The organism is Nocardia sp. NPDC050717 (genome assembly GCF_040654275.1).
GTDB lineage: Bacteria > Actinomycetota > Actinomycetes > Mycobacteriales > Mycobacteriaceae > Nocardia.
Map to the genome: position 1 here is coordinate 56298 of NZ_JBFAHR010000017.1, position 57671 is coordinate 113968.

At 71.2% G+C, this 57671-nt stretch carries 41 protein-coding genes (2 of these 41 cut by a window edge); 23 read left to right on the forward strand and 18 right to left on the reverse strand.

All coding sequences use genetic code 11. From position 1 onward, the window contains the following. From AB0H56_RS27290 to AB0H56_RS27310, 5 genes are all read left to right on the forward strand, one after another. Positions 1–586, forward strand: partial view of a TetR/AcrR family transcriptional regulator gene (locus tag AB0H56_RS27290; protein WP_357168411.1) — the 3' portion only. 35 nt of this gene lie to the left of the window's left edge; only the last 586 of its 621 coding nucleotides appear in the window; its start codon lies off the left edge, out of view; it ends in the stop codon at positions 584–586. A 112-nt stretch (positions 587–698) separates the two neighbouring features. Further along, complete coding sequence (locus AB0H56_RS27295; protein WP_357168413.1) at positions 699–1574, forward strand: siderophore-interacting protein; 876 nt, start codon at positions 699–701, stop codon at positions 1572–1574. Positions 1575–1664: 90 nt separating this feature from the next. Further along, positions 1665–2126 carry a MarR family transcriptional regulator gene (locus tag AB0H56_RS27300; protein WP_357168415.1) on the forward strand — a complete coding sequence of 154 codons (462 nt, stop codon included), beginning with the start codon at positions 1665–1667 and terminating at the stop codon, positions 2124–2126. Then, entirely contained in the window at positions 2123–2500 is a 378-nt protein-coding gene (locus AB0H56_RS27305) for a DUF5313 family protein (protein WP_357168417.1), read from the forward strand. The genes AB0H56_RS27300 and AB0H56_RS27305 overlap by 4 nt, the downstream gene beginning before the upstream one ends. A 44-nt stretch (positions 2501–2544) precedes the next feature. Then, the gene (locus AB0H56_RS27310) at positions 2545–3666 is read left to right on the forward strand and encodes a glutamate--cysteine ligase (protein ID WP_357168419.1); all 1122 of its coding nucleotides are present in this window, start codon (positions 2545–2547) and stop codon (positions 3664–3666) included. On the opposite strand, the gene AB0H56_RS27315 is transcribed toward AB0H56_RS27310, so the two are convergent. Both AB0H56_RS27315 and AB0H56_RS27320 read right to left on the reverse strand, forming a co-directional pair. After that, positions 3667–6549, reverse strand: a complete 2883-nt coding sequence (locus tag AB0H56_RS27315; protein ID WP_357168421.1) for a UPF0182 family protein — start codon at positions 6547–6549, stop codon at positions 3667–3669. Between the two features lie 78 nt (positions 6550–6627). Beyond that, a complete protein-coding gene (locus AB0H56_RS27320; protein ID WP_357168423.1) occupies positions 6628–7440 on the reverse strand; it encodes an SAM-dependent methyltransferase in 813 nt (270 codons plus the stop codon). Positions 7441–7474: 34 nt separating this feature from the next. On the opposite strand from AB0H56_RS27320, the gene AB0H56_RS27325 reads away from it, so the two are divergent. From AB0H56_RS27325 to AB0H56_RS27335, 3 genes are all read left to right on the forward strand, one after another. After that, positions 7475–8653, forward strand: a complete 1179-nt coding sequence (locus AB0H56_RS27325; protein WP_357168425.1) for a cytochrome P450 — start codon at positions 7475–7477, stop codon at positions 8651–8653. Between the two features lie 199 nt (positions 8654–8852). Next, positions 8853–10178, forward strand: coding sequence for a serine hydrolase (locus AB0H56_RS27330; RefSeq protein WP_357168427.1), 1326 nt, complete (start codon positions 8853–8855; stop codon positions 10176–10178). Between the two features lie 59 nt (positions 10179–10237). Beyond that, positions 10238–11329, forward strand: coding sequence for a PQQ-dependent sugar dehydrogenase (locus AB0H56_RS27335; protein ID WP_357168509.1), 1092 nt, complete (start codon positions 10238–10240; stop codon positions 11327–11329). A gap of 28 nt (positions 11330–11357) precedes the next feature. Here the strand turns inward: AB0H56_RS27335 and AB0H56_RS27340 are convergent, their stop codons facing one another. Further along, positions 11358–11966, reverse strand: coding sequence for a TetR/AcrR family transcriptional regulator (locus AB0H56_RS27340; RefSeq protein ID WP_357168429.1), 609 nt, complete (start codon positions 11964–11966; stop codon positions 11358–11360). 147 nt (positions 11967–12113) lie between these two features. Here AB0H56_RS27340 and AB0H56_RS27345 point away from each other — a divergent pair, with 147 nt between their 5' ends. From AB0H56_RS27345 to AB0H56_RS27355, 3 genes are all read left to right on the forward strand, one after another. Continuing rightward, positions 12114–12710 (forward strand): CatB-related O-acetyltransferase, encoded by a 597-nt coding sequence (locus tag AB0H56_RS27345; RefSeq protein WP_357168511.1) that lies wholly within the window; start codon positions 12114–12116, stop codon positions 12708–12710. Further along, entirely contained in the window at positions 12707–13879 is a 1173-nt protein-coding gene (locus AB0H56_RS27350; RefSeq protein WP_357168431.1) for a macrolide family glycosyltransferase, read from the forward strand. The genes AB0H56_RS27345 and AB0H56_RS27350 overlap by 4 nt, the downstream gene beginning before the upstream one ends. 269 nt (positions 13880–14148) lie before the next feature. Next, positions 14149–19614 carry a carboxyl transferase domain-containing protein gene (locus AB0H56_RS27355; RefSeq protein ID WP_357168433.1) on the forward strand — a complete coding sequence of 1822 codons (5466 nt, stop codon included), beginning with the start codon at positions 14149–14151 and terminating at the stop codon, positions 19612–19614. 49 nt (positions 19615–19663) lie between these two features. Here the strand turns inward: AB0H56_RS27355 and AB0H56_RS27360 are convergent, their stop codons facing one another. Both AB0H56_RS27360 and AB0H56_RS27365 read right to left on the reverse strand, forming a co-directional pair. Beyond that, entirely contained in the window at positions 19664–22966 is a 3303-nt protein-coding gene (locus AB0H56_RS27360) for a protein kinase (RefSeq protein ID WP_357168435.1), read from the reverse strand. An 88-nt stretch (positions 22967–23054) separates the two neighbouring features. Then, positions 23055–24029 carry a WYL domain-containing protein gene (locus tag AB0H56_RS27365; RefSeq protein WP_357168437.1) on the reverse strand — a complete coding sequence of 325 codons (975 nt, stop codon included), beginning with the start codon at positions 24027–24029 and terminating at the stop codon, positions 23055–23057. 126 nt (positions 24030–24155) lie between these two features. On the opposite strand from AB0H56_RS27365, the gene AB0H56_RS27370 reads away from it, so the two are divergent. Next, positions 24156–24551 (forward strand): RidA family protein, encoded by a 396-nt coding sequence (locus tag AB0H56_RS27370; protein WP_280219754.1) that lies wholly within the window; start codon positions 24156–24158, stop codon positions 24549–24551. Here the strand turns inward: AB0H56_RS27370 and pepN are convergent. The 5 genes from pepN to AB0H56_RS27395 all read right to left on the reverse strand — a co-directional run bounded on the left by pepN (position 24515) and on the right by AB0H56_RS27395 (position 30537). Continuing rightward, positions 24515–27043 carry an aminopeptidase N gene (gene pepN / locus AB0H56_RS27375; RefSeq protein WP_357168439.1) on the reverse strand — a complete coding sequence of 843 codons (2529 nt, stop codon included), beginning with the start codon at positions 27041–27043 and terminating at the stop codon, positions 24515–24517. The genes AB0H56_RS27370 and pepN overlap by 37 nt on opposite strands. Positions 27044–27126: 83 nt before the next feature. After that, positions 27127–27411, reverse strand: a complete 285-nt coding sequence (locus AB0H56_RS27380; RefSeq protein ID WP_280219744.1) for a GlsB/YeaQ/YmgE family stress response membrane protein — start codon at positions 27409–27411, stop codon at positions 27127–27129. A 124-nt stretch (positions 27412–27535) separates the two neighbouring features. Beyond that, positions 27536–29089: an acyl-CoA carboxylase subunit beta gene (locus tag AB0H56_RS27385; protein ID WP_357168441.1), complete on the reverse strand. Its 1554-nt coding sequence runs from the start codon at positions 29087–29089 to the stop codon at positions 27536–27538. A gap of 144 nt (positions 29090–29233) precedes the next feature. Then, the gene (locus AB0H56_RS27390) at positions 29234–29902 is read right to left on the reverse strand and encodes a sigma-70 family RNA polymerase sigma factor (protein WP_357168443.1); all 669 of its coding nucleotides are present in this window, start codon (positions 29900–29902) and stop codon (positions 29234–29236) included. Between the two features lie 68 nt (positions 29903–29970). Next, entirely contained in the window at positions 29971–30537 is a 567-nt protein-coding gene (locus tag AB0H56_RS27395; RefSeq protein ID WP_357168445.1) for an SgcJ/EcaC family oxidoreductase, read from the reverse strand. Positions 30538–30602: 65 nt separating this feature from the next. On the opposite strand from AB0H56_RS27395, the gene AB0H56_RS27400 reads away from it, so the two are divergent. The 3 genes from AB0H56_RS27400 to AB0H56_RS27410 all read left to right on the forward strand — a co-directional run bounded on the left by AB0H56_RS27400 (position 30603) and on the right by AB0H56_RS27410 (position 33628). Further along, positions 30603–31061: a MarR family transcriptional regulator gene (locus AB0H56_RS27400; RefSeq protein WP_357168447.1), complete on the forward strand. Its 459-nt coding sequence runs from the start codon at positions 30603–30605 to the stop codon at positions 31059–31061. 91 nt (positions 31062–31152) lie between these two features. After that, positions 31153–32748: an FAD-binding protein gene (locus AB0H56_RS27405; protein ID WP_357168449.1), complete on the forward strand. Its 1596-nt coding sequence runs from the start codon at positions 31153–31155 to the stop codon at positions 32746–32748. An 82-nt stretch (positions 32749–32830) separates the two neighbouring features. Then, positions 32831–33628 (forward strand): alpha/beta hydrolase, encoded by a 798-nt coding sequence (locus tag AB0H56_RS27410; protein WP_357168451.1) that lies wholly within the window; start codon positions 32831–32833, stop codon positions 33626–33628. Between the two features lie 44 nt (positions 33629–33672). On the opposite strand, the gene AB0H56_RS27415 is transcribed toward AB0H56_RS27410, so the two are convergent. Next, the gene (locus tag AB0H56_RS27415) at positions 33673–34326 is read right to left on the reverse strand and encodes an MBL fold metallo-hydrolase (protein WP_357168453.1); all 654 of its coding nucleotides are present in this window, start codon (positions 34324–34326) and stop codon (positions 33673–33675) included. A 216-nt stretch (positions 34327–34542) separates the two neighbouring features. On the opposite strand from AB0H56_RS27415, the gene AB0H56_RS27420 reads away from it, so the two are divergent. The 3 genes from AB0H56_RS27420 (at position 34543) to AB0H56_RS27430 (ending at position 37446) form a co-directional block, all read left to right on the forward strand. Continuing rightward, positions 34543–35136 (forward strand): TetR/AcrR family transcriptional regulator, encoded by a 594-nt coding sequence (locus AB0H56_RS27420; protein ID WP_357168455.1) that lies wholly within the window; start codon positions 34543–34545, stop codon positions 35134–35136. 162 nt (positions 35137–35298) lie between these two features. Continuing rightward, on the forward strand, positions 35299–35979 hold the full coding sequence (locus AB0H56_RS27425) for a TetR/AcrR family transcriptional regulator (protein ID WP_357168457.1): 681 nt from the start codon (positions 35299–35301) through the stop codon (positions 35977–35979). 90 nt (positions 35980–36069) lie between these two features. Continuing rightward, a complete protein-coding gene (locus AB0H56_RS27430; RefSeq protein WP_357168459.1) occupies positions 36070–37446 on the forward strand; it encodes an AarF/ABC1/UbiB kinase family protein in 1377 nt (458 codons plus the stop codon). Here the strand turns inward: AB0H56_RS27430 and AB0H56_RS27435 are convergent. Beyond that, the gene (locus AB0H56_RS27435; protein WP_357168461.1) at positions 37443–37763 is read right to left on the reverse strand and encodes a hypothetical protein; all 321 of its coding nucleotides are present in this window, start codon (positions 37761–37763) and stop codon (positions 37443–37445) included. The two genes, AB0H56_RS27430 and AB0H56_RS27435, sit on opposite strands and share 4 nt — an antisense overlap. 145 nt (positions 37764–37908) lie before the next feature. Continuing rightward, positions 37909–39150, reverse strand: a complete 1242-nt coding sequence (locus tag AB0H56_RS27440; RefSeq protein WP_357168463.1) for a helix-turn-helix domain-containing protein — start codon at positions 39148–39150, stop codon at positions 37909–37911. A 291-nt stretch (positions 39151–39441) separates the two neighbouring features. Between AB0H56_RS27440 and AB0H56_RS27445 the strand changes: the two genes are divergently transcribed. Further along, positions 39442–40509: an alpha/beta hydrolase family protein gene (locus AB0H56_RS27445; RefSeq protein ID WP_357168465.1), complete on the forward strand. Its 1068-nt coding sequence runs from the start codon at positions 39442–39444 to the stop codon at positions 40507–40509. Here AB0H56_RS27445 and AB0H56_RS27450 read toward each other — a convergent pair. Together AB0H56_RS27450 and AB0H56_RS27455 are read right to left on the reverse strand one after the other, a co-directional pair. After that, positions 40499–42067, reverse strand: coding sequence for a glycosyltransferase family 39 protein (locus AB0H56_RS27450; RefSeq protein WP_357168467.1), 1569 nt, complete (start codon positions 42065–42067; stop codon positions 40499–40501). The genes AB0H56_RS27445 and AB0H56_RS27450 overlap by 11 nt on opposite strands. Next, positions 42064–44259 carry an MMPL family transporter gene (locus AB0H56_RS27455; RefSeq protein ID WP_357168469.1) on the reverse strand — a complete coding sequence of 732 codons (2196 nt, stop codon included), beginning with the start codon at positions 44257–44259 and terminating at the stop codon, positions 42064–42066. Before AB0H56_RS27455 ends, AB0H56_RS27450 begins: the two co-directional genes overlap by 4 nt. A gap of 302 nt (positions 44260–44561) precedes the next feature. On the opposite strand from AB0H56_RS27455, the gene AB0H56_RS27460 reads away from it, so the two are divergent. From AB0H56_RS27460 to AB0H56_RS27475, 4 genes are read left to right on the forward strand one after another with little or no spacing between them, the layout of a single operon-like run. Next, on the forward strand, positions 44562–50954 hold the full coding sequence (locus AB0H56_RS27460) for an SDR family NAD(P)-dependent oxidoreductase (protein WP_357168471.1): 6393 nt from the start codon (positions 44562–44564) through the stop codon (positions 50952–50954). A 21-nt stretch (positions 50955–50975) separates the two neighbouring features. Beyond that, on the forward strand, positions 50976–52385 hold the full coding sequence (locus AB0H56_RS27465; protein WP_357168473.1) for a condensation domain-containing protein: 1410 nt from the start codon (positions 50976–50978) through the stop codon (positions 52383–52385). Beyond that, the gene (locus AB0H56_RS27470; protein ID WP_357168475.1) at positions 52385–53083 is read left to right on the forward strand and encodes a hypothetical protein; all 699 of its coding nucleotides are present in this window, start codon (positions 52385–52387) and stop codon (positions 53081–53083) included. Before AB0H56_RS27465 ends, AB0H56_RS27470 begins: the two co-directional genes overlap by 1 nt. Further along, positions 53080–54474, forward strand: coding sequence for an MFS transporter (locus AB0H56_RS27475; protein ID WP_357168477.1), 1395 nt, complete (start codon positions 53080–53082; stop codon positions 54472–54474). The genes AB0H56_RS27470 and AB0H56_RS27475 overlap by 4 nt, the downstream gene beginning before the upstream one ends. Positions 54475–54533: 59 nt before the next feature. Here the strand turns inward: AB0H56_RS27475 and AB0H56_RS27480 are convergent, their stop codons facing one another. The 3 genes from AB0H56_RS27480 to AB0H56_RS27490 form a co-directional block, all read right to left on the reverse strand. Further along, the gene (locus tag AB0H56_RS27480) at positions 54534–54707 is read right to left on the reverse strand and encodes a CsbD family protein (protein WP_110040987.1); all 174 of its coding nucleotides are present in this window, start codon (positions 54705–54707) and stop codon (positions 54534–54536) included. A 98-nt stretch (positions 54708–54805) separates the two neighbouring features. Beyond that, on the reverse strand, positions 54806–56263 hold the full coding sequence (locus AB0H56_RS27485) for an ornithine decarboxylase (RefSeq protein WP_357168479.1): 1458 nt from the start codon (positions 56261–56263) through the stop codon (positions 54806–54808). 26 nt (positions 56264–56289) lie between these two features. Continuing rightward, positions 56290–57671 carry the 3' portion of a catalase gene (locus AB0H56_RS27490; protein WP_357168481.1) on the reverse strand. 769 nt of this gene lie beyond the right edge of the window, so 1382 of the gene's 2151 nt are visible here — the last part of the coding sequence; its start codon lies off the right edge, out of view; the stop codon is at positions 56290–56292.

Below are 57671 nucleotides of genomic sequence, written 5' to 3' on the forward strand. Positions count from 1 at the left end.
GGCCTCGACCCGGGCCGCCGTCGTCCGCGCGGGGCGAGAACTGTTCGGGCGCCACGGGTACGGCGCGGTGAGCACGATCGCGGTCGCCGAGGCCGCCGGAGTGAGCCGCGGCGCGCTCTACCACCAGTTCAGCGAGAAGCGCGACCTGTTCGAGGCGGTGTTCGAAGACCTCGAACGCGACCTGGTGGAGGTCATCGCCACCGCGGTCGCCGCGGCACGGGCCGCCGATCCGATCGCGAGCCTGATCGTCGGCTGCCTGGCCTGGCTCGAGGCGTCCACCGCGCCGGACGTGCGCCGCATCGCGCTGCTGGACGCGCCCGCGGTGCTCGGCTGGAGCCGGTGGCGCGAGATCGAGCTGCGCCACACCATCGGCCTGGTGGAGAACGCGCTGGCCGGCGCCATGGCCGCGGGCCGGGTCCGGCGTCAGCCGGTGCGGCCGCTGGCTTTGATACTCGTCGGCGCGCTCGACGAGGCCGCCCAGTTCCTGGCCGCCACCGACGCGCCCGCCGACACGGCGTCAGCCCGCGCGGTCGTCGAGCAGCTGATCTCCGGCCTCGCGCTGCCGCCGGACCCCGACGACCGCTGAGCGATTCCGCGCGCTGAGCGCCGCCCGCTGAAACCCGGGCCGGAATGACGACCGGTGGCTCGGTCGCCGTCTCGTCATGGCCGCGAGACGGCATCTAGGTTAGGCTTACCTAATGACTTCCGCTGCTGTGCAACGTCCGACCATGGCCTACGCGACGATGCGGGTGCGCCGGGTGGTGCGGCTGACGCCGCGCATGGTCCGGGTCACGTTCGACTGTGCCGATTCCGCCGCACTCACCGACACCGGGCCGGATCAGTACACGAAGGTGTTCTTCCCGCTGCCCGGACAGGCGCGACCCGTCGTGCCGCCGCCGATCGAGGCCGAGGGCGGCGTGATGAGCTGGTATCAGCGCTATCTCGGCATGCCCGACGAGGTCCGGCCGCCGATGCGCACCTACACCGTCCGGGCGCAGCGGCCGGACCTGGGCGAGCTCGACATCGACTTCGCGCTGCATCCCGATCACGCGGGCCCGGCCTCGGACTGGGCGTCGACGGCGGCGCCGGGCGACGAGATCGGGCTGCTCTGCCCGCCGCACGCGCTCTACTGTCCGCCGCCCGACCCGGACTGGCAGCTGCTCGTCGGCGACGAGACGGCCATCCCCGCGATCGGCGCCATCGTGGAACGGCTGGCGACCGGGGCCGTGCTGCGCGCCTACATCGAGGTGGCCGGTCCCGACGACGAGCAGCGATTCGAGACCCGCGGCGACGTGCACATCGACTGGGTGCACCGCGGCGCGCGCCCGCACGGCGCCGCCGTCGTCGAGGCGGTCTGTGCCGCAACGCTTCCCGGTGGCGCGCCGTACGCCTGGATCTCCGGTGAGGCGAACTTGGTGAAGCTCGTGCGCCGCGAACTCGTCCGCGAGCGCGGCGTGGACAAGCGGGCGATCACCTTCACCGGCTACTGGCGACAGGGGCGCACCGAGGAGGACAACGGCCGGGAGAAGGTGCGCCGCGCCGCGGCGGGGGAGCCGCTGGTCGACGAGGACTGAAGCCCTCTTCCTGCACGGTGATGCCACTAACAGTTAATGCACTAACTGTTAGTGGCATAATGCTGTGTAGACGAAGAAAGGAGCGGGCCCGTGGAACAGCAACTGGACGATCCCCTGCGACTGGATCGGCAGGTGTGCTTCGCGCTGGCGGTGGCCAACCGCTCGGTGCTCGCGGTCTATCGGCCGCTGCTCGAACCGCTGGGGCTCACCCATCCGCAGTACCTGGTGATGCTGGCCCTGTGGGGCGAGGCGCCGATGTCGGTGAAGGCGGTCGCCGAGGCGATCCAGCTCGACTCGGCGACCCTCTCGCCGCTGCTCAAGCGCCTCGAATCGGCCGGCCTCATCACCCGCCGCCGCGACCCGCACGACGAGCGCACCCTGCTCATCGACCTCACCGACGCGGGCCGGGCGCTGCGCGAACGGGCCGAACAGATCCCGCCCGCCGTCGTCGCCCGGCTCGGCGTGAGCCTGGCGGATCTGGAAGAACTACGTGATGTCCTCGGTCGGGTGAACGCGGCCGCGCGACAGGCCACGGAAAGGGAACACCTGTGAACGCCACGACCCCGAACCTCTGGCAGCGCGTGCGCTACGTCACCGGTGGCACGCTGCCCCCGTCGATGACCGACTGGGTACTGGCCGACCTGACCGGCCCCGGCGCCACCCGCCGCTACCTGCTGCGGTTCCTCGTGCCCGTCGTGCCGGTGCTGTGCCTGTTCCTGCTGGTGCCGGGCCCGCTGTGGATCGGGCTGTCGATGATGGCGCTGCTGTACCTGCCGCTGGTCTACTTCACCGTCGCGCTCACCTACGTCTACCGGCGGCACCGGCTGGTCAGCCACGGTCTCGACCCCGAGCTGGCCGACGCGGCCGAACGGCAACGCGCCGAGGCCGAACGCGTCGCCTACGAGGCCCGTCACCACCGCGACTGAGCGGGGTCTGTCGGCACGACCCGAACGGGGGTAGCGTCCGAGCTGTGGCGGAGGTGGCTGTGGGTGACCTCGTGCGGGTCCCGACCGTGGGTGTCGAAGAGGAGTTCCTGCTCACCGACCCTGATACCGGCGCGCCCACCCCGCAGAACACCCAGGTCGCCGCGGCGGCCCGCGACCTCGGCATCGACCTGCAGCTGGAACTGACGCGCTGCCAGGTGGAGACCAGCACCGGCGTGCACACCCGGATCGAGGACCTGCTCGCCGAACTGCGCACGACCCGGCGCCGTGTCGCCGACTGCGCCGCCGAGCACGACGCCCGGCTGCTGGCGGTGGCGGTCCCGCCGACCGTTCCCGACGGTTACCCGGTGACCGACACGCCCCGCTATCAGCGGATCGCGCACACCTTCGGCATGCTCGCGCACGAGCAGGGCCTGTGCGGCTGCCACGTCCACGTGGCGGTGCCCGATCGGGAGACCGCCGTGCAGGTCAGCAATCACGTGCGGCCCTGGCTGCCGGTGCTGCTCGCGCTGACCGCGAATTCGGCGATCTACCGTGGCGCGGAGACCGGCTACGCGAGCTGGCGCAGCATCCTGTGGCGGCGCTGGCCGAGTGCCGGCCCGCCGCCGTATTTCGGCTCGCTCGCCGACTACGAGTCCACGGTGGCGATGATGCACGCCAGCGGCAGCATCCTGGACAAGAAGATGGTCTATTGGGACATCCGCCCCTCGGAATCGTTTCCGACCGTGGAGATCCGGGTGAGCGACATCCCGGCCACCGCGGCGGAATCGGCCCTGGTGGCCGCGCTGATCCGGGGCACGGTCGCGATGGCCCTGCGCGCGATCGAGCGGGGCGAGCCCGCGCCGAAGGTCTCGGGGGAGGTGCTGCGCGCCGCGTACTGGAACGCCGCGCACAGCGGACTCGACGGCCACCTGCTGCACCCGGTCCGGGGCAGCGTCGTCCCGCACTGCGAACTGCTGCGCGAACTGCTCGACCGCATCGACCCCGCGCTGCGCGCGTGCGGCGACCGCGAATTCGTCGCCGTCGAGATCGCCGCCCTGCGCGAACGCGGCAACGGCGCTCGTCGCCAGCTGCGGGCGATGCGCACGCGACACGAGGTCACCGATGTGGTCGGCGAACTCGCGCGCGCGACGCTCGAAGGATGCTGATCACCGCGGCGGGCGCAGCCCGTCGAGTTGCTGCTGGAGCCGCTCCAGCGCCGCCCGCGCGGCCTCCAGCTCGGCCTGCAGGCGCGCGATCGCGGCGTCGTCGACGAGCGGGGGCACCGGGGGCCCCGGCTGCTCACCCGGAGCGGGCAGCGGCCTGCCCGGCGGGGGCGGCGCGCCGGGACCCCCGCCCGGCGCGGTAGCCATGTCGCCGGTCTCTGGGCCGAAGACCTGATCGAGCGCCTCGGTCAGGGTCGGGGCGTATCCGACCCTGACCCCGCCGGTCCCCGGCTCCCGATAGCTGACCAGCACGCGCGCCAGCTGCGGGAACGTCGACCCGTTGGGCGTGGTCGAAATCCGTTCGGTGAACAGCGGTTCGACATAGAGCACCCCGCCGTCGGCGATCGGCAAGGTGATCAGGTTCCCGTACTGGATCTGGTTGGACCGCTCGAGCAGGGTGCGCTCCGAGGCGACCCTGGTATCGGAGATCATCGAGTTCTGGATCTGCTGCGGGCCCTGCGTGAGGGTGTCGGTGGGGAGCTGCAGGACATGGAACATGCCGTAGTTCTCGGGGTCCGAGCGCACGGAGATGTAGGCGGAGAGGAACTCCCGGCGGAACCCGACCATGGCGCTGGTGAGCCGGAAGGACGGCCGCGCGTCGTCGGCGTCGCCGAGCAACACGTAGTACGGCGGCTGCTGCGGGTTCGCCTCCACCGTCGGGTCGCTGGGCACCGACCAGAAGGCGTTGTTGGTGAAGAACTCTCGTGGATCGTCGACGTGATAGCGGGCGAGCAGGTCGCGCTGCACGACGAACAGATCCTCCGGGTACCGGAAGTGCGCGCGCAGATCGGCACTGATCGCGGACTCCGGTTCGACCGTGCCGGGGAACACCCGCATCCACGCCGCCAGCACCGGGTCCCGCGCGTCGACCTGGTAGAGCCTGACCGTCCCGTCGTAGGCGTCGACGGTGGCCTTGACCGAATTGCGCGCGTAGGAGATCTCCTCGCCCGCATCGCCGGGCGTGCCGAGTGCACTTCGCGCGGCGTAGGGATAGCCCTGGATCGTGGTGTAGGCGTCCACGATCCAGACGATGCGGCCGTCGACGACCGCCGGATACGGATTGTGATCGACGGTGAGCCACGGCGCCACCAGCTCCACCCGTTCGCGCGGATCGCGGTGGAAGATGATCTTCGACTCGGGCCCGATCGCCTTGGCGAACAGGATGTTCCGCTCGGTGTAGGTGGTGGCGAAGGCGAAACGGTTGAGCCAGTTGCCGATCGGGACACCGCCCGCGCCGGTATAGGTGTATTTGGTGGCGTCGGTGTCGTATTCGCGTGGCTCGGTGCCGCCGCCGACGATCGCGTAGTCCGGATCGGTCCTGGCGATCACCTCGCCGAAGTAGATGCGCGGCTGCTCGACCGGGATCACCTGGTTGCCCGCGTGCTGGGAGGCGATGTCGCTGACGGCGTAGATGGGATAGCCGCTGTTGCCTGCCGAGCTGTCGGCCGTGGCGTCGCGCACCGCGGCGTTGACCCGGTTGGCCGGTGCGGCGACGAAACCGTCGCCGTGGGTGTAGACGGTGTGGCGGTTGACCCAGTGGGATTGGTTGCCGCTCAACGCCTCCGGGGTCAGTTCCCGGGCGGCGACCACGTAATCGCGCAGCCTGCCGTCGACCCGGTAGCGGTCCAGGTCGAGGTGATCGGGGAAGCTGTAGAAGTTCTTGAGTTGCTGCTGCTGGGTGAAGGTGCGCGAGAGCACGGCCGGATCGAGCAGGCGAATGTCGGCGATCGTGGTCGCGTCGGCGGGAACCTGCGGCGGTTGCTTCGACCCGACGCCCGGATACGGCTCGTATTCCACGCGGTCGGCGCCGATCCCGTAGGCCTGCCGGGTGGCCGCGATATTGCGTTCGATGTAGCGGCTCTCCATGTCGGCGGCGTTGGGGCGCACCGAGAACTGTTCCACCGCCAGCGGCCAGACCCCGCCCACCACGATCGAGGACAGCACAAGCAGCGCGCCCGCCATCGCGGGAACCCGCAGGTCGCGCAGCACGACGGCGGAGAGGACCGCGGCGGCGCACACCAGCGCGATCGCGAACAGCACCAGGCGGGCCGGGAGTACGGCGTTGATGTCGGTGTATCCGGCGCCGGCGAAGGTGGGTTCGCGGCGGCTGCTCGACAGCAACTGGTACCGGTCGAGCCAGTACGCGGCCACCTTCAGCACCAGGAACAGGCCGAGCAGGATCGCCAGCTGCACCCGGGCCGCCACGCTGAGACGGAGCGAGCCGCCGCCGATCCGCACGCCGCCGAAGAGATAGTGGGTGGCCAGGCAAACCAGGAAGGCCAGCACCACCAGGGCGAACCCCCAGCTCAGCAGCCACCGGTAGAACGGCAGATCGAAGACGTAGAAGCCGATGTCGTGACCGAACTGGGGGTCTCGCTGGTCGAAGGACCCGCCGCGCAGGAACAGCTGCACCGTCTCCCAGCGCGACTGGCCAACGAGCCCGCACAGCAGCCCAATCCCGGCGGCGACCCCGGCCCCGATCCGCAGCGGCCACCGCAGGACCACGGCCCTGACCTCGGCGACGGGATCCTCCGCGGCGCGCGCGACGGGCAGGAAGATCGGCCGTGCGCGGTAGGCCGACCACATCGCGAGGAACACGACACCGCCCGCCAGCACCGAGACCGTGCCGAACAGCACCACCTCGGTGAGCAGCACGGTCGACCAGACGCGCCGGTAGCCGACCTCACCGAACCACAACCAGTCGATATAGGCGTGGTTCACGCGGGGGAGCACCAGGAGGGCCACGAAGAAGACCACGCCAGCGGTGACCCACAGGCGCAGTCGCCGAGGCAGCTGTCCCGATGTGGAGGCGTCCGGTGCGCTCATCTGCCACTCCCGAGACCACGCCGGTTCCCGGACCGGCGAAGATCATCGCCCCCGATTCTACGCGGCGGCGATACCCCGTCACGGGATTCGAGCGACCGCTCCCAGCATCGAGACCGCTTCCTTGCGGGGGTGCGGGCGCCATTCGGTCGGGCGCCATTCGATCACCGAGACGATGCCGGGACAGACCAGCTCCAAGCCGTCGAAGAACCGGGTGAACTCGGCGGTCGACCGGAGCTGGAACGGCACGCCGCTGCGCTCGTTCGCCTCGACGCTGGCCGCCTTGTCCTCGACGGAGAGATGGTCGTCGGTGGCGTGGGTCATGGTGAGGTAGCTGCCCGAGGGTAGGGCCGCGCAGAGTTCGCGCACCACGTCGTAGGGGTGCATCGCGTCGGTGAGGAAATGCAGTACCGCGCAGAGCATCAGCGCCACCGGCCGGTCGAGGTCGAGGGTGCCGGTCAGCGCCGGGTGGGTGAGGATCGTGGCGGGCTCGCGCAGGTCGGCGTCGATGTAGGAGGTGGCGCCTTCGGGTGTGCTGTGCAGCAGCTCGCGGGCGTGATAGAGCACGATCGGATCGTTGTCGACGTAGACGACCCGCGATTCCGGGGCGATGCCCTGCGCGAGTTCGTGCACATTGCCCGCCGTCGGCAGCCCGGTGCCGATGTCGAGGAATTGGCGGATCCCGGCGGTCTCCACCAGATAGGGCACCGCGCGGCGCAGGAAACTCCGGTTCTCCAGCACGGCGAAATGGATGGACGGGAACGCCTCGGCGACCGCGTCGGCGGACGCGCGGTCCGCTTCGAAATTGGCGCTGCCACCTAGCCAGTAGTCGTATCGGCGGGCCGGGTGCGGTTTGCTGACATCCACCCGGTCGGCAGCGGATTCGAAGTCCACGGCGCATGTCCTTTCTCTCGGCTACGGTCGTGCCATGCCCCTGCAGTTCAGCCCTTATGACTTCGCTGTCCACGCCGATCCGTACCCGTACTATGCCAGGTTGCGCAGCGAGGCCCCCGTCTACCGCAACACCACCGACGACTTCTGGGCGTTGTCGCGCCACGCCGACGTCCACGCCGCGCTGCGCGATTCCGACCGATTCTCCAGCGCCAACGGATTGCGTATGGAACCGGCCTTCTGGGGGCCGCAGGCCGAGAAGTTCTTCTCCTTCGTGGCGATGGATCCGCCCAAGCACACCCGGATGCGCGGGCTCGTCGTCCGGGCGTTCACCCAGCGGCGGGTGCAGAGCCTGGAACCGCGGCTGCGCGAGATCGCCCGGCGCACACTGCAACCGCTGCTCGCACGCGGCAGTTTCGACCTGATCGCCGATTTCGCCGGTCCGTTCCCGACCGACGTGATCTCCGAACTCGTCGGGGTGCCAGAGGAGGATCGCGAGCTCTTGCGCAAGCTGGGCATGGAGATCATGTACACCGACGCGGAGTCCACCGACCTGCGCCCGGAGGCGATGCAGGCGATCGGCGCGCTCGTCGGCTACTACACCGAGCTGACCATCGCGCGCAGCCGCGACCGCGCCGACGACCTGCTCTCCGGCCTGCTCGACGCCGCGGAGGGCGACGACCGCCTCACCCCCGAGGAGATCGTCGGTGTGCTGATCCTGCTGGTCGGCGCCGGGATCGAGACCGTGATGCTGACCCTGGGCAATGCCTGGCACGCCGCCGCGCTGCACCCCGACCAGCGGCGCGCCGCCTTCGACGGCCGGATCGACGACTGGATCGCCGAGTCGATGCGCTGGGACCCCGCGACCCAGGCCCAGCTGCGCACAACCACGACTCCGGTCGAGCTGCACGGGGTGGAGATTCCGGCCGACGCCAGGATCCTGCTGCTCACCGGGTCGGCGCACCGCGACGAGACGGTCTTCGCGAACCCGGACGTGTTCGACCTGGACCGCGACACCGGCGCCGCGCTGTCCTTCGGCGCGGGCCGCCACCACTGCCTCGGCATGAATCTGGCCCAGCTGGAGCTGCGGGTTGCCATGCAGGAGATCGTCGCCGCGGTCGCCGACTACGAGATCGACACCGACAACCTGGTGCGGATCCACTCCTCCAACAACCGCGGCTTCGCCTCCCTGCCCACCACCGTCACGCTGCGCTGAGCGCGGATCACATTCGGGCGCTGACGAATTCGGCGGCGGCGCCGGTATGGCGGGTGTACCGCAGGTGCACGTTCCAGCCGGTGCCGTCCGGGTCGTGTCACCGTGGATTCGGCCGAACGCTGTGTCGGGCGACCGAATCGGGCCGGCGGCGCGGCGTGTGCGGCATACTGCGGCCATGATGCTCGGCCGGGGTGCACCCGTGATCCTCGCTCTTGGTGTGGCGCTGTCCGTCACCGTGTCGCCGATCGCTTCGGCCACACCGGATTTCCGCTGCGCCGAGTCCGCGCCCGGCGCCGCGCCGGAGCGGGCCGCCCCCGAACAGGTGGGGATGGACGACGCGGCGGTGGCCGAGGCGCTGCGGTTCGGCGCGCAGGCCAGGGCGCACGCGATCCAGATCTACCGGCACGGCTGCCTGGTGGGGGACTACGGCGTGACCGGGGACGCGCCGATGCCGCTGTTCAGCGCGAGCAAGGGGGTCACCGCGGTCGCGGTCGGACGCGCGGTGACACTGGGCTACTTCGGCATCGACGATCCGCTCGGCACGTTCTTCCCGGCCGCCGATGCCGAGCACGCCGCGATCACCGTGCGCCAGGTGCTCAACCAGACGACGGGCCTGCACTTCAGCTGGCCCGCCGACATCGCGACCATGGCCACCGACGCCATCGGGCGCACGCTGGCGAGCCCGGCCCGCTTCGCGCCAGGCACGACCTTCCAGTACGCGCAGGCCGTGCTGAGCCTGCTGCCGAAGATCATCGAGATCACGACCGGGATGGACTTCCAGGACTTCGTGGACGCCGAGGTGCTCTCGCCGCTCGGCATCGACCGCGGCGACTGGGTGTGGTCGCGGGACAGGGCCGGAACGACCTCGGTGGCAGGTGGCTTGGCCATGCGGCCCGCCGATCTGGCCAGGATCGGGCAGATGCTGTTGCGCGAGGGCACGTGGGGCGGGCAGCGGTTGATCGACCGGGAGTTCCTGCGGCAGGCGGTGACACCGACCGCGGCCAACGGCGGCTACGGATTCCTGTGGTGGCTCAACGCGGGCGAGACCTATCGCGGCGTGAACGTGCCGATGCCGGTGGAGTACCCGCACCGGCTCTTCCCCGGCCTGCCCCACGACGCCTACGCCTTCTCCGGGGCGCTCGGGCAGTTCCTGGTGGTGGTTCCCAGCCGGGACATGGTCATCGTGCGGCTCGGGGTGCCTGCGACCATCGATCCGGACAACATCACCGGATTCCTCACCGGGACGAGCAACCCGGACAATCGCCTGCTGTTCCACCGCGTCGTCGCGGCGGTCCGTGCGCAGCCCGAGCCGCTGGACGATCCGAACATCGCCCCCGATCCGGTGCACCGGCCGGGTGCGACGCCCGAGGAACGGGCGGCGCTGCTCGACGCGGGCAGCGTCCTGGACATCCTGCTCGGCGCCGGGGTCTATGCCGCGGACACCGAGGGCCCCTTCGGCGGTGTCGCGGGCCTCGGTGCGCAGGTGGCGGCCGCTGTCGGGGCAACGGCGACGACCCCTCGGTAGGCTGGGGCGGTCCGCCCCGGCGACGACGGAGTGAGAGCACGCCGATGCCCATGGTCCGGTTGTCCGAGCGCCTCGCGGCATCGGCCGCGCTGGCGGTGCTGGTCGTTGGCTGCGGCGGTGTCGATCCGGAACCGCCGACGCCGTCGGCGGGCGTCGCATCCACCACCGTGCCGAGTGCGCGCGGCGGTGTGCCCGATCTGAACCAGCCGGAAGAGGTGGCCACCGGTATCGACGTGCCGTGGGGGCTGGCGTTCCTGCCCGAGGGCGCGGCGCTGGTGGCCGAGCGCGATTCCGGCCGCGTGCTGCGGGTGACACCGGGGAGGGCGCCGGAGTCCTTCGCCGTGATACCCGGCGTCGTCGCGCGGGGCGAAGGCGGCTTGCTCGGTCTGGCGCTCGCCCCGGACTACGCCGAATCACGGAGTGTCTACGCGTATTTCACCGCCGCGGACGACAATCGCGTCGTCCGGTTCCGGCAGGGGGAGCCACCGGCGGTGGTGTTCGCGGGAATCGCCAAGGCGGGCAACCACAATGGCGGCCGCATCGCCTTCGGGCCCGACGGCATGCTCTACGTGGCCACCGGCGACGCCGGCGACCGCGAGCTCGCCCAGGACCCCGCGAGCCCCAACGGCAAGATCCTGCGGCTCACCCCGGACGGGGCTCCCGCACCGGACAATCCGGCGCCGGGCTCCCCGGTGTACAGCAGCGGTCACCGCAATGTCCAGGGCCTGGCCTGGGACCGCGCGGGCAGACTGTTCGCCGCCGAGTTCGGGCAGAACCGCCTCGACGAGATCAACCTCGTCGAACCCGGCCGCAACTACGGCTGGCCCGCGGTGGAGGGCGCCGGTGGCGCCGACCGCGGATTCACCGATCCGCTGCTCACCTGGCCGACCGCGGAAGCCTCGCCGTCGGGCATCGCCATTGCGGGCGACACCCTCTACGTGGCCGCCCTGCGCGGCGAGAGATTGTGGGCGGCAACGATTTCCGGCACCGAACTCGTCGACCCCCGCGATCTGTTCCGCGGCGTCCACGGCCGGCTCCGCACGGTCGAGGTCGCGCCCGACGGCGCCCTCTGGCTCACCACCTCCAACACCGACGGCCGCGGCGATTCCCGCCCCGGCGACGACCGGATTCTTCGTTTCCCGGCCCGTTGACCTCGGCACCGGCCGAGCCGGTGGTGGGTCAGCGCGCGAACACACCGGCCTCGGCGGCGCACGCGGCGGCCTCGGCCGCGCGCTCGGGCAGCGCCGGGTCCGGTGGGAGCCGGAGCAGGACGCACTCGTGGTAGACCGGCGCCGTCGCTGCGATCAACAGCGCCCGCGCGTCGGTATCTGGCCGCAGGTCACCGCGCGCGATCGCGCGTTCGACGATGACCTCGCACTGGCGATAGCGGTCCGCCCAGAGCTGGCGCAGCGCGCGCGCCGCGTCGGCCGAACGGAACGACAGCGCGATCAGGGCAACCGCGATCGACGGCTCCGCGGTGAGCGAATCCTGGATCTCGCGGCCGAGCGCCGCGAGATCGGCACGGAGCGAACCGGTGTCCGCCGGTGTCCAGTCGAGGTCGGCGGCCGCGGCGAACAGGTCGGCGAGCAGTCCGCCGACATCGCGCCAGCGGCGGTACACCGTCGCCCGGTGCACGCCGGCGCGGGCCGCCACCGCGTCGACGGTGAGCGCGTCGTAGCCGTGCTCGGTGAGTTCGGCGAGTACCGCGTCCAGGACGCGGGTGCGAGTGCGCGCGGTCCGGCCGCCGGGGCGCGGGCGGGCCGGAGCGGCGGAGGGTTCGGTCGGCATCGTGAGTATTCCGCTTGCTGGTCGGGGAGGGGTGTGACAACCTCGTTAGTGCGACAAGTGTCGCACTAACGATAGCGTAGGCGAAGGAGCCCGCCAGTGCCAGAACCATCCACGCCTGTTCCCGCCGATCCAGCAGTGCTGCACCCGATGCCGGGGCAGCCGCGCGTGGTGCTGCTGAAGCCATTGGTCACCTCGCCGCTGATCGAGGTGGGGGAGTTCTCGTACTACGACGACCCGGATGATCCGACCGCCTTCGAGACCCGCAACGTGCTGTACCACTACGGCCCGGAGAAGCTGGTCATCGGTAAGTTCTGCGCGCTCGGTACCGGTACCCGGTTCATCATGAACGGCGCCAACCACCGGATGGACGGACCGTCGACCTTCCCGTTCCCCACCATGGGCGGTTCGTGGGCCGACCACTTCGACCTGCTCACCGGTCTGCCGAGCCGGGGCGACACGATCGTCGGCAACGACGTGTGGTTCGGCAACGGCGTGACGGTGATGCCCGGCGTCCGGATCGGCCACGGCGCCATCATCAGCACCGGTTCCGTCGTCACCGCCGACGTCCCCGACTACGGCATCGTCGGCGGGAACCCGGCCCGCCTGATCCGCACCCGCTTCCCTGAGCCGGAGGTCGCCCGCCTGCTCGCGGTGGCCTGGTGGGACTGGCCGCTGGACCGCATCACCGCCCACGTGCCCGCGATCATGTCGGGCTCGATCGCCGACCTCGAGGCGGCGAGGTGACCCCGAGCGGAGCCCATATCGCGATGATCGGGGTACCGATCGTGAGTCATGTGCTGCCGAGCCTCGCGATCATCCGCGAGCTGGTAAGCCGTGGCCACCGCGTCACCTACGCCAACGATCCGGTCGTCGGCGACCTGATCGCCGGGACCGGCGCCGAGCTGGTGCCGTGCCCGTCGATCCTGCCCGTCGCCGACAACAGCTGGCCCGACGAGCCCATCGCGGCGATGGATCTGTTCCTCGGCAACGCCATCGCCGCCCTGCCGCATCTGCGCGCCGCCTACGACTCCGACCCGGCCGATCTCTACCTCTACGACATCGGTGCCTACGCCGCCCGTGCGCTGGCCGAGCGGCAGGACCGCGTGCTCCTCCAGCTCTCGCCGACCTTCGTCGCCTGGCGCGGCTACGACCAGGAGGTGGCCGCGCCGATCCGCCTGCTGCCCGGCGCCGCCGAGCATCGCGCGCGATTCGCCCACTGGCTCGCCGAATGCGGCGCCACCACCACCGACGTGGACGCCTTCAGTGGCCCGCCCGCCCGGACGCTGGCCATGATCCCGCGCGCGATGCAACCGCAGGCCGACCGCGTCGACCCCGACGCGGTCACCTTCGTCGGCCCCTGTTTCGCGACCGGCGAAGCGCCGCACTGGGATCGCCCCGCCGAGGCCGAACGGGTCCTGCTGATCTCGCTCGGTTCCGCCTACACCCATCGGCCCGAGTTCTATCGCAGCTGCCTGGCCGCCTTCGGCGAGCTGCCCGGCTGGCACGTGGTGCTCCAGATCGGGAAGTCGACCGATCCGGCCGAGGTCGGGGCGATCCCCGCGAATGTCGAGGTGCACTCGTGGGTTCCGCAGCGCGCGATCCTCGCGCAGGCCGACGCGTTCGTCACCCACGCCGGAATGGGTGGCGCGAGCGAGGGCCTGCAGGCGGGGGTGCCGATGATCGCGGTGCCGCAGGCCGCCGAGCAGTTCATGAACGCCGATCGGCTCGTCGAGCTCGGCGTCGCGGTTCGCGTCGACACCGCCGACGCCACCCCGGACGCCCTGCGCGCGGCACTGGCGGCGTTGCTCGACGATCCCGCGCTCGCGCGCCGCGTGGCGGGGCTGCGCGTGGCGGCCGCCGCCGAGGGCGGCACGGCGCGGGCCGTCGCGCTCATCGAGGACATGCTCGGTTGAGTGTTCCGGCCTCCGAATCGGTGACAGATCTCCCGCATTCCGCGATTGCCGCGCACAAGCCGAGCGCCATGACGGAGCAGCGAACACGTACCGGAAGATCGCGCCGTGCTGTCCGAGGTGGCCCCGTCGACCGGGTGATCTGATCGATACGTGCGGGTAACCCCCGAACGCTGTTCACTTATACGTGAGATAAGTGCAGACTGCGCAGGACCGAATTCGACAATCGCACCCGCCCGGGGGCAAGACCTTGGAATGGAAGGAGTCGGCGAGTGTTCAGCCGCATCGCCATCGTCAACCGGGGTGAGGCCGCCATGCGGCTCATCCACGCCGTCCGTGATCTGGCAGCGGCGACCGGGCTACCGATCGAAACGGTCGCCCTGTACACCGACGTCGACCGCAACGCCACCTTCGTGCGCGCCGCCGACATCTCCTACGACCTCGGCCCGGCCGCCGCGCGCCCGTACCTCGACCTCAAGGTGCTCGAGCAGGCGCTCGTCGCCACCAAGGCCGACGCGGCCTGGGTCGGCTGGGGCTTCGTGGCCGAGGACCCGGCCTTCGCCGAGCTGTGCGAGCACATCGGCGTCACCTTCATCGGCCCCAGCGCCGAGGCCATGCGCAAACTGGGCGACAAGATCGGCGCGAAGCTGCTCGCCGAAGAGGTCGGCGTCCCGGTCGCGCCGTGGAGCCGCGGCGGTGTCGACACCGTCGAGGACGCCATCGCGGCCGCGGCCGAGATCGGCTACCCGCTGATGCTCAAGGCGACCGCGGGCGGCGGTGGCCGCGGCATCCGCAAGGTCGCCAGCGAGGCCGAACTCGTCGACGCCTACGAGCGCACCCGTCAGGAGGCGGCCCGTGCCTTCGGCAGCGGCGTCGTGTTCCTCGAGCGCCTCGTCACCGGCGCCCGCCACGTCGAGGTGCAGGTCATCGCCGACGGGCAGGGCACCGCGTGGGCGCTGGGCGTGCGCGACTGCTCGGTGCAGCGGCGCAACCAGAAGGTCATCGAGGAATCGGCCTCGCCGGTGCTCAGCGCCGAGCAGACCACCGAACTCAAGGCCTCGGCCGAGCGGCTCGCCGTCGCCGTCGGCTACTGCGGCGCGGCCACGGTCGAATTCCTGTACCACCCGGGTGAGCAGCTGTTCGCGTTCCTCGAGGTCAACACCCGCCTGCAGGTCGAGCACCCGATCACCGAGCTCACCACCGGGTTCGACCTGGTGCAGGCGCAATTGTCGGTGGCCTCGGGCAACAAGCTCACCGGCGAGCCGCCGGTCGAGCGCGGCCACGCCATCGAGGCCAGGCTCAACGCCGAGGACCCCGACCGCGACTTCGCGCCCGCACCCGGCCGCATCGTGCGCCTCGACCTGCCCGCTGGCCCCGGTATCCGCGTCGACACCGGTGTCAGCGAGGGCGACACCATCCCCGCCGACTTCGACTCCATGATCGCCAAGATCATCGCCTACGGCCGCGACCGCGACGAGGCGCTCGGCCGGCTGCGCCGCGCGATGGCGCAGACCCGGGTCGTCATCGAGGGTGGCGCCACCAACAAGAGCTTCGTGCTCGACCTGCTCGACCAGCCCGAGGTGATCGACGCGAGCGCCGACACCGGCTGGATCGACCGCGTGCGCGGCGAGGGCCGCCTGGTCTCGCACCGCCACTCGGCCATCGCGCTCGCCGCCGCGGCCATCGACGCCTACGAGGAGGACGAGCGGGCCGAACAGCACCGCCTGCTTTCCACCGCGTCCGGCGGCCGCCCGCAGGTACAGCACGAGAGCGGCCGCCCGCTCGATCTGAAGCTGCGCGGCGCGAGCTACCGCGTCCGCGTCGCCCGCATCGGCGCGCACCGCTTCCGCGTCGGTATCGAGTCCGGCACCGAACTGGTCACCGCCGACGTGGATCTCGAGCGGTTCGACCTGCACACCGGTCAGATCGTCGTCAACGGCACCCGCTACCGGCTGATCACCGGCACGCACGGCCCGACCCACCTGGTCGACGTCGACGGCGTCACCCACCGGATCAGCCGGGACGAGGGCGGCGTCGTCCGCTCGCCCGCGCCCGCGCTGGTGGTCGGCACGCCCGTCGAGGTCGGCGCCGAGGTCGAGGCGGGCGCCGCGGTGCTCGTGCTCGAGAGCATGAAGATGGAGACGGTGCTGCGCGCGCCGTTCCGCGCGCGCCTCAAGGAGTGCGCGGTCTCCGTCGGTACCCAGGTCGAGACCGGCGCGGCGCTGCTGCGCCTGGAGCCGCTGGCCGACGACGACGAGGCCACCGAGGCCGAAGCCGTCGGCACCGTCGATCTCGACCTGCCCGGCGAGCCGACCCCGCGTCAGGCGCACGAGCGGCTCGCCCGCGGTCTGCAGGATCTGCGCAGTCTGCTGCTCGGCTTCGACGTGGACCCGCACGACGAGCGCCGCGTCCTCGACGACTACCTCGCCGCGCGGCGCGATTCCGTCGCGGCCAACCACCGCCCGCTGGCCGAGGAGCTCGAACTCGTCCAGGTCTTCGCCGATCTCGCCGCGCTGAGCCACAACCGCGCGGCCGAGGACGAGCACGGCCAGAGCCATGTGCACAGCGATCGCGAGTACTTCCACACCTACCTGCAGAGCCTCGATGTCGAGCGGGCCGGGGTGTCGGAGTCCTACCGCGCCAAGCTGGCCACGGCGCTGGGCCACTACGGCGTCACCGAACTGGATCGCACCCCCGATCTGGAAGCGGCGGTGTTCCGCATCTTCCTCGCCCAGCAGCGCCCGTCGGACACCGTCGAGGTCGTCACCACGCTGCTGCGCGAGTGGCTGCGCGAGCCGATGCCGGACCAGGTGCTGCGCGAGCCGGTCGGCCTGACGCTGGAACGGCTCGTCGTGGCCACCCAGGTGCGCTTCCCGGTGATCGCGGATCTGTGCCGCGGCCTGGTGTACGGCTGGTACGGCCAGCCGCTGCTGCGCCGCAACCGTGCCCGGGTCTACACCAACGTCCGCAGGCACCTGACCCACCTGGACGCCCATCCCGACGCCGCCGATCGCGCCGAGCGCATCGCCGACATGGTGCGCAGCACCGAGCCGCTGGTGCGCCTGCTCGGCCAGCGCCTGGAACGGAACAAGCCGGACCACACGGTCATGCTCGAGGTGCTGACCCGCCGCTACTACGGCAACAAGGGCCTCACCGGGGTGCACACCGAGAAGATCGGGCCCAGCACTTTCGTCGTCGCCGAGCGTGACGGCGCCAGCCTGGTCTCGGCCGCGGTGAGCTTCGACGAGCTGGCCACCACGCTGAGCGGCCTGGGCACCCTCGCCGGCGGGCGGGCCTCGATCGACGCCGACATCTACGTCAGCTGGGAGGCCCAGCCCGAGGACACCGACGCGATGGCCGCCGCACTGCAGGAGATCCTGGGCGCACAGCAGCTGCCTCAGCAGGTGCACCGGATCACCGCCACCGTCGCGGGCAGCGGCGGCGCGGTCATGCACCACCACTTCACCTTCCGGCCCACCGCCACCGGCATGGCCGAGGAGCGCCTGATCCGCGGCCTGCACCCCTACATCGCGCAGCGGATGCAGATGGAGCGGCTGCGCAAGTTCGACCTGACCCGCCTGCCGTCCTCGGACGACGAGGAGGTCTACCTGTTCCGGTGCGTCGCCAAGGGCAACCCGTCCGACGACCGCCTCATCGCCTTCGCCCAGGTCCGCGACCTGGCGGCGCTGCGTGAGCAGGACGGCAGGCTGCTGGCCCTGCCCACCGCGGAGAGCACCATCGCCACCTGCGTCGACTCGATCCGCCGCGCGCAGGCAGGCAGGCCCTCGGCCAAGCGGCTCAACACCAACCGCATCGTGATGTACATCTGGCCGCCGATGGAGGTCACCCGCGAGGAGCTCCAGACGATCGGCGGCCACGTGCTGCCGACCGCCGCGGGCGCCGGGCTCGAGGAGATCCTGCTCATCGCCCGCCAGCGCGACCCGAAGACCGGCGAGCTCACCAAGGTCGCCGTGCGCATCGGCTTCGACGCGACGGGTGGCTCCACGGTGACGGTCGGCGAGCCGACCGACGAGCCGGTCGAACCCGTCGACGAGTACCGCCAGAAGGTGCTGCGGGCCGCGGCGCGCAACACCGTCTACCCGTACGAACTGACCGGCCTGCTCGGCGATTTCACCGAGTACGACCTCGACGCCGAGCACACCCTGGTGCCGGTGGACCGGCCGAAGGGCCGCAACACCGCGGCGATCGTCGCCGGTGTGGTCACCACGCCGACCCCGCGTCACCCCGAGGGCGTCACCCGCGTGCTGCTGCTCGGCGACCCGACCAAGTCGCTGGGCGCGCTGTCGGAGCCCGAGTGCCGTCGCGTGATCGCCGCCCTCGACCTCGCCGAGCGGCTCCAGGTTCCGCTCGAGTGGTACGCGCTGTCCTCGGGCGCGCGCATCTCGATGGAGTCGGGCACCGAGAACATGGACTGGGTCGCGGCCGCGCTCAAGCGGATCGTCGAGTTCACCCAGGACGGCGGCGAGATCAACATCGTGGTCGCGGGCATCAACGTCGGCGCGCAGCCGTACTGGAACGCCGAGGCCACCATGCTGATGCACACCAAGGGCGTACTGGTGATGACGCCCGAGTCGGCGATGGTGCTCACCGGCAAGCAGTCGCTGGACTTCTCCGGCGGCGTCTCGGCCGAGGACAACTTCGGCATCGGCGGTTACGACCGCGTGATGGGTCCCAACGGCCAGGCGCAGTACTGGGCCCCGAACCTGCCCGCCGCGCGCGATGTGCTGATGGCGCACTACGAGCACACCTATGTCGTCCCGGGTGAGCAGGCGCCGCGCCGGACCAGGACCGTCGATCCCGTCGATCGCGACATCTCCTCGTTCCCGCACGTCCTGGCCGACAGCAGCTTCGCCACCGTCGGCGAGATCTTCTCCGCGACCGCGAACCCGGATCGCAAGAAGCCCTTCGACATCCGGACCGTGATGAAGGCGCTGGCCGACCAGGACCACGCGGTGCTGGAGCGGTGGGCCGGGATGGCCGACGCCGAAACCGCGGTGGTGCACGACGCGCACCTCGGCGGAATCCCGGTGTGCCTGTTGGGCATCGAGTCGCGCAATGTGCCGCGCCGCGGCTTCCCCTCGACCGACGGTCCCGACACCTACACCGCGGGCACGCTGTTCCCGCGCTCGTCGAAGAAGGCGGCCAGGGCGATCAACGCGGCCAGCGGCAACCGCCCGCTGGTGGTGCTGGCCAACCTGTCCGGCTTCGACGGCTCGCCCGAGTCGATGCGCAAGCTGCAGCTCGAGTACGGCGCCGAGATCGGCCGCGCCATCGTCAACTTCGAGGGCCCGATCGTCTTCTGCGTGATCTCGCGCTACCACGGCGGCGCGTTCGTGGTGTTCTCGAAGGCGCTCAACCCGAACATGACGGTGCTGGCGCTGGAGGGTTCGTTCGCCTCGGTGCTCGGTGGTGCCCCCGCGGCCGCGGTGGTGTTCGCCGGTGAGGTCAACGCCAGGACCGCCGCCGACCAGCGCGTGCGCGATCTGGAGACCCAGGCCGCCAACGCGTTCGGCACCGATCGCGCCACCCTCACCGCGGAACTGGACGAGGTGCGGTCCTCGGTGCGGGCGGAGAAGCTGGGCGATGTGGCTGCGGAATTCGACCGCGTGCACAACATCCAGCGCGCCGTCGAGGTCGGCTCGGTGGACGCCATCGTGAGCGTCGCCGAACTGCGGCCGCGGATCATCGCGGCCATCGAGGCCCACCTGGCCCGCTAGGAATCGGCGCGCGCGGCCACTCCGGAATCCGGGGTGGCCGCGCGCGTGTCTATCGGGCGGCCGCGTCCAGCGGCAGGCGCACCAGCCCGAGCCGGGCGCAGCGGCGCGTCAACGGGGCGAGTGTGCGCTGCGCGTCGGCCGAGCGGCCCGCCCTGCGCAGGGCGCTGCCGAGCAGGAAACCCGTCCGCAGCGCGGCCATCGGACGGCGTTCGGCGTCGATGCCGGCGAGCAGTGCCTCGGCCCGCTCGACGGCGAGCCGGTGTTCGTCGGCGCCGGGTTCGGCCATGAGCAGGCGGATCGCGGAGTCCTCGTCGGTCTCGGCCACGAGCGTGCCGATGGCGTCGTCGCGCCGGATCTCGCGGTCGCGCAGCAGCGCGGCGATCACGCCGGGGTCGAGGGCGAAGCCGAGGCGAACCCGCTCGTTGCGCATGCGGGCGGCCAGCCGGGGCAGGTCGAGGTGTTCGGCGTGCGCGCTGCCCTCGTCGAGCAGTTCGCGCGCGCCGTCGCGGTCGCCGCGCAGGGTGCGCACCCTGGCGCCCACCGCGTAGGTCGCCAGCATGAAGTCCACCCCGCCGCCGCCTTCGGCCGAGAGTTCCCTGCTGCGTTCGAGCAGATCGGCGGCGACGTCGAGCTCGCCTGTCTCGTAGCGCAGTTCGCCGAGCAGCGCGCAGGCCAGGCGGGTGGCGTGCGCGGTGGCGCCCATGGTCGCGGTCGAATGGTCGAGGGCGCTGGTGAACAGGTCGTCGGCGGCGGCGATGTCGAGCTGCTCCCTGGCGGCCAATCCGGCGAAGCAGCGTCCGTACACGGCGAGGAAGGGGCCGGTGGCCTCGTGATAGGGCGTGGCCCAGAGCTGCCATCGCCGTGCCGCGTCGTAGTCGAAGCGCTGGATCGCCGCGAAGGTCGCGATATTGGCCGCCACTCCGGGGATACGCGGCGGGAAGGCCTCCGGCCGCGCGAGCGCGTCGGCGATCAGGCCGTCCAGATCGGAGACCTGGTCGGCGAACATCTCCCGCACGCTGATCGCGACATCGGCCTCGGTGCGCAGTTCGGCGCGGTCGGCCTCGGTGAGGTCGGCGTGTGCCATCGCGGTCTCGAAGCGGGCGAGCGAGGCCGCGGTGGCCGCCGGTTTGCGCATGAGCAGGTCGACCCACACGCTGAACAGCTGAAGCCGTGGCCTGGCCCGGCACACGTACGCGGGCAGCTTGGCCAGAATGCCCTGCAGCACCACTACTCTCGACCGCTCCAGCAGGTATCGCGCGCCCTCGTCGACGAACTCGGCCGCCCGCTCGGGCGCCTCGGCGGCCAGTGCGTGCTCGACCGCGTCGTTGAGCAGATGGTGGCGCGCGAACCACTCGGCCGCGCGCAGCCGGAGTCCGGGGATCTCCTCGGGCCGGTCCTTGGCCAGCCTGCGGCACAGGTAGCCAGCGAAGAGCTGGTGATAGCGGTACCAGTCCGGGCCCGACGGCAGCAGGAACAGGCCGCGGTCGGCGATGTCGGCGAGCAGATCGGCGGCATCGGCGCGGCCGGTCAGCGCGGTGGCCAGCCCGCTGCAGATCCGTTCGCAGATCGAGGTGGTCATCAGGAAGTCGAGGGTGTCGGGATCCAGTGCCCCGAGGACGTTCTCGGCCAGGAACTCGCCGATGTCGGGGTGCGCGGCGAGACTGTCGAGCAGGTGTGCCGGATCCTCGCCGCCGCGCAGGGCCAGCACGGTCAGCTGCAGCGCCGCGATCCAGCCGTCGGTGGCCCTGGCGAGTTCGGTGATCTCGTCGGGGGTCATGTGCACGCCCCCGGCCTCGGCGAGGAAGGCGCGCACCTCGTCGGTGTCGAAACGCAAGGTGGCGGCGTCGATCTCGGTGAGCTCGCCGTGGATGCGCAGCCTGCTCAACGGGAGATCGAGGCGGGCGGTGCTCGTGACGACCAGCGGCAGATGGTGGCAGCCGTGCTCGAGCAGGAACCGCACGGCGGCCACCGAGGCCGAGCCGGTGACGCGCTGCCAGTCGTCGAGGATCAGTGTCACCCGCTGGTCGCTGGTGTGCAGGCCGTCGACCAGGGCGGTGAGGACGGCGCGGGCCGGGTCGTCGGGGTCGGCGTCCAGCAGCCGCGCGAGGTTCTCGGCGAGGTCGGGCACCGCGGCTCGTACGGCCTCAACGAGGTGGGTGAGGAACCAGGCCGCGTTGTCGTCGTCCTCGTCGACGGTCAGCCATGCCACCGCGTGGCCGTGGGCGACCAGTTCGTCGTGCCACTGGGCCGCGAGGGTGGTCTTGCCGAATCCGCTCGGCGCGTGGATGGCGGTGAGCCGGATGTGTTCGTTGGTGCGCAGCTGTTCGAGCAGCCGTTTCCTGGCGAGGGTGGCCCGCGCCGGGGTCGGCGGCCGGTACTTGGTGGCGGGAGTCGGTGGGGCGGTGGTCCGTTCGTGCGGCCGGGGGACCGGCGCGGCGAGGACCCCCGAGCGCTGCGTGCTCGGCACGCGCAGCATGTCGACGGGAGCGCCGGTACTGCGCTGGGCCGCGACGAGTTCCGCGCCGAGCTCGGCGGCGCTGGCCGGCCGGTCGGCGGGGTCGGCGGCCATCGTGTGTTCGATGATCGCGCGCACCTCGTCGGGGATGTCGGCCTCGCTGAGATCGGGTGCGGGCTGCGCGGAGACCCGCAGGAACTGCGACAGCACCTGCTCGCCGACCCGGCGCTCGTAGGCGACGTGCCCGGTGAGCGCGCAGAACAGGGTGGCGCCGAGGCCGTAGAGATCGGCGGCGGCGGTCGCCGGTGCGCCGCGCAGCACTTCGGGCGCGGCGAAAGCGGGGGAGCCGGTGACGATGCCGGTGGTGGTGTGGAACCCGCCCTGGATCCTGGCGATGCCGAAATCGGTGAGCTCGGGCTCGTTGTAGTCGCTGAGCAGGATGTTCGACGGCTTCACGTCACGGTGCAGGATGCCGGTGCGGTGCGCGGTCTCGAGTGCGCCCGCCATCTTCACCCCGAGCCGCAGGGTCGCCGACCACGCCAGCGGGCCCGCGGTGTGGATCCGTTGCTCGAGCGAACCGCGCGCGTGGTACGGCATCACCAGGTACGGGTGGCCGCCGTGCGTGGTGCCCGCGTGGAAGACGGCGACGATGTTCGGATGCCCGGAGAGCCTGCCCATCGCCTGCTGCTCGCGGACGAACCGCTGCAGTCCGTCGGGATCCAGGTCGGCGGTGAGGACCTTGACGGCCACGATCCGATCGAGATCGGGCTGCGCGCACCGGTACACCACGCCGAATCCGCCGCGCCCGATCTCCTCGGCGTCCTCGAAGCCCTCGGCGGCCAGCTCCGCCACGATCGCCGAGGTGGAGCTGCGCTGTGTGGGCGGAATGTCGGCCATGGCGGCTCGATTCGGTGTGCGTCCTCGCGGCGACGCGCTGCTGCGATCGCCTCCTGTCGAGGATAACTCCGTGGACGCTGGATCGCCCTCAGGGCGACGGCGCGTACCGGTCGGCGAGCGCGGCGGCGCGCTGTCGCAGGGCCGCACGCAGGGCGGGTGGGTCCAGGGCCTCGGCGTCGCTGGCGAGTTGCCAGAGCGCCCACTCGGCGTGTCGGAAGTCCTGGAAGGACATCTCGAGAAGCAGGGAGCCGTCCGGGTCGACCGCTTCGCTGTGGACGGTCACCGCCGTGCCGACGAGTTCCTCGCGCCGCGCCGGAGCCACCCTGACCCGCACGGCGAGCTGGTCCGCGCCCGCCCGGAACCGCGCGCCGCGTTCCTGCCAGGCGCGATCGAGGTCCACCCGGTCCGGCCGCTGCGCCGGTGCGTCGAGCGCCTCGGCGGCGCCGACCCGCGTGAGCAGATAGGTGCGGTCCGCGCCGGCGCGGGTGGCCAGCAGGTAGCCGCGGTCGCGGACGACGACCAGACCGATCGGGTCGACGGTGCGCCAGCGCGCGTCCTGGCCGACGGGCGCGTAGTGGATGCGCAGCTTGGTCCCGGCGAAGACCGCGCGCCGGATCGCGGCCAGCACCTCGCCGGGAACCTCCTCGGTGCCGACGCGCCGCGACAGCAGGTCGGTCTCGGGTTCGATGAGCAGCCGCTCGGCCACGTCGGCGGCGGTCTCGCGATAGCTCGCCGGCAGCGCGTCGACGACCTTGAGCATGGCCGAGGCCAGCGCCGAGCCGAGGCCGAAAGCCTGTGCGCCGCGCCGTGATCCGGCGATGAGCAGGGCGAGCGCCTCGTCGTGGTTGAGGCCGGTGAGCTCGGTGCGGAACCCGGGCAGCAATGCGAAGCCGCCGTGTCTGCCGCGTTCGGCGTACACCGGAACGCCCGCGGTGGACAGTGCCTCGATGTCGCGCAGGACGGTCCGGGTGGACACCTCGAGCTCGGCGGCCAGTTCGGTCGCGGTGAGGCGGCCACGCTGGCGCAGCAGCAGCACCAGCGAGACCAGTCGGTCGGCGCGCATGCGCGGAACTCTAGCGAAAATACCCGACACAGGATGTCGTGATTGCCGGGCAGGCTCACCGGCACGGCGTCGCGGACATCGGCCATCGGGCCGGTGGGCGCCGGATCGAAGGGAGCCGAAGTGGCTGTGGAACGGACGGCGATCAACCCCGTGACCTGGTCGGTCGAACTGGGTTTCGACCAGGGCGAGCTGGTCGCCGGACACACCAGGACGCTGTACTGCTCGGGGCAGACCGCGATGGACTCCGACGGCAAACCCCAGCACGAGGGTGACATGGCCGCGCAGGTGGCGCTCAGTCTCGACAATGTCGAGGCCGTGCTCGCCGGCGCCGGGATGTCGCTGGCGAATGTCGTCAAGCTCGCGGTGTACACCACCGACGTCGACCTGCTTCTCCAGCACTACGGCGTGCTGGGGGCGCGATTGGGCGCCGCCGGTGTGGCCTCGGCGATGACGATGCTGGGCGTGGCCCGCCTCGCCGTCCCCGGTCAGCTGGTGGAGCTGGAGGCGACCGCGGTCGCCTGACCCGGCGCCGCGGCGAGCGGCGCGCCACCGCGCACCCGCAGATCGCGGGCGAGGTGGTCGCGCTGCTCGAGCACCAGGCGCCGCAAGGCCGCGGGCGCGTCAGCGTGCTCGGCGAGCCAGGCGTCCACGGGTTCGAGCGACTCGCTCGCGGGGAACAGCCCGACCACCAGGCGCCGGGCGATCTCGATGCTGCGGTGGTCCCAGATCGTGCGCAGGGCGGCGAAGTAGTCGGCGTCGTAGCGGGCCAGCAGATCGCGGCGGGCACCGGCGCGGAAGCCGTCGATGACCGCGTCGAGGTGATCGTTGGTGAGTGTGGTGTCCCCGAGCGCGGTCGTCCACGCGTCGGCCTTGACCTGGCCGTCCGGCCGGGCGGCGAGCGCGCGCCGGTGGGCGGTCCGGCCCGAAGCCGTGTCGTCGCCGGCGAGGGCGGCGTCCAGGTCGGCGGAGGTGGCCGCGCCGGTGGCCGCGAGCGCGGTCCACCACAGCCAGCGCAGGTCGGGGTCGAGCGGCAGGCCCTCGGGCGCGGCGCGCTCGCCGCGCAGCATCGCGGCGATGTCGTCGGCGCGGCGGCCGTCGACCGTGGCGGCGAGAGCGCTCGCGCGCGCGAAGGCGAGCTGGGCACCCGAGCCGGGTTCAGCGGAATACATGCTCGCCCAGCAGGATTCGAGCCAGTCGCCGCGCCGCCGGTCCCGCACCGGCGCCGGCAGGTAGTGGCCGATAGCGAAGGCGGCGTTGGCCAGCACCGCCGAGAGCAGCGCGGTGTTGGGTTCGGCGGGCGCGAACGCGCGGGCCATCGCCACATAGCGATCGGCGGCGAGTTCGCCGTCCCTGGCGGCGTTCCACAGGGCCGACCAGATCAATCCGCGCGCGAGCGGATCGGTGACGCGATCGAGTGAACGTTCCACGGTGGCGAGGGATTCGGCGTCGAGGCGGACCTTGGCGTAGGTGAGATCGCCGTCGTTGAGCAGCCGCAGGGGCGCGGGCGGCAGGGCGACCGGCGTCCGTTCGCCCGCGAGCTCGAGTTCCACGCGGTCGCGGCGCACCAGCGCGCCCGCGTCGTCGAAGTCGTAGAGGCCCACGTCGAGCCGGTGCGGGCGCGGCTCGGTCTGCACGATCGCGGCGCCGTCGAACGACACCGTCGACACCCCCGAGGTCCGCAGCCAGGCCTCGGCCCAGCTCGTCAAGTCCCGGCCCGAGGCCGCCGACAACTCGGTGAGCAGATCGGCCAGGGTGGTGTTGCCGAACGCGTGGGTCCGGAAGTAGCGGCGCACGCCCGCGAAGAACTCCGCCCGTCCCACGTAGGCCACGAGCTGTTTGAGCACGCTGGCGCCCTTGGCGTAGGTGATGCCGTCGAAATTGAGCTTGGCCGCTTCCAGATCGGTGATGTCGGCGACGATCGGGTGCGTCGTCGGCAGCTGGTCCTGCAGGTACGCCCACGCCTTGCGCCGGTTCGCGAACGCCGCCCAGGCGTCGGTCCACTCGGTGGCCTCGGCGCTGGCCAGCGCGCCCATGTAGTCGGCGAAGGACTCCTTGAGCCACAGGTCGTCCCACCAGACCATGGTGACCAGATCGCCGAACCACATGTGCGCCATCTCGTGCAGGATGGTGTTGGCCCTGCCCTCGTACTGGGCGGCGGTGGCCGCGCCGCGGAACACGTAGGCCTCGGTGAAGGTCACCAGGCCCGGGTTCTCCATGGCGCCCAGGTTGTATTCGGGAACGAAGATCTGGTCGTACTTGCCCCAGGGGTACGGGTAGTCGAAGTGCTCGGCGAAGAAGTCCAGCCCCTGTTTCGTGACCTCGACGACCGTGTCCGCGTCCAGGTGCGCGGCCAGCGAGGCGCGGCAGAGCACGCCCAGCGGGATGGTGAGTTCGCCTCGGCGCCACGTGGATTCGACGCGGTGGTACGGGCCCGCGGCGATGGCGGTGATGTAGGTGGAGATCGGCAGGGTGGGGGAGAACTCGACCGTGCGCTGGTCGCCGTCGCCGCTGGCGCTGGCGACGGGCCGGTTCGAGAGCACTTCCCACCCGGTCGGCACGGTCACCTGAAAGGTGAACGGCGCCTTCATGTCCGGCTGTTCGAAGCAGGCGAACACGCGGCGCGCGTCGGCGGGTTCGTACTGGGTGTAGAGGTAGGTCTCGCCGTCGACGGGATCGCGGAACCGGTGCAGCCCCTCACCGGAGCGGCTGTAGGCGCCGGTGGCGCGGACGACGACCACGTTCGACGCGGCCAGCCCGGGCACGGTGATCCGCGCGCCGTCGTAGTCGACCGGCACCGTCTGCCCGTTCACCGTCACCGATTCGACAGCGGGACCGAGGAAGTCGAGCCAGGTCCGGTCGCCGGTCGCGTCGAAGGTGACGGTCGTGGTGGTGGTGAAGCCGGCGCGGTCGTGGTCGCGCGCGCCGGACAGGTCGAGCTCGACCCGGTAGTCGCGGACGGTGATCGCGGCCGATCGCGCGGCGGTCTCGGCACGGGTCAGATTCGCGGTGTTCACACCCGCAGATCCTGCCAGCAGAACGGCCGGGACAGCGGAAAACCCCTCCGACCGTGGCCGGAGGGGTTCGGTGGACGCTTGGATCAGGCTGCCGGGGGGTGCTTGCGCGCGCCCATCGATTCGGCCGCGAACAGCAGCACGACCGCGGCGATGACGGCGAGCACGAAGCCCCAGAAATTGAGCTCGGTGATGGAGCCGACGCCGATGAGGCTCGCGATGACACCCGCGATGAGCGCGGCCGCCATCCCGAGCACCAGGGTCATCCCCATGCTCATGTTCTCCTTACCCGGCTTGAGCATCCTGGCGAGCACGCCGACCACCGCGCCGATGATCAGGAACCCACAGATCTGAACAATCGCATTCCACATCGCTCGTACCTCCACGTAGTGCCGTGCCGGGAAGTGCCGGTTCCCTCGATCATTTCGCGCCACGGCCGAGGGGAGAAGTGTCGTGGCCTCGGCGTTGCGCAACCGTTGCCGACCCGACGCCGGGTCACATCGGGTAGATCGGGTGCTTGCGTGGGTTGAACTCGGGGGCGAGCGGGTGTTTGTCGCGCAGCAGCCGCAGCGCGTGCCGGATCTCGAGGCGGGTGCTCGACGGCTCGATGACCGCGTCGATGTAGCCGCGTTCGGCGGCGATCCAGGGCGTGGCGACGGTTTCGTTGTACTGGTTGATCATGAATTCGCGGGCGGCGGCGCGGTGTTCCTCCGGCACGGCGGCCAGCTGGCGTTTGCCGATGAGGTCGACGGCGCTCTCGGCGCCGATCACCGCGATGCGGGCCGTGGGCCAGGCGAAACTGATGTCGGCGCCGACCTGGCGAGCCGCCATCATGCCGTAGGCGCCGCCGTAGGACTTGCGGACGACGAGATTGATGATCGGTACCGTCGCCTCGATGATCGCGCGCGGCACCCGGCCGCCGCGGATGATCACCCCGGCGTCCTCCTGGTCGAGCCCGGGCAGCACCCCCGGGGTGTCGACGACGAACACGAGCGGGATGTTGAAGGCGTCGCAGAGCCGGATGAAGTAGGTCGACTTGTCCGAGCACGCGGCGTCGATGGAGCCGCCGAGCACCAGCGGCTGATTGGCGATCACGCCGACCGGGTGGCCGTCGACCCGGGCGAAGCCGGTGATCAGGTTGGGCGCGAACGCGGCCCTGATCTCGTGGAACTCGCCGTCGTCGAAGATCCGCAGCAGGATCTCGTGCATGTCGTAGCCCGCGCGATCGGAGTCGGGGATGATCGCGTCCAGCTCGCGGTCGGTGGCGGTGATCTCCGGCTCCAGGCCGGGATTGACGATCAGTGGCGGCTCGAGACAGCTCGTCGGCAGATAGCTCAGGTAGGCCCTGGCCCACTCGTAGGCGTCCTTCTCGGTCTCGGCGACATGGTGCAGGGTGCCGCGCTCGGCCTGCACCTGCGCCCCGCCGAGTTGTTCGGCCGTGATGTCCTCGCCGTTGACGGCCTTGATCACCTCGGGTCCGGTGACGAACATGTACGAGTCCTTGGTGCCGATGAGCACATCGGTGTTGATCGGCCCGTACACCGATCCCGCCGCGCACTTGCCCAGGATGATCGAGACCTGGGGCACGTAGCCGGACAGTTTCTCCAGCACGCGGGAGATGTCGCCGAAGGAGGCGATCGAGCCCACCGCGTCCTGGATCCGCGCGCCACCGGAATCGTTGATGGTCACCACGGGGCAGCCGTTGTCGAACGCGAGCTTCAAGGCGCGCATGAACTTTCGCGCGGAGGTCACGCCGACGGAGCCGCCGTAGACGGTCTGGTCGTGGGCGATCACCACGACCGGACGGCCGTCGATGAGGCCGCGACCGGTGACGAGGCCGTCGCCGTAGAGGGCGTCGGGCTGATCGGGTTGCCGGGCCAGGGCACCGGTCTCGAGGAAGGTGCCGGGGTCGAGCAGCATGGTCAGGCGCTCGCGCACGCTGGGCACGCCCTTCTTCTCCCGCTTGGCCACCCCGGCCGCGCCCGCGGGTTCCGCCGCGATCGCCAGAATGTCGACCAGTTCCTCCAGCTTCGCCTTGGTACCCACCACGCCCGCTGCCACCTTCCTGCTGTGCCTGCAGGCGACGGTAGGCGGAATCGGTGCGGCGCACGGCGTTGCGGCGGGCACCAGGGACAGATCACAGCGCGCGAGCCGAACCTTCGCGTACTCCGAACAAGATCGATATCTTGCGCGCTACCCGTCCGCCCGGGTACGTGTCTCGCCCGCCGCGCGGTAGTACTCCTCGAGCCGGGCCCGGACGGCCGCGCGGGCCCGGTGCAGGATCACCCGCTGGTTGCCCGCGGACAGGCCGAGCAGTGCGCAGACCTCGTCGGCGGTACAGCCTTCCGCGTCGCGCAGGGTGAGCACGACGCGGCCGCGGGCGGGGAGTTCGGCCATGGCCAGCGCGATCACCGCGCCGATCTCACCGCGTTCGGCGGAGTCCTCGGGGTCGGACCAGCGATCGGGCTGCGCGCCGGGCCGCCAGTGTCCCGGATACGGGTCGCCCGCCGGGCGGAATCGGTCGGGATCGACGGTGGGGCCGTCGTCCTCGGGTAGCAGGCTGCCGAACGGGATCGTCCGATGTTCCCTGATGCCGCGCTTTTTCGCGGTGTTGACCAGGATGCGGAACACCCAGGTCTTGACCGAGGAGCGGCCCTCGAAGCCGTCGATCCCGCGCACGACCGCGAGCCAGGTGTCCTGCACGACCTCCTCGGCCGAGGCGGGCGTGGAGACGAACGACCGCGCCAGCCGCAGCATCGATCCCGACCAGGCGGCCAGGACCAGGGCGAAGGCGGATTCGTCACCGCCGCGTAGCCGTCGCACCAGCTCGTCGTCGGAGGGGAGTGCGGACCGGCCGTCCACGCGCTGTCCTCGCTCTCGTCCCGGCGGGGTGCTGACGGCTCACTGTAGCCCGCGGCGGGCGGCGATTCTCAGGCACGACCGAGGCCGAGCGCTCCGGCGATCCGCGTCAGCAGCCGAGACATCCTGGCGGGAGGGGAGTCCGGGGCCGGGATGCCGATCGGGCGAACGCGACCGTTGTGGATGGCGTCGATCTTCCAGCCGCGCGCGGTGCGGACCGCCACGATGGTCTGCCGGGAGAGCCGCCGCCGCGGCAGCCGCGACCGCCACGGCATGAGCACCGAACCGGTGCCGTGCAGGAGCGCCACCCCGGGTGCGAGGTGGCGCACCGATTCCAGGTCACCGACCAGCCGCGAGCCGCTGAGCACGCCGCGAAAGAGCTGGTCGTGGTTGTGCTGGTGCGCGGGCCTGCCTCTGGCGACGGTGCCGTCGTAGGACACGTAGTCGGAGTCCGCGGTGAACAGCGCGCCGAACGCGGCGGCGTCGCCCGCGTTCCAGGCGCGCAGGAAGTCGCTGAAGAGCGCGGCGAGGGCGATGTCGTCGGCGGGGCTCGCCGGGTCGGTGACGACCTCGGTCGTGGTGGCGGTGGCGCGGACGGGGGCGACGGTGCTCGCGGTGGGGAGTGCGGTGCTGCGCATGGTGGCTTCCTTCTCGGGCTACGATGGTTTCGACCAACGAAAATTACGATAACCGAAAGCTTCGAATGTCGAAAGATGTAGATCTCACCGAGATCCTTGTGGGTATCCGGCTGCTGCAGCAGAGCTTCGACGCCTTCGATGAGGCCGCGGCCGCCCGTCTCGCCCTGAATCGCACCGACCTGCGCTGCCTGGACGTCGTGCTCGGCGCCGGGCCGCAGTCCGCCGGTCAGCTCAGTGCCGCGCTCAAGCTCAGTCCGGCGGCGACCACGACCGTGATCGACCGGTTGGAGCGCGTGGGTCTGGTCGCGCGTACCCGCGACCCCGGCAATCGTCGCCGCGTCCTGGTCGAGGCCACCGACGAGGCCCGCGCGGCCGAGGCGGAGATCTTCACCCCGGTGGGCCAGGCGGGGGCGGAGGCGCTCGCTCGCTACGGCCCGGCCGAATTGGCCGTGATCAACGACTTCCTGGTGACCGCGCGCGCGGTGCAGCAGGAGCAGATCGACCGGGTTCGCGGGCTGTCCTGACGGTGCCGGATTGCCGCGGTAGATTTCTAGAACACGTTATAGTTTCTTTCGGGTGGCTTCCCCAGCGCGGTCGCCCGGAAGGTGGAGGTCAGTGCGGACCAGGGATTGTTCAGCCGATGTCGTCGTCGTCGGATACGGCGGCGCGGGAGTGAGCGCGGCGCTGGCCGCGCGCGAAGCGGGGGCGGACGTCCTCGCGCTCGATCGTTACCTCGGCGGCGGCGCGACCACGCTGTCCGGCGGCATCGTGTACGCGGGCGGCGGCACCTGGGTGCAGCGGGCCGCCGGCGTCGACGACGATGTCGAGAACATGCTCGCCTACCTGCGCGCCGAGGTCGGTGACGCGGTGAGCGCCGAGACCCTGCGCCGGTTCTGCGAGGAATCCCCGGCGATGATCGACTGGCTCTCCGGCCACGGTGTGCCGTTCCAGCCGTCGCTGTGCCCGTACAAGACCTCCTACCCGACCGACGACTACTACCTCTACTACTCCGGCAGCGAGAACTCCGGCGGCTACCGGGAACTCGCGACGCCGCGCCAGCGCGGGCACCGCACGCACGGTCCCGGTGTCTCGGGCAAGGCGCTGTTCGGGCCGCTCGCCGCGTCGGCGGCCCGGCACGGGGTCCGCGTCCGAACCGGGACCAGGGCAACGGGTCTCGTGGTGGAGGACGGGCGGGTCACCGGCGTCGACGCCGTCACCCTCGACGGCGCGCCCGCGCTGGTGCGCCGCCGCTTCGCCGCGCTGGCCCGCGTTTCCGCCAAACCCGGTGTGTACCACCAGGGTCTGCGCGCCGCGATGGAGCTCCTGCTGGCCCGGATCGAACGCAAGCACGGCACCCGTGTGCGGATCCACGCGAGCTCGGGTGTCGTGCTCACCACGGGCGGGTTCATCGCCAACGGGGCGATGGTGGCCAGGCACGCGCCCACCTATCCGTGGTCGCAGGGTCTGCCGCTGGGCACCGCGGGCGACGACGGCAGCGGCATCACCATGGCCGCCGACATCGGCGCGGCGACCGGCAAGATGGACGCGCTGTCGACCTGGCGGTTCATCGCGCCGCCGAGCGCCATGTTCGGCGCGATCGCGGTGAACGCCCGCGGCGAGCGGATGATCGACGAATCCCGCTACGGCGCGGCACTGGGCGCCGCCATCGCCACCGCGCCCGGTCATCGGGCCTGGCTGCTGGTGGACGCGGCGCTCGAGGCGCAGGCCCGCGCACAGATCGGGCCGCAGTCGGTGTGGTTCCAGCGGATGCAGACCGAACGGCTGCTGCGGTTCGGCCGCATCGCCGGCGGTTCCGTGGAGGACGTCGCCGCCCGCGCCGGCATCGACCGTGCCGCCCTGCGCGCCACGGTGGACGCGCACAACGCGGCCATCGCGCAGAACCGGCCCGACCCGTTCGGCAAGCCCGACGATCTGCGCCGCCCGATCGGTGCCGGTCCCGTCGCGCTGCTGGACATCTCCTTCACCGCCCGGCTGACCTATCCGATGCCCATGCTCACCCTCGGCGGCCTGCTGGTCGACGAGGACACCGGCGCCGTGCGGGCCGAGGCGGGCGGTGTCATCCCCGGCCTCTACGCCGCCGGGCGGGCGGCGGTCGGGATCTGCGCGAACTCCTACGTCAGCGGCCTGTCCCTGGCCGACTGTGTGTTCTCCGGGCGGCGCGCGGGCACCCACAGCGTCAAGCTCGGCTGAACCGGCACCGGTGATTCCCGGCGGCCGGACCCGTCATAGCGGGTAGACCGGCCACCGGGTCCGGTCGAAGGGAGAGCTGACGATGCCCACTGTCTGGTCGAAGGACGGCACCACCCTCGCCTACGACGTGCTCGGCGCGGGTCCCGCGCTCGTGCCGATCACCGGCGCGACCTGCTTCCGGCGGTTCCGGCCGGTCGCCGCCGACGCCAGGGTGTTCGCCACCGCGTTCACCGTCCATCATTGGGATCGGCGCGGCCGCGGCGACAGCGGCGACACCGCGCCCTGGTCGGTGCAGCGCGAGGTCGACGACATCGAGGCGATCATCGACGCCGCGGGCGGGCGCGCGATCCTCTACGGTCACTCCTCCGGCGCCGCCCTGGCGCTCGAGGCCGCGGTCCGGTTGCCGCACAAGGTCGACGCGGTCGTCGTCTACGACGCCTCCTATGTGCACGACGCGGCCGAGCGCGATTCCTACGCCCGGCTGGCGGCGCGGGTGGCCGCCCTGTTGGACGAGGGCGCGAACGGCCGGGCGCTGAAGGTCTTCCTGCGCGGCATCGGCATGCCGCGGGCCTTCGTCACCCTGCTGCCCCTCGTGCCCGGCTGGCGCACGATGAAGGCACTCGCACCGACCCTGCGTTACGACATCGCCCTCACCGAGGACCTCCCGCCGGTGCACCGCTTCACCGCGATCGACCTGCCGGTCCAGGTGCTCGTGGGGGAGCGCAACCCGCCGGGCCTGGACGCGGTCGCCCGCATGCTGGCCGCGGCCATCCCTCGCGCGACCTACCGCTCCCTCCCCGGCCAGAACCACATGGTCAGCGCGAAGGCTCTGCTCCCGATCCTCGTCGACGCGGCGACGAATCACGTTCGGCGCCGATAGGTCTCGTGCGGTGCCGTTGCTCGGCGCGGGCGCCAGGCCGACGCTCAGACCGTGACGGGCGTGCCGCTGTCGAGGCGCTGGTAGCGGACGCCTTCGGGCAGGAGTCCGGCGAGCTGGTCGGTCAGGGTGCGGCCCATCTCGTTGAGGTCGCCGTCGTGAATCGGCACGACCAGACCCGGCCGGGTCGCGGTGACGTAGTCCACGGCGTCGGCGTAGCGCATCCACGGCCCGCTCACCGGCAGGAACAGCACGTCGAGGTGGGTGCTGTCGGGCAGCGCGGGAAACGCGTCACCGGGATGCAGGATCCGGCCGTCGATCAGATAGGCGACATTCGGCGAATCGGGCAGTGAGGGATGGATCGCGGCGTGCTCACCCACGATCGACCGCACTGTCACGCCCGCGATCTCGAAGGGCGCGTCCGCCGTGGCCACCGCGAGTCGCCCGGTTTCCGCGCCCGCCTCGGCCAGCGTGTCCACGACGCCGGCGGGAGCGAGCACGCGGCTGCTCGGATTCCTGGTGAGGGCCGAGGCGAGTCGACCGATGTCGACATGGTCGTCGTGATCGTGGGTGACGAGGTAGGCCGAGACGTCCTCGAACGTCGCGTCCGGAGCCAAGACGCCCGGATCGACCACCACCACGCCGTCCTCGGTGGACAGCCGCACCGTGGAATGGCCGAGTGACGTGACCGAAATGCTCATGGTGCTCTCCCGTCATCGTTGGGTAGAACCGGGCCGGACTGTATGACATCGGTTGACGTGATGCACGTTCATAGACAACTCGACGGCACGTGTCGTTACTCCGCCGGGGGAGATCCCGGGTCGCGCGGGAATTGAACGAATGCCGGGTTTTGGTAAATTACCGGTTGTACAGCGGCGGTTCCGGCTGCCGCGTGGACGGGCGAGAAAGGCCACCGCATGCCGCGAACCGTGGGGACCAAGGGGATGCCGCGTGCGCAGCGGGAGGCTCAGATCCTGGACGCCGCCGCCGAGCAGATCGCGCACGTGGGCTACGCGGGGCTCTCGCTCGGTGTGGTCGCCGAGCGCGTCGGTGTCTCGAAACCGTTGGTGTACTCGTATTTCGGGACCAAGGACGGCCTCTACTCCGCCTGTGTGACACGCGTGGGCGACGACATCGCCGATGCCGTCGAACCGGTCCTGGCCGGTCCACCGGAACTGGCCATGGCCGAGGCGACCCTGGTCGCGATCTTCGGGGTGCTGGCCGAGCGGCCCTACCAGTGGAACGTGCTCACCGATCGCACCCACCCGGCCGACGGTCCCGCCGCCGAGGCCGCCCGTGCCGCGCGCCGCCGCATCGCCGAACAGGCCGCCAGGGGCTCGGCCGCGGTCCTGATGGCCCGCGGCGTCACCGACCCGGCCGACCTGTCCGCCATGGCCGAGGTCTGGATGGGCATGGTCGGCGCGATGGTGTCCTGGTGGCAGCGTCATCCCGAGGAGAGCGCCGCGGACATGGCGGCCCGCAGCCGACGCCTCATCGCCGTCTTCGGCTGACCCGCCCGCCGTTCTCGAGCGGGTTCACAGCGGTTTCGGCGCGGGCCATGTCACCGGCGACAGTCCCGCGACATCGGACCCACCGACCCGGCTCCGTCACCGCCGCGGGTCTCCTAGGGTGGGGGACGCTTCAGCTCCCCGGGCGCTGGTTTGGAGGTTACGGTGCCGCCCAGAACGACGAACAGACGGAAGCAGCCCGGCCAGGTTCGGCGACAGCCTTCGCAGGACCGGGCACGGGAAACACGCGACCACATCCTCGACACCGCGGCGGAGTTGTTCGGCGCGCACGGCGTCGAGCAGACCTCGACCAATCGCATCGCCGCCGAGGCGGGCGTCAGCATCGGCACGCTCTACCGCTACTTCGCGGATCGATCGGTGATCGTCGACGAACTGCTCGACCGCCTGCTCGCCGACCTGGAACGCGGATTCACCGCGCGCGCCTTCGAATTCGCCGGGCCGCGCACGGAGGTCACGGCCGAGTACTGCGCGGGGATCGTCAGCGAGATCCTGGCGATCTTCGCCGACATCCTGGTGGCGAACTCGGCGCTGCTGCGCGCGCTGATCGGCGGCGTGCAGTTCTACAGCACCGGGCTGCCGCAGTTCGAACAGCGGCTGCGGCTGATCGTCAAGGTCGTGCTCATCCAGGGGCTCGGCCCGGCCGACGAGCGCTATCTCGACACCGTCGCCTTCGTCTTCATCAACACCGGCTTCGCCGCGGTGGTGCGGGCCGCGGCCGACGAGGTGTCGGAGCGGGAACGGGTCGACGCCATCGCCATGACCGCCCGCATGATGGGCACCTGGCTCGCCGCGGAGGTCGCCGCCCGCGAGAGCGCGGGGCCCTGAGCCGGGCGTGACCGATCACAGAAACCTGCCCGAATCGATACCGATCGGTCCGCGCGGCGGCAGAATGTGGGTCCGACGCGAGGAGGGAATGTGGCGGAGCGACGGGTACCGACGGGACGGGTCTCGCGGGGGACCAGGCTGGGACGCCTGGCGGCCGGGCAGGCCGCGCGGGGAGTGGGGACCCGGCTGGCGATGATCGGACGCACCGAACAGGCCCGCTCGGTGCTGGCGCAGCGGTCCTCGCTGCGGGCCGCGCAGCAGATCGTCACGGTGCTCGGCGGGATGAAGGGCGCGGCGATGAAGCTGGGCCAGATGGTGTCGGTGCTCGATCTGGACCTGATCCCCGAGGACTATCGCGAGATGTTCCGGGTGAAGCTGGCCGAACTGCTCGACAGCGCGCCGCAGGTGCCCTTCGCCGAGATGAAGGCGGTCATCGAGGCCGATCTCGGTCGCCTCGGCGGGGTGTTCGCGGATTTCGATCCGGAACCGGTCGCCTCGGCCTCGATCGGCCAGGTGTACCGGGCCCGTCTGCACGACGGGCGGCCCGTCGCGGTGAAGGTGAAATATCCCGGCGTCGACAAGGCCGTGCGCGCCGACATGCGCAACCTGCAGTTCTTCAGCGGACTGTGGAAATCGTTCCTGCCCACCGCCGCCGACACCGATGTGCTCGACGAGATCGCCAGGAACATCACCGCGGAACTGGACTACCGGCGCGAAGCCCGCACCCAGCACCGGGTCGCGGACCGCTACCGCGGCCACCCGCTGATCACCGTGCCGGACAGCATCGGCGAATTCTGCACCGACAACGTGCTGGTCACCGACTTCGTCGAGGGCAGGGCGTTCCAGCAGATCCGCGCGCTGCCCGCGGCCGATCGCGACCGTATCGGCGAACTGGTGTACCGGTTCTACATCACCGGCATGTTCGTCGACGGCGAGTACTGCGCCGACCCGCATCCGGGCAACATCCTGCTCGCCGAGGACGGCCGGGTCGGCTTCGTCGACTTCGGGCTCTACAACACGATCGACCGCGCGCATCTGGAGCTCGAGCGCCAGGTGCTCTGCGCGGCAGCGGATTTCCGCGCCGACGAGGTGTACCGGCTGTGGACCGAACACGGCATCGTCGATCCACGCGGCGCGGTGAGCGCGCAGGACTGCCTGGAATACGTGTGGTCGGTGACGGGCTGGCATCTGCTCGACGAGGAGGTCACCGTCACGCCGGAGATCGCGACCAGCGCCGTCGTGCTCGCGACCGATCCGCGGGCCTCCGAGCACCATGACGTCCGGCACCTGCTGCTGCCGCCCCAGCACGTGTTCTCCCGCCGCGCCGACCTGTTCACCCTCACCGCGCTCGGCCAGATCGAGGCGACCAGCAACTGGCACCGGCTGGCCCGCGAATGGCTCTACGACGAGGCGCCGAGCACCGAGCTGGGCCGCGAGATCGCCGCCTGGCGCGCGGCTGGGCGCTAGGCCTCCACGGCCGGATCCTCGCCGCGGTAGCCACGCGCCAGCGCCGCGGTGACGGTGGCGCGCAGCTCGCCGAGCAATTCCGCCCCGATGTCCGGGGCAGCGAGGGTCAGCGCCTCCTGCGCGTCGCCGTCGACCCGCTCGAACGGAATGCCCTGCGCCGCACACCCGCCCGCGGCGGCGGCCAGCCGGTCCATGAGCAGGTGGGTGGTCGTGCCGGGTCTGCCGAGCAGCGCCAGCTCGACCTGGATCGCGATCGAGACGATGAGCGAGGTGCGATCGGGTCCGGTGCCGTGCCGATCGGCGGTGGGATCTGCCATGACTGGTGACGATAAGGCGCGGGCACCCGGTAGGAGGCCGATGGAAATTGTTCTGCGCCAAGGTACGACGCCGCCGTCGCCACCACGTGTAACCCGACAATGCGCCGGCCCGCACCGACGCGAGTGGCCGAGGTCGTCGCGGCGATCAGGAGGCGGTTCCTGTGAGCTGACGGGCGCCCGGCTCGGTGCCGCGGGCGCGGCGGCGCGGTGGCCGGGTGTGGAAGCTGCGCGCGATCATCGCCGAGCGCAGCTGCCACAGGCCCGAGCACTGGGTGGGGTCGACGCCGGTGAGCTGGGCGACGCGGCGGATGCGGTAGTCGACGGTGTTGGTGTGGATGTGCAGCAGCCGGGCGGTGCGCTGCCGGTTCATGTTGTTGGCGATGTGCACCCGCAGGGTCTCGTACAGTTCGGGGTGGTCGTCGAGCGGGCGCAGCAGCTCGCCGAGTTCCGCGCGCCCCGGGCCGGGCCGGGTGAGCTGGTACTCCAGGGCCAGATCGGTGAACCGGTACAGGCCGGGCGCGGAGTCGAGTCGCTCCACCATGTCGAGCAATTCGTGCGCGCGCTCGGCCGCGACCGGGATCTCCGCGGTCCGGGCGGGCACCAGCGCCGCCATGATGTCGACCCGGGCGGCCCGCGCCAGCGAGTCCACCAGCGCGTCGAGTTCGTCGTCGGCCAGCAGATCCGCCGGGATCAGCAGCGTGCCGCCGTCGACCGAGAGCAGGGCCAGCGCCCGCTCACCGCAGCGTTGCGCGAGCGCGGTCTGCACCCGGCGCAGCTTGCGGCGGGCCACGACGGCGCCGTTCATCCTGGTGTCGCGCTCGTCGGGATGCTCCTGGATCCACAGGGCCAGCACCGAATACGCTTCGGCGACGGGGATCCCGGACTCACGGGCGGTGGTGGCGGTCGGCTGACCGGCCAGCAGCGCCGAGGCGAGGGTGTGTACGGCGGTGTGGTGCTCGCCGGCGACCTCGCGATGTTCGCGGATGTAGGCACGGGTCACGGTGGTGCACAACAGGTCCGAGGTGGACACCGCGGTGCGGAAGCCGTCGAGCAGGCTCGCGTCGTCGCGCCGGGCGGCGACGAGGTCGAGGGCGCGCCGCAGCCCCTCGTGAAAGGCGTGCAGGATGGTGTCGACCGGGACACCGTCGTGCGCCCAGCCCGCGGCGGCGATCGCGACCCTGGTCATCTTCTCGGTGGTGTCGTGGCCGTCGAGCGCGCTGCGCACCACGTCGACGCACATCGCGATGACGCTGTCGCCGGCGACAGCGTCGACGGGCAGAGCCCGGGACACGGGGTCCTCGGCGCGTCGGCCGACCAGCCGGTCGGGGTGGATCCGAACATCGCGCAGCGGCAGCGTGGTCGGTGGGCCGTCCAGGTGGATCGTCATCGTCGACTCCTCCTCGTTCTCTGTTCGGACGACTGTAGGTTGAGCGACTGCTCACCTTCTACTTTTCTTTTCAGCCTCGTGAAGAAGTTGAAATCAAGCCTGCTACCTGCGTAAACGCTCTCGCCCTCGGTGACAGCTGAACGCGCGGCACCACTTTCGGAAGCCGATACTCACTTTTCGGCCGCGAGCGGTTGTGGCCGGCACCAGCGGTGTTCCGGCGCCCATGGGAACGTGCCCAGACTCGCCCGGTCCCGCCGCGACCACCGCGGTGGCGCCCTACCTTCGGCGAGCATGGCTATCGATCTCCCGCGCGCGGCGGCGCTGGCCGTCGCCGCGGTTCTCGGCTTCTGCGGCGGGGTCGCCTCGGCGGCGCCCTCGGTTCCGGTCGACGCGCCGATTCCGGTGCGCGCCATGGCCACCGCCCGGCCCGCCGACAACGGGTCGCGCCTGGTCACCGCGCGCCAAGGGCTCGGCCGCCTGGTCGACATCACCGTCCACTCGCAGGCGATGGGCCGCACCATCGACGTGGAAGTGCTTCCGGCGGTGGACAGTTCGCGACCCGCGCCGGTGCTGTATCTGCTCAACGGCGTCGACGGCGGCACCGACACCGGCCGCTACACCGACGGCAGCAACTGGCTCACCAAGACCGATGTCGAGGAGTTCCTCGCCGACGAGCAGGTCACCGTGGTGATGCCGGTCGGCGGCGGCGCCAGCTTCTACACCGACTGGCTCGCCGACGATCCGCGCCTGGGCAGACACCGCTGGACCACCTTCCTCACCGAAGAGCTGCCCGCGGTGATCGATTCCGCCTTCCACGGCACCGGCGCCAACGCGGTCGCCGGGCTGTCGATGGCCAGTGCCGCGGTCTTCCAGCTCGCCATCGAGGCGCCGGGTGCCTTCCGCGCGGTGGCCGCCTACAGCGGCTGTGTGCGCACCAGTGATCCCGCCGGGCAGGCACTCGTCGACGCGGTGGTGATCGGGCGGCAGGGCAATCCGCTCAACATGTGGGGGCCGCCGACCGATCCGCGCTGGGCTGCCAACGATCCGTACCTGCGCGCCGCCGAGCTGCGGGGGACCGCGGTCTACGTGGCGACCGGCAACGGCTGGCCGGGCTCGCTCGACACCCTCGACGGGCCGGGTATCCACCACAATCCGGTGAAACTGGCCGATCAGCTGCTCATCGGCGGCGTCCTGGACGCGGTGGCCAACCTGTGCGCGCTTCAACTGCGGGATCGGTTGCGGGAACTGGAGATTCCGGCGACCTTCGATCTGCGCCCCAGTGGCACCCACTCCTGGGGCTACTGGGAACAGGATCTGCACAGGTCGTGGCCGATGCTCGAGGCCGCGCTCAACCGGTGACCCGCTCCGTCCCGTCGACCAGCGGCAGGGTCCGCAGCCCCGCCCATCGCGCCGACCACGGTGCGACGGGTCCCCGGCACAGCCACACCCCGACGCCCCGGTTCACGCCGGGGAAGCCGAGTTCGTCGTCGACCCGGGCCAGCGCTGTCGTCTCGCGGAACCCGTTGTCCAGTCCGATCTCCGGGCCGTCGACGCCGACGTAGAGCACCGTCGTCGCGCTGTCGGGCGGCGCGCCGAAGTAGCCGTATCCACGATTCGGGCTGAACACCGCGGGCAGGCCGAGTTCGGCGCCGAAATACTCGAGTGCCGCCGCCTGCCAGTAGTTCTGGGTCACGATCACCGTGCTTGCGCGGGTCTCGGGCGGCAGTCCGCGCCGAACGCTGTCGACGGTCGAGACCAGCTCATGCCACCCGCTCGGCCCGAAATACACGCTGCGCGTATGGATCTGCGAGTAGCGCTCGGTCGGCGTGGTGAGCCGGGACTGTGGGAACGGCACGGCGACGACCAGGGCGACGCAGATCGCCGTCGCCACCGCGAACAGCGAGCTGCCGAGGATCCGCAGCCGCCGGGTCACCCCGAGTTCGGTGAGATAGACGGCGCCCGCGGCGAACAACCCGGGAAACGCCCCCGCCACGAAGTAGGGCCGCAGGCCACCCAACACCACCCCGCCGAGCCCGATCGCGATCATCGGGATCAGGAAGTAGTACGGCCGGAATCGCGCCGAGCGCAGGCCACCCCACATCCCGGCCAGCAGCAGCAAGCCCAGCGCGCCGGTCACCTGGATCATCGTCCACGGCATGGCGAGCAGCCCGGCCGTGGCCAGTTGCTCCTCGCGTACGATCGCGCCCATCGACAGCTGCGGCCAGCCGTTGCGGTGCTGCCACAGCAGCATCGGCACCGCCGACACGACGAGCACACCGGACCCGGCCCACCACGCGGGCGCCCGCAGCATGCCGCGCGGTCCGAACACCAGCACACCGAAGGTCAGCCCGGCCCACACGAGCGGGATCAGCCACTTCACCTGGAAGTCGATGGCAGCCACCGCGCCCGCCGCGACCAGCAGGAGGTCCTGTCTCGTGCGCACCCAGCGGATCAGCAGCCACGCCACCGCCGCGGTCAGGGTGATGTCGAGGGCGAAGGTGCTCAGCATCGCCGATTGCATCACCGCCATCGGGGTCGTCGCGAAGGCGAGCGCCGCGATCGTCTGCGGCCACCGCCCGCCGCCGAACTCTCTGGCCAGGACGGCGCAGAGCACGATGGCCAGCACGGTGCACACCAGTGCGGGCAGCCGCAGCGCGACCACCGATCCCGGGGCGAGCAGATCCGCGAGCCCGGCCAGCAGTGGCACCAGCGGTCCCTGGTCGGCGTACCCGGCCGACGGCCGGTGCCCGGCGGCGACGAAATACAGTTCGTCCCCGCCGATCTGGTAGCGGTCCAGGCGCGCGAGGAACAGTGCCCCCGCGATCCCAGCGACCGCGGCCACCTCCCGCCACGCGAACGGCGGCAGGGCGTGCGCGGGGACCGCTCGCACCGCGGGCAGATCCGATCGAAACGTCATGACGTCCTCCGCGACTCGGCATCCGCGCGGGACAGGGGCGCGGCGGCGGGCGCGGCACGGCGGCGCGCGCGTGGCATCCAGGACGGGGCCCACCAGCAGGCGTCCCCGAGCAGCCGCATGGCGGCGGGAACCAGCACCACCCGCAGCAGGGTCGCATCGATGAGCAGCGCCGTCACCAGCCCGAAGGCGATGTACTGCATCATCAGCAGCTCCGAGAACGCGAACGCCCCCGTGACGACCAGCAGGATCACCGCCGCCGCGGTGATGATCCGCCCGGTCCGGGCCACCCCCGCCCGGACGGCCTCGGTCGTGCTCGCCCCCGCCGCCCGCGCCTCGACGATGCGCGAGAGCAGGAACACCTCGTAGTCGGTGGACAACCCGTAGATCACCGACACGATCATCACCAGGATCAGCGACATGATCGGCTGCGGGGTGAACCCGATCAGCCCGGCCCCGTGCCCCTCGACGAACACCCAGGTGAGCACGCCCAGTGTGGCGCCGAGCCCGAGCAGATTGAGCGCGGCCGCCTTCAGCGGCAGCACCAGCGAGCCGAAGGTCAGGGCCAGCAAGGCCGTCGTGGCCAGGAACACCAGGGTGATCATCAGCGGCAGCCGCCGCACGAGCGCGTCGATGCTGTCCTTCTCCACGGCGGGCTGCCCACCGACCAGCAGGGTCGTGCCGCTCGGCACCGGCATCGACCGCAGATAGCCGACGGTCGCGTCGACATCGCGCGCCGAGGCCAGCACGGTCTGGGAGGTGAGCACCTGCGGCTGGAACGGCGACTGCATCAGCGCGGGGAACGGCGCGGCCAGGCCCGGCGCGTGATTGGCCGCGGCCAGCACCCGGTCGGCGGCGGCGGGGTCGAAGGTGACGACGACCAGATCGATCGGATCGATCTGGCGCAGCGGGAACAACTCGTCGAAATGCTCCTGCGCGACGCGATTCGGGTGTTCCGGCGGCAGGAAACGCTCGCTGATGGACCCGAACGCCAGGTGCTGCACCGGCAGGATGAGCAGCAGCAGCCCCAGGCACACCGGAAGCGCCACGGCCAGTGGCCTTCTCATCACCGCACCGGCCAGCCGTCCCCAGCGATTGTCGCTCGCCGTCGCCGCGGCGGGGACGCGCCGGAACCAGTCGACGCCGAACCGGTCCACCCGGCGGCCAAGGACCGCGAGCAGGGCGGGCAGTACGGTGATCGAGGTCAGCGCCGCCAGCGTGAGGGTGATGATCGCGCCGTAGGCGAACGACCGCAGGAACCCCTGCGGGAACACCAGGATCCCGGCGGCCGCCACCGCGACGACGGTCGCCGAGAACAGCACCGTGCGTCCCGCGGTCGCCATCGCGCGGCGCACCGCGTCGTCGACCTCGCGGCCGGCGGCCAGTTCCTCCCGGAACCGGCTCAGCACGAACAGCCCGTAGTCGATGGCCAGGCCGAGCCCGATCATCGACACCACCGGTGACACGAACGAATTCACCTCGACCACGGTCGTGAGCAGCCGCAGCAGACCCCACGCGCCGAGCATGGTGAGCCCGCCGACGACGAGCGGCAGCGCCGCCGCGATCACGCCGCCGAACAGGAAGAACAGCAGCAGCGCCACCGCGGGGATGGCGAACAGCTCCACCCGTCGCTGGTCCTGGGCCATCGTGTCGTTCAGCGCGCCGGCGACCGGCTGGCCACCGGCGATCTCCATGTCCACCCCGGGCAGGCGCAGGGCGTCGGCGATGTCGCGGAAGTGGCGTATCTGGGTGGTGGCATCGGTGCCGCTGACGGCGATCGAGGCGAAGGCGTGGCGGCGATCCGGCGTGCCGAAGACCTCGGGTATGGCCAGCCCGGTGTCGGTGGGCCAATACGCGCCGTTGATCCGATCGATCCGGTCCGGGAACCGCTCCGGCAGGCTGTTCAAATGCGACACGATATTCGCCGCGAACGCGGCATCGTCGACGGTCGCGCCTGCCGGGGCGTGGAACAACAGAATCACGTCGCCACTGTGATCGCGCCCGAATGCCCGGTCCCGTAATTGCGCGGCGCGCACCGATTCCGCGGACGGATCGTCCCAGCCGCTCGAACTCACCGCGCCGCCGAGACCGAGGCCATATGCCCCGAGAGCGAGTAATCCGGTCACCATCACCACGATCACCAGGTAGCGCCGGCGCACCACGAAATCGGCCCACTGTGTCAACTCGGCGAACACGCTCGCCTCCCGCCTTCTCATCGCTTGGTCGGGTCGAACATGTCAGGAGTTCCGCGGGCGGCAACGGGGAAAACGCAAGGTTCCGGCCGGTCACAACGCCGCGCGGATTCCCTTGTGATCCTTACCTTTCGCGGTTACGGCGACCCGATTGGGCACCTTCACAACACTTCGCGCCGGGGCTCGTCGGAGTTTCCAGACGTCGGAGTTCGGGCCGACGCCGTCGCGGTGTGCTCCTACGTTTGGCACAGCGGTCGACAGCGGGAGACCGCGCGAAATTGGCCGTGGCGCCGGGAGGAAATTGCGTGTCGGATATTGCGATTGTTGGCATCGGATGTCGGTTCGCTGGCGGCATCGATTCGCCGGAGACATTCTGGGATTTCGTCGTCGACAAGCGGGACGGGGTCGTCGACATTCCGGCGGACCGCTGGGATTATCGCCGCTACTACGATCCCGAACCGCGCACCCCCGGACGCATGTACACCAAGCGCGGCGCCTTCCTGACCACCGATCCGTGGGAATTCGATCCCGACTTCTTCGGCATCTCCCCGCGCGAGGCCACCGTCCTGGATCCGCAGCAGCGCCTGATGCTGGAGGTCACCTGGGAAGCCCTCGACGACGCCGGGATCGCGGGCCGCGCGGCCGGTAACCAGGTGGGCGTGTACGTCGGCGGCTTCGTGGTCGACCAGTCGGTGATCGGCGTGGTCGGCCCCGCCCTGTTCCACACCGACATGCACACCCCGGCCAGCGCCTCCTACACCATGCTGTCGAACCGGATCGCCTACGCGCTCAACCTGGTCGGGCCCGCGATCACGGTCGACACGGCGTGCTCGTCGTCGCTGGTCGCGTTCCACCTGGCCTGTCAGGCGCTGGCCAACGACGACTGCCGCGTCGCGCTTGCAGGCGGCGTGAACGTGATGCTGCAGCCGGAGACATTCGTGCTGATGTGCAAGGGTGGTTTCCTCGCCACCGACGGGCGCTGTAAATCTTTCGACGCGAGTGCCGACGGGTACGGCCGCGGCGAGGGCGCGGGCATGGTGGTGCTGAAGAAGCTCGACGACGCGGTCCGCGACGGCGACCGGATCTACGCCGTCGTCAAGGCCACCGGGTCGAACCAGGACGGCCGCACCACCGCGATCACCGTGCCCAATGTCGACTCCCAGGAGGCGCTCGCCAGGGCGGTCTGCGCGCGATCGGGACTGGCGGCCGAGCAGATCACCTACCTCGAGGCGCACGGCACCGGCACGCTGGTCGGCGACCCGGTCGAATTGCGGGCGCTCGGCCGGGTTTTCGGCGCGCCGTCGGGCCGGGCGGGCACGGTCGGGGTGGGTTCGGTGAAGGCCACCCTCGGCCATACCGAGGCAGCGGCGGGGGTCGCGAGCGTGATCAAGGCGGCGCTGGCGATCAGCCATCGCACGCTGCCGCCGCAGGGCTGGCTCGACACCCCCAACCCCGACATCCCGTTCGACGAACTCGGCCTGCACGTCCAGACCGAGGCCCAGCCACTGGCGCCCGACGCGGGTCCGATGTCGGTGGCGGTCAACGGGTTCGGCTACGGCGGCACCAACGCCCACGCCATCCTGACCGAGTACTCCGCCGCGCCGCGCGAAGCACGGACCGGCGATCACTACGGGATCCTGCCCCTGTCCGCGCGCAGTACCACCGCCGCCCGCGCGCTGGCGGGCCGGTTCGCCGACCTGCTCGGCGCCGGCGCCGATCCCGATCATCTCGCGGAGGCGGCGTGGACGCGCATGGCCCACCATCCGTTCCGCACCGGGATGCTGCTCGGTGCGAACACCGCGGATCTGGTGGGGGAGTTGCGCAAGTACGCGGCGGGCGAGGGGCGCGACGCCTCGCGCGTGATCGTCTCCGCCGCCGCGGAACCGGTGTTCGTGTTCTCGGGCATGGGTCCGCAGCACTGGCGGATGGGCCGCGAACTGCTGGACGCGGGCGGCGCGTTCGCGACCGCGGCCGCAGAGGTCGACGCGGAGTTCCGCGCGGTCGCGGGGTGGTCGATCATCGAGGAGCTGCGCCGCCCCGAGGCCGAGTCGCGGGTCACCCGCACCGAGGTGGCGCAGCCGGCGAACTTCCTGGTCCAGGTGGGACTGGTGCGTGAGCTCGCCGCGCTGGGCATCACGCCCGCCGCCATCGTCGGCCACAGTGTCGGCGAGGTGACCGCGGCCTACGTGAGCGGCATGCTGTCGCTGCGCGACGCGGTCCGGGTGGCCTGCCACCGCGCCCGGCTGCAGGCCACCACCGCCGGGTCCGGTGGCATGCTCGCGGTCGGGATGACCCGCGACCAGGCACGCGAGCTCGTCGCCGAGGACGCGCGGGTGGACATCGCCGCGATCAACAGCCCCGGCGCGGTGACGCTGTCCGGCGACGTCGACCGGCTGGACGAGATCGCCGAAAAGCTCACCGAGGACGGCGTTTTCGCCCGCCGCCTGCGAGTGGAGGTGCCGTATCACAGTCGGCTGATGGGCCCGATCGAGGACGAATTGCGTGCCGCCCTCGCCGATCTCACCCCGCGCCCACCGACGGTGCCGCTGTACTCGACGGTGACCGGCGAGCAGGTCACCGAGCAGGTCTGGGACGCCGAGTACTGGTGGGCGAATGTCCGTCAGCCCGTGCGCTTCTTCGACGCGGTCAGCCGCCTCGTCGCGGCGGGCAGCCGGATCTTCCTCGAGGTCGGTCCGCACCCGGTCCTGTCGGGCAACATCCGGGAGGCGCTGCTCGACGCCGACGTCCAGGGCACGACCGTCGCCACGTTGGACCGCGAGCAACCCGACTCGGCGAGCATGCGCCGCACCCTGATCGGCCTGCACGCCGCGGGCGTGCTCGACCTCGAGCTGCTGTTCCCCGCCGACCGCCGGGCCACCCCGCACCTGCCGCTGCCGCGCTACCCGTGGCAGCGGACCCGCCTGCACACCGCGCTGCCGCTGTTCGAGCAGGCCCGCCTCGGCACACCAGGCGGCTACGCCATGCTCGGTGACCCGGACGTGGAGGGCAGGCCGGAGTGGCTGCTGCAGGTCGGCACCGAGCTGCTGCCGTGGCTGTCCGACCATGTCGTCAACGGCGTGAAGATCATGCCGGGCGCGGCGTATCTGGACGCCGCGCTCAGCGCGACGGCCTCGCGCATCGGCACCACCCAGGTCGCGCTGGAACAGGTGCGTTTCGTCGCCCCGCTGATCATGGGCGCGCCCGACGTCCCGCTGGTGGCGATGAGCGTGGAGGAGGCCAGCGGCCGGTTCCTGATCAGGTCGCGCAGCGCCACCGGCACCGCGTGGACCGTGCACGCCTCCGGGCGCACCCTCACCGGCAGTCACGAGCAGATCCCGGTGGAGGTCCCCGACATCGAGGTCGGCATCGACGTCGACCCGGCCATGTTCTACACCGGCCTCGCGGCGGCGGGGCTGCAGTACGGGCCGTCCTTCCGGCGGGTCACCTCTGTGCGGGTCGGCAAGGACGTGGTGGTGGCGACGGTCGACGGCGCCATCGCCGCGGACTCGGGTCACCTCGCCCACCCCGCCGTCGTCGACGCCGCGATGCAGTGTGCCGCCATGCTCTTCGCCGACGAACGGATCAACGAGGGCGTGATGGTGCCGGTCGGTGTCGCCGCCGTGCGCCTGCTCGCCGCCCTGCCCGAGACCGTCACCGTGATCGCGCGCCGCGATCCGAAGGCCCGCCTGCGCGCGGACGTGGATCTGCTCGACGCCGAGCGGAATCTGGTCGCCCGGCTCACCGGCCTCCAGATCGGCGCGCTCAAGCCCGGCGACGATCCGCTGCACCGCATGGCCGACTTCTACTACACCGAGACCATGGTGGAACGCGAGCCGATCGACCCGGCCGCACTCGCCGACGCGGGCCCGGCCGCGCTGCTCATCGTGGAACTCGGCGAGAGCCGCCTGACCGTCGACCTGGCGACCGCGCTGCCGACGGCGCAGGTCTACGTCGCGCATCCGGCCGACCCCGCGCTCGAACAGGGCCTGCTCACCCGCCTGCGCGACGCGCGCCAGGGCGAGGAACGGCTGCACGTGTGCGTGGTGGCCGGCGAGGTGACCGATGATCTCGCGTTCCTGTGGGCGCTGAAGCGGATCGCGGTGACCATCGACGAGTTCGTCAACCCGCCCGTGGAAGGCGGTGCGCCGCACTCGGTGTTCGGCGACGGCGCCGCGCACGTCACCCTGGTGACCGAGCGGGCCTGCGTCCTGCCGGAGAGCACCGAGATGCCCGACTCCCGCCAGGCGGCCCTGGCCGGTGCGCGGCGGGTGCTGCTCAACGAACAGACGCCGCTGCGCTGGCGCCTCGTCGACACCGACCCCACCACCCCGGTCGCCGACGTCGTCGCCGAACTCGCGGTGCCGGGCGCCTTCTCACACGACCACTGCGACGAGGTGGTGCTGCGCGACGGCAAGCGCTGGGCACCGGTGGTGACCAAGCCGCTCGCCGAGCGGCTCGAACAGCTCGACACCGCCGAACCCCTGACCGACCCCGAGGCCAACTTCACCCTCGACACCCCGCGCACCCGGTTGCTGTCGCAGCTGGCCTGGCGGCAGTGCCCGCGCCCGGCGCCGGGCCCGGGCGAGGTGGAGGTCAGGATGCAGGTCATCGGCCTGAACTACAAGGACCCGCTCAAGATCATCGGACTGCTCGGCGAACGGGAACTCGCGCCGACCTATTTCGGGACGGTGCCCGGAATGGAAGGCGTCGGCACGGTCGTCCGGGTCGGCGCCGGGGTGGACGATGTCGCGGTCGGTGACCTCGTCGCCGTCGCCGCGAAGGGGATGATGCGCCGCTACGCCGTGGTCGATCGGCAGCTCGTCGTCGCCCTGCCCGCCGGCACCGACCCCGGCCACTGCACCAGCACCATCGCCTTCGGCACCGCCGAGTACGCGCTGCTCGACCTGGCCCGCCTGCAACCGGGGGAGACCGTGCTCATCCACGGCGCCGCGGGCGGGGTCGGCACGGCCGCCATCCAGGTCGCCAAGGCGCACGGCGCGCGCATCATCGGCGCCGCGGGCAGCGCGGAGCGACGCGCGCACGTGCTGGCCATGGGTGCCGATCACGTGGTGCACTCCCGATCGCTCAACTTCGTCGACGACGTGCTCGCGCTGACCGACGGGGTCGGCGCCGACGTGATCATCAGCAGCGCGCCGGGGGAGATCCTGCGCCAGAACTTCCACGCCGCCGCGGAATTCGGCCGCATCGTCGAGGTCGGCAAGGCCGACATCTACACCGGCGGCCTGCTGGAACTGGCCAACTTCGACAAGAACCTGGCCTACTACTCGATGGATCTGGACCGCCTGGTCGCGGTGCGGCCGCAACGCCTGGCCCGGCTGCTCGAGCGGGTGTTCGAGAAGGTCACCGAGGGCACCTACACGCCGCTGCCGTACCAGCTGTTCGACACCGAGGAGGTGAGCAAGGCCTTCGAGGAGACCCTGCGTTCCTCGCGCCTGGCACGCATCGCCCTGCGGATCGACACCCCCGAGCCGGCCGTGCGGCCCGCGCTGCCCGACGTCGAGATCGACAGTGCCGCCACCTATCTCGTCACCGGTGGCTTCGGCGGCTTCGGGATGGCGATCGGTCGCTGGCTGGCCATGCGCGGCGCACGGCGGCTGGTCCTGGTCGGGCGCGGCGGCGCGAAGACCGAGGAGGCCCGCCGCCAGCTCGAGGCCTGGCGCACCGTGGGTGTCGAGGTGGTCGAGGAACTCGCCGACGTCACCGACGCCGCGGCCGTGGCGGGTGTGATCGCCAGGGCGAACGACCTGCGGCGGCCGTTGCGCGGCGTCTTCCACGCCGCGGGCGCCGTGGCCGACAACCGCATCAGCGCCATGACATTCGACGAACTCGACCGGGTGTACCGGCCCAAGGTGCACGGCGCGCGGATCGTGCACCAGGCCGTCGCCGACGCCGGAATCACCCTGGACATGTTCGTGCTGTGCTCCTCGGGCGGGTCCATGTACGGCATCTACGGTCAGTACAACTACTGCGCGGCCAATGTCGCCGTGGAGGCGCTGGCCGAACAGTGGAGCCGGGCGGGGGAGCGGGCGCTGTGCGTCGGCTGGGGGCACCTGTCCGGCGCGACCGGCGGCATGGCCGCCGACGAGACCGCCGAGAAGTACCTGGACCTGGTGGGTTTCGGACCGATCGACATGTCCGACGCGACGGCCTACCTGGAACAGACCCTGCGCCTCGGCGCCACCCGTGCGGCGATCATCCCCACCGACTGGGCCAAACTCACCGGCACCTTCCCCCAGCTGACCCGCACGGGCCGCACCATCGACCTGGCCAAGGCTTCCGCCAAGGACACCTCCGAACTGGCCAGGCTGCGCGCGGAACTGGCCGCCATGGAGGAGACCCGGCGCGGCCCGCACATCGCCCGCAAGATGGCCGAGGAACTGGCCGTGGTGATGGGGGTGCCGGTCGAGTCGATCGACATGACCATCCCCGTCCCCGAACTCGGGCTCGACTCGCTGATGGCGGTGGAACTGGGCGCCCGCGTCACCAAGACCCTCGGCATCGACCTCATGTCGCTGCAGATGGGCCGCTCGTTCAGCCTCGAGCAGGCGGGCCCGAAGGTGGCCGAGCTGGTGCTCGCGTCCGAACCGACGGCAGCCCAGCCCCTTCCGGAACCCGAACGTCCCGGCGACGGGGCCGACGCGGCACGGCGCGAGCAGCCGCTGGTCGCGGCCCACTGACAGCGCGGAAAGGCGAGCACTGTGGTCGACTTCGGACTCATCGATGAATGGGAGCCCGCGCCCGGCAGACTGGTGACCTGGTTCGCCACCCCGGAATCCACCAGGGCGGCGGCGACGGCGCCGGTCCACCCGGCGCCGCCCTCGCTGCAGCAGGAGCAGTACCTGCGCCAAGCCGACCGGCACGCCGGGGCGGACTTCCGTTTCTCCGGGCTGTGCCTGGTCACCGCCCGGCTACCCACGGCCGAGCTGGATCGCGACGCGATGACCAGGGTGATCAACGCGTTCCTGCTGCGCCACGACACCTTCCGCACCTGGTTCGACATCGACGCGGGCGGCACGGTGCGCCGCCACCTCGTCCCGGCCGAGGCCGTCGACTTCCAGCCGATCGACTACGGCCACGTCGACGACCCCGCCGCGATCCGCACCCACGTCGAGAAGACCACGCCGGGCCCGTTCGACTGGGACTGCTTCACCTTCGGCGCCATCGAGCACGGCGAGACGACCACCGTCTACCTCGCCGTCGACCACCTGCACACCGACGGGCTCGGCCAGTACCTCTCCGCCGCCGACTTCGCCCAGCTGTACGCGGCGCAGCTGTGGGCGGAGGCCGAACCGCCCGCGCCCGCGGCGAGCTATCTGGACTACTGCGTCACCGAGCGTGCCTACAGCGACCGTCTCACCCTCACCTCGCCCGGCGTGCGCAAGTGGCTGGAACTGGTGCGCGGCAACGACAACAGGCTGCCCGCGTTCCCACTCGACCTCGGCCGACGCTGCGACGGCTACCACCGCAGCGCGCACCGCAGCATCGAACTGCTCGACACCGCGGCGGGCGAACGGTTCGAATCGGTCTGCCGGGCGCACGGCGCGGAATTCGTGGGCGGTGCCTTCGCCGCGGCGGCCCTGGCCGAACGCGAGCTCACCGGCACCGACTACTACTTCGGCATGACGCCCATCAGCACGCGCACCTCGGCGGCCGAGAACGCGTCGGTCGGCTGGTACGTCACGTTGGTGCCGGTGGCGTTCCCCCTCGGTCCGCGCACGCCGGCCACGCGGGTGCTCGGCCTCGCCCAGCGCGCCTATGAGAACGGTCTCCTGTTGGCGCCCACGTCTTTCCACCGGGTGCTCGACCTGCTCCCGGCCGATTCGGAGATCAAGGCCGAGCCCGGCTGGGTGACCCCGATGATCTCGTTCATCGACGCCCGCGACTTCGTCGGCCACGAATTCTTCGACGAGATCGGCGCCGGGGTGTACGCGAACCGGGCCGCGTCCGAGGAGGCGCTGATCTGGATCAATCGGTTGCCGAGCGGCACGTCGCTGAGCGTCATCTTCCCCGACACCGCCGTCGCGCACGAATCCGTGGGCCGCTATCTCGACGCCGTGCGATCGGTGTTCCTGGCCATCGCCGCCACACCCGACCAGGAGGACCAGTAGTGCAGACCGCGTTCCGTGATCCGTTCATCCCCGACGGCGAGAAGTCGGTCTACACCGTCGGACTCCTCGGCGAGGCACCGGGATTCGAGATGACCCACCTGGTCTCCCGGGAGAAGGGCGGCTACCGCACCACTCTCGACACCCGACCGCACGGGCGCGCGCTGAGCGACACCGACCTGGCCATGACCATCGAACAGCGCTTCGGCCGGATCGGCGGCCGCTTGCGCGCCGAACAGTATCGCGCGGAAACGCGGTGCGGGCCGACCGTGGTCTCGCGCGAGGAGGCGAACTTCGTCGACACCGTGCACCTCCAATTCGGCGGTCTGCCCGCCCCGTTTCCGTTGAACGTGATGCCGATCGCCGGCGGCCTGACGCTGCTGCGCGGTCTCGACTTCACCGAGGGACTGGTGGAAACGGTGAGCGTGTGGCTGGCGTTCTCGGTGCACTGGCCGTTGCTCGCGCGCGTGGAGAAACAGAGCACCGTCGAGGTCCCGGCCGGGAGCGTGCCCTGCTGGCAGGTGCGGATGCGACCGGGATTCGCGCAGGTGAACTCCCTGCTGGACAAGGTGATCGGCACCGTCCTGCCGCCGTTCGTCGCGCATTTCGAGCAGGAGGCGCCGCATCGGCTCGTGCGGATGAGCTTTCCCACCCAGTTGTCGCTGAGCGCGCCGCGCGCCGTCATGGAGCTCACCGCATGAGCATCGCGACCGTCCGGGCGCAGGTGCGCGCGGAGTACGCGGCCTGGCTGGCATTCGCCGCCTGCCTGAGCGCGGTGTTCATGCAGATGATCGACGTGACGATCGTCAACACCGCGCTCCCGGAGCTGACGGCCGATCTCGGCGCGTCCCGCTCGGCGCAGCTGCTGGTCGTGTCCGGCTACTCACTGGCCTTCGCCTGCACCCTGCTCACCGCCGCGCGGATCGGCGCGATGGTGGGGCGGCGGACGATGTTCCTGGCCTCGGTCGCCGCGTTCACGGCGGCGTCGCTGTGGTGCGGAATCGCCGGTAGCGCCACCGAACTCGTGATCGCCCGCGTCGCGCAGGGCGCGGCGGGCGCGGGGATGGCCGCGCAGACGATCGCCATTCTCACCGCCGGGTTCCCGCGGGAGCGTCATCCGCTGGTGTTCGCGCTCTACGGCGGCGTCGCGGGGTTCGCCGGGATGCTCGGGCCGATCGTCGGCGGCGTGCTGCTCACACTCGATCCGGGCGGCTGGGGCTGGCGGTCGGTGTTCCTGATCAACCTGCCCATCGGGGTGTTCGCGTTCGCCCTCGCCTGGCGCTTCCTGCGCGTCGGCCGCTCGGGCGATGGCCGCTCACTCGACCTCGGCGGCGCCGTGCTGTCGGCGGCCGGGCTGTTCGCATTCATCTACGCACTCGCCGAGATCCAGCAGCACGGCTGGCGACTCGGGCTGATCGCGCTCCTCGGCGCCGGGCTCGCGGTGACGGTGGTCTTCGTCGTGCACCAGCGGCGGCGCGCCGACCCGCTGATCCGGCTCGACCTGTTCGCCGACCGGCGGTTCCGGCTCGGGTCGGTCCTCGTCGGCGCCTTCTTCGGCCTGTTCACCGCGTTCGTCTTCGCCGCCTCCGTCACCATGCAGGACGTTCTGGGCTACACGCCGCTGGTGACCGGCCTGGTGATGACGCTGTTCGCCCTCGGCGCAGGCACCGGCGCTCTGGGGTCACTGATCCTGGTGCGGCGCTGGGGCATTCGGGCTCTCGCGGCCGGAATGGCGCTCTACGGCGGATGTCTCGCGGCCGGAGCGATCTATCTGTTCCTGACCTCCGGCGCGATGAGCGCGCTGCTCACGGCGGGCCCGGTCTTCCTGTCCGGCGTCGGCGTCGGCGTCTTCGGCATCCAGCTCCAGCCGATCATGCTCTCCGGACTCACCGCCGACCACATGGTCGAAGCCTCCGGCGTCCTGCCCACCGTCGAACAGATCGGCAACGCCGTCGGCCTCACCGTCCTGACCACGCTCTTCTTCCGCTCCCACACCCTCACCGGGAGCATCACCATGATGGCCGCGGTCGCCGCCGTCGCGCTGGTCATCGCACTGGCCACGCTGGCCCTCCCGGAGCCGCAAGCGCCCTGACCCGGCCCCGGACACGCGGCGGGGCGGGCGGTACAGCACCGCCCGCCCCTGCGCACCGGTCAGTCGCGGAAGGCGTCCTTCACCTTCTCGCCGGCGTCCTTGAGGTTCGACTTGGCCTGTTCGCCGCGGCCCTCGTTCTCGAGGTCACGGTCGTCGGTGGCCTTGCCTGCGGCTTCCTTGGCCTTACCGGCGAGCTCTTCGGCCTTGTTCTTCGCTTTGTCCGCCAAGCTCATGGCATTCCTTCCCGTCAGCTGCTCGGCCACGAGGTGACCGTGGGCCGTCTGGGGGACCCACGACGGCGTTACCCGGACCCGCCGGGGGCAAACAGGATTCACGCGACGACCCGGATCGTGTCCAGGCTCGGATCGCTCGCGTCGGGCACGTTCATCCCCGCCGCCAGCCCGGTGCGCAGGTAGTCCACGACCGCCGCGTCGATACGTTCGCCCGGCACGATCACCGGGATCCCGGGTGGGTACGGGGTGAGCTGTTCGGCAGCGATCCGGCCCGCCGCCGCCGCGGCGGGCACCGCCTGGGTGGGCGCGAAGAACGCGTCGCGCGGCAGCATCACCGTGTCCAGTTGCAACTCCTCGGGCGCGGGCAGCCGGATCTCGGGCGGCGACGGGTCGCGCAGGCCAGCCCGCCACAGCGCGAGGCCGTCCACCAGCGCGTCGACGGTGCTGTTGTCGTCGGCGCTGGACAGGGTCGCCAGCACGCGCCGGTGGTCGCTGTGGCCGAGATCGATGGCGCGGTGCGCGCGCAGCCAGTCGGCGGCCTCGTAGCCGGTGGCGCCCGTCGCGGAGACGTCGACGAGTACCTGCAGCAGGTCCAGATCGTGTGAGGCCTCCACGCCGAGCAGGGCGTCGTGCATCACCTCGCAGCCGCTGATCTCGTCCAGATCGGCCCTGGCGCGCTTGGCCAGCGCCAGGGCGTCGCCGAGCAGATCGTGCCCGAATTCGACCATCTGCCTGCGCCATCCGTCGAGCGCGGTGTAGATCAGCACATTCGGGCTGGTCGTCATCAGCAGGTCGGCACACCGCCGCAACCGTTGCGGGTCAACCAGATCACCCTGGAGATGGAACACCGACCCCTGCTCGAACCCCATCCCCATCTTGTGCACGCTCACCACGCAGACATCGGCGCCCACATCCATCGCCCAGGTGGGCAGGTCGGGATGGAACGGCAGGTGCGCGCCCCACGCCTCGTCGACGATGAGCGGTTTGCCGCGCGCGTGACACACCTCGGCGATCCCGCGCAGATCCGCACAGGTGCCGTAGGGGCTCGGGCTCACGACGAGCGCGCCCGCCGCGTCGGGGTGGTCCCGCCACGCCTGTTCGACCTGCTCCGGTGACGGCGGATGGGAGAAATGCCGCTCGGCGTCCCAGCGCGGGGTGATCCAGCGGGGCCGCAGCCCCGAGAAGATCAGCCCGGCCACGATCGACCTGTGACTGTCCCTGGCGACCAGCAGACCGCCGTCGTTCCCGCCCGCCACGGCGAGCATCGCCGCCTTCACCGACAGCGAACTGCCGCAGGTGGAGAAGAACGCGGAGTCGGCGCCGACCGCGTCGGCCATGAGTTCCTCTGCCTCCGACAGCAATTCGCCGCGGGCCAGCCGATCGTCGAGCCCGGGCGCGGCGAGGATGTCCGAGGCGAAGGCGTCGGCGCCCAGTGCCGCGAGCACCCGCCCGTCGACCCCGCGGCCCTGCCGGTGCCCGGGCGGGGTGAAACCGTAGCGGCCGAGATCGTGATATTCCGCCACGGCGGCGACGAGGGGCGCGCTGCTGTGATCCATGGGATCGACCTCCTGGTGTTCGACGCTCAGGACGCGGGTTCGATCCGGGCCCAGGCGCGATGTTCGCCGAGATGGGTGAGCAAGCGGTCGATGGCGACACCCGCGTCACCCACGGTCACCCCCGGCGCGTCAGGGTCGACGCCGTCGCGACGCAGCAGCGACGCGGCCGCGCCGATCGCGGCGATCGCCTTGCCGTGGCGCCACATCTCGGCGATGAGCAGATCCACGCGCGGGTCGACGGGCCCGGCGAGCAGCACCAGACCGTCGAACTCGATCGAACGCATGGTGGCGAAGCTGCGGTCCACGGGCACCGAGTCCACCGTCCCGGCCCGCGCGGCCACCAGCAGCGGCCGGACCCGTGCCCCCGTCAGGGCCGCACGCACCTCCGCGATCGCCGCCTCGGTGGTGGTGTCGTCCACCAGCACGGCGACCGTGCGGCCGTCCACCGGGAAGGTGCCGTGCCGTTGCGACAGCGCGGGGCTCGGCGCCGCCTCGCGGGTTTCGACGGTGGCCGCCGGGGTGTCGAGGCCGAGCTGCCCGGCCACGTACCCGGCCAGATCACCGTCGACGTTCGCCAGCATCTGCACACCGCGCGCCCGGATGTCCGGGATCGAGCACTTGCCGAGCTCGAACGCGAACGCGTCGGCCAGGTGTTGCCGCTCACCCTCGGTGAGACTGCGGTAGAACAGCCGCGGCTGCGAGAAGTGATCGGCGAACGAGACCTCGGCCTCGGCGCTGTCGGCCGAGGTGCGCAGCGTGGCGGCGGGCGGCGGGATGGGCGTCGGCGATTCCACGTAGGCCTGATCGGCGAAACTCGCCGCGTACGGGCACCCGCCGCCCAGCGAATTCGGTTTGTACGGCGCGATTCCCGGATGCACTGCGGTCTGGTGCATGCCGTCGCGGAACATGTCGTTGATCGCGGTGTGCGGGGTGTTGATCGGCAGCTGGGCGAAATTGGGCCCGCCCAGCCTGCTGATCTGGGTGTCGAGATAGGAGAACAGCCTGCCCTGCAACAGCGGATCGTCGGTCACCTCGATTCCCGGCACCAGATGACTCGGGCAGAACGCCACCTGCTCGGTCTCGGCGAAGAAATTCACCGGATTGGCGGTGAGCCGCATGGTCCCGATCACCCGCACCGGGGCGATCTCCTCCGGCACGAGCTTCGTCGGATCCAGCAGATCGATCCCCTCGAAGACGTGCTCGGGCGTATCCGGGAACACCTGGATTCCGAGATCCCATTCCGGGGTGTAGCCGGCCTCGATGCTGTCGGCGAGGTCGCGACGATGGAAATCCGGATCGAATCCGGCGGTCAGCTGCGTTTCCTCCCACAGCATCGAATGCACGCCGAGACGGGGCTTCCAATGGAATTTCACCAGGCTCGTCGTGCCGTCGGCGGCGACGAGCCGGA

Bases quoted from the DNA above. Each gene is read 5' to 3' on its own strand.
- AB0H56_RS27400 (WP_357168447.1), top strand. From the start codon at position 30,603: ATGTCGAAAGATGTAGATCTCACCGAGATCCTTGTGGGTATCCGGCTG.
- AB0H56_RS27365 (WP_357168437.1), bottom strand. From the start codon at position 24,029: ATGCGCGCCGACCGACTGGTCTCGCTGGTGCTGCTGCTGCGCCAGCGT.
- AB0H56_RS27315 (WP_357168421.1), bottom strand. From the start codon at position 6,549: ATGAGCGCACCGGACGCCTCCACATCGGGACAGCTGCCTCGGCGACTG.
- AB0H56_RS27450 (WP_357168467.1), bottom strand. From the start codon at position 42,067: ATGACGTTTCGATCGGATCTGCCCGCGGTGCGAGCGGTCCCCGCGCAC.
- AB0H56_RS27395 (WP_357168445.1), bottom strand. From the start codon at position 30,537: ATGCGCAGCACCGCACTCCCCACCGCGAGCACCGTCGCCCCCGTCCGC.
- AB0H56_RS27380 (WP_280219744.1), bottom strand. From the start codon at position 27,411: ATGTGGAATGCGATTGTTCAGATCTGTGGGTTCCTGATCATCGGCGCG.
- AB0H56_RS27410 (WP_357168451.1), top strand. From the start codon at position 32,831: ATGCCCACTGTCTGGTCGAAGGACGGCACCACCCTCGCCTACGACGTG.
- AB0H56_RS27440 (WP_357168463.1), bottom strand. From the start codon at position 39,150: ATGACGATCCACCTGGACGGCCCACCGACCACGCTGCCGCTGCGCGAT.
- AB0H56_RS27345 (WP_357168511.1), top strand. From the start codon at position 12,114: ATGCCGGGGCAGCCGCGCGTGGTGCTGCTGAAGCCATTGGTCACCTCG.
- AB0H56_RS27435 (WP_357168461.1), bottom strand. From the start codon at position 37,763: ATGGCAGATCCCACCGCCGATCGGCACGGCACCGGACCCGATCGCACC.
- AB0H56_RS27485 (WP_357168479.1), bottom strand. From the start codon at position 56,263: ATGGATCACAGCAGCGCGCCCCTCGTCGCCGCCGTGGCGGAATATCAC.
- AB0H56_RS27360 (WP_357168435.1), bottom strand. From the start codon at position 22,966: ATGGCCGACATTCCGCCCACACAGCGCAGCTCCACCTCGGCGATCGTG.
- AB0H56_RS27445 (WP_357168465.1), top strand. From the start codon at position 39,442: ATGGCTATCGATCTCCCGCGCGCGGCGGCGCTGGCCGTCGCCGCGGTT.
- AB0H56_RS27340 (WP_357168429.1), bottom strand. From the start codon at position 11,966: ATGCCGACCGAACCCTCCGCCGCTCCGGCCCGCCCGCGCCCCGGCGGC.
- AB0H56_RS27420 (WP_357168455.1), top strand. From the start codon at position 34,543: ATGCCGCGAACCGTGGGGACCAAGGGGATGCCGCGTGCGCAGCGGGAG.
- AB0H56_RS27480 (WP_110040987.1), bottom strand. From the start codon at position 54,707: ATGAGCTTGGCGGACAAAGCGAAGAACAAGGCCGAAGAGCTCGCCGGT.
- AB0H56_RS27475 (WP_357168477.1), top strand. From the start codon at position 53,080: ATGAGCATCGCGACCGTCCGGGCGCAGGTGCGCGCGGAGTACGCGGCC.
- AB0H56_RS27295 (WP_357168413.1), top strand. From the start codon at position 699: ATGACTTCCGCTGCTGTGCAACGTCCGACCATGGCCTACGCGACGATG.
- AB0H56_RS27415 (WP_357168453.1), bottom strand. From the start codon at position 34,326: ATGAGCATTTCGGTCACGTCACTCGGCCATTCCACGGTGCGGCTGTCC.
- AB0H56_RS27325 (WP_357168425.1), top strand. From the start codon at position 7,475: ATGCCCCTGCAGTTCAGCCCTTATGACTTCGCTGTCCACGCCGATCCG.